Genomic DNA, 56763 nt, shown 5'->3' with positions numbered 1-56763 from the left:
TCTCGATCGCGGTGACCCCGAGCCGGTCCCTGGCGGCAGCGCGCATCCACTCCGGCTTCAGCGTGCGGTCGCGGGCGGGGACGATCACCGTCGACGGGATCTCCGGCGCGGGACCGGCGGGATGTGCCGCGAGGACGGCGGGATTGAACAGCCGCAAGGTGTCCAACGCCAGGTGTTCGGTCTCGGGGTCGCAGTCGTGGAAGAGGAACTCCGACGCCTTCGCGGGATCCGCGGTCGGATCCACCCCGATCCATTCCGGGGCGAACAGGGCCTGAACCTCGTCCCGCAGGCTCTTCCCGCCCGCGAAATCGGGGATGTAGGCGGCGACCCACACCATCGCCCGCGCGTCGAGCGCCTCGGCGATCGCGGGGAGCAGCACTCCGGCACCGGAATGGGCCACCACGACCGGCCGCTCGCCGTCGTACTGGTCCCGCGCGTGCTGGGCGTAGCCGTCGACCGGCAGCTCTCGCGAGGTCAGCAGGTCCACCGCGATCGCGCGGTGCCCGGCGGCGGTGAGCAGCTTGGCCACGCGGTCCCAGCCCGCGGGGCTCTGCGTCGTGCCGTGAACGAGGACGAAGTCCATGACCCCATGCTGGCCTCCACCGGGTGAACGGTGAAGGCCGGCATGGCGAGTCGTGACTAGAGCTTCACCGGGTAGACGGGTTCCGGCACCTCGGGCTTGATGCGGTTCTCGATGAAGATCCCGTGCCACAGCATGAACACCAGCAGCGCCCACAGCTGACGGCTCCGGTCGAGCTGACCGGCCTTGTGCTCGTCGAGCAGCGCCAGGACGGCCTTCTTGTCGAGCAGCGCGTCGGTCTGCGAGTCCGCGATGATGCCCTTGGCCCAGTCGTACATCTCGTTGCGCAGCCACAGCCGGATCGGCACCGGGAAGCCGAGCTTGCGCCGGTTCAGCACGTGCGCCGGGATGATCTTCGCCAGCCCCTGGCGCAGCGCGTACTTCGTGGTGCCGTGCGCGAGCTTCTGGTCGAGCGGGATGCTCGCGGCGACCTTGAACACCTCGGCGTCCAGGAACGGCACGCGCAGTTCCAGCGAGTTCGCCATGGTGACCTTGTCGGCCTTGACCAGGATGTCGCCGCGCAGCCAGGTGTAGAAGTCCACGTGCTGCATCCGCGCGACCGGGTCCCAGCCCTCGGAGATCTTGTACCAAGGCGCGGTGACGTCCTTGAAGCCGACACCTTCCTCGTACGTGCGCAGCACCTTGCGGAGCTGGTCGTCGCGGAAGTTGCGCGCGTTGCCGTAGTAGCGGTCCTCCAGCGGCAGCGCCCCGCGCCGCAGCAGGTCCTTGCCGCGGGTGCCCTCGGGGATCTTCGTGGAGACCTTGCCGATGATCTTCCGCATCCCGCCGGGGATCTTCTCGAACGGCGCGAGCGAAATCGGCTCGTTGTAGATCGTGTAGCCGCCGAAGAGCTCGTCGGCGCCTTCGCCGGACAGCACCGCCTTGACGTGCTTACGGGCTTCGCGGGCGATGAACCACAGCGGCACGAGCGCCGGGTCGGCCACCGGGTCGTCGAGGTACCAGACGATGAGCGGCAGCGCCTCCATCATCTCGTCCGGCGACACCGTGCGGACCACGTGCTCGACCCCGATCGCGGCGGCCGTCTCGGCGGCCACGTCGACCTCGGAGTAACCCTCGCGTTCGAACCCGGTGGTGAACGCGATCAGGTTCGGGTTGTGCTCCTTGGCCAGCGTCGCGGTCGCGGTGGAGTCGATTCCGCCGGAGAGGAACGCGCCGACCGTGACGTCCGGGTCGGAGATCATGTGCTTGCCGACCGAGTCGCGCATCACGTCGGCGATGCGCTCGTACAGCGCGTCGGCCTCGGCCTGGCCGTTGACCGGCTTCGCGCTGAACTGCGGGTGGAAGTAGCGGGTGAACTCCACCTCGCCGCCGGGAACCACCCGGAACGACGTGCCGGACTCGACCCGGCGGATCCCGGAGTGCATCGACTCGGGCTCCGGCACGTACTGCAACACCAGGTAGTGCTGCAACGCCGTCCGGTCCAGCTCGTCCTCGACACCTAGGACGCTCGAAAGCTCCAGCAGGCTCTTCTTCTCACTCGAGAAGGCGACCTTGCCGGGGCCGGCGGCGTAGTACAGCGGCTTGATGCCGAACGGGTCGCGCGCGCCGAAGACGACCTTCTCCTGGGAGTCCCAGATCATGAAGGCGAACATGCCGCGCAGCTTCTTCACCGCGTCGTCGCCGAGGTAGTGGTACGCCGCGACGATCGCCTCGCCGTCACCCTCTGTGGCGAATTTCGCACCGTGTTCGGAAGCCAGCTCGTCGCGCAGCTCGCGGTAGTTGTAGATCTCGCCGTTGAAGTTCAGCGTGTAGCGCTCGGGGGCCTCCGGCGGCCCCCAGATCAGCGGCTGGTGGGAGTGGTCGACGTCGATGAAGGCCAGCCGGTTGAAGCCGTAGACCACCTCGGCGTCGGCCCAGGTGTCGTGCTCGTCGGGGCCGCGGTGCCGCTGGCAGCGCATCGCCGCGTCGACGGCCTCACGGGCGCCTGCCGCGTCGGCTTCGGTCGAACAGATCAGTCCAAGCAGGCCGCACACGTCTAGTTCACACACCTCTTGTTGGCCGAGCGGGGGAGAAGGGCCCAGTATGCCCGTGCGTGCGTACACCCGGATGTGGTGGGGGATACGCGTGTTGGGGTTACCCCTTGGTCAGCACGGCGCCGTAACTCGGCTAGGCTCCGCCCTGTCACAAAGATCGGTCGAGGAGGCTCTGGGTGAAAGGGCAAGGCGCAGTGGGAAATCCAGAGCGCAAGCCGGTAAAGCGAGCTGGTCGCGTCGCCGCGCTCGCCGCGCTGGTGTTGCTGACCGCGACGGGCTGTTCCGGGGACGAGATCCTCCGCTTCGGCTGGCCGGTCGGGGTGACCCCGCAGGCGCACGACATGCGCACCCTGTGGACGTGGACGGTCGTCGCCGCCCTGATCGTCGGTGTCATCGTCTGGGCGCTGATCTTCTGGACCGCGATCTTCCACCGCAAGAAGAAGACCGCCGACGGCGCGGAAGAGGAACTGCCCCGTCAGTTCCAGTACAACATCCCGCTGGAGATCTTCACGGTCGTCGTCCCGACGATCATGGTCTGCGTGCTGTTCTTCTTCACCGCGACCACCGAGAACCGCGTGCTCGCCGAGACGGAGAACCCGGACGTCACGGTCGACATCGTCGCGTTCCAGTGGAACTGGGAGTTCAAGTACAAGAGCGACTCCAAGAACCACGACGACCCCGAGATCACCACGGTCGGCAGCTCGACCGAGATCCCGCTGCTCGTCCTGCCGACGAAGAAGACGATCCAGTACAACCTGCGGTCGGCGGACGTCATCCACTCGTTCTGGGTGCCGGAGTTCCACTTCAAGCGGGACGTCATGCCGGACCCGGAGAAGAACAACCAGGACTTCACCTTCCAGAACTCGATCGACAAGGAAGGTTCGTTCGTCGGCCGCTGCGCCGAACTGTGCGGCACCTACCACTCGGGGATGAACTTCGAGGTCAGGGCGCTGTCGGCGGACAAGTACGCGCAGTACATCCAGCTTCGCGGCACGGTGAACCCGAAGAGCGGCAAGCCGAACACGGCCTCCGAGGCGCTGACGGCGATGAACTGTGGCGAACTGTGCTCGCCCTACGCCGTCACCACCACCCCGTTCAACACCGACCGCACCGCGCGGGTCGCGTCCAACTGACCCGGCTGTTCGAGCCCGAAACAGGAGTGAGGCAACGTCCATGAAGGTCGAAGGACGGATTTTCTTCCTCGTCGCGGTCTTCTCCGTCGTCGTGGCGGGTATCTACGCGTACATGACCGGAACGATGACCCGGGACGGCGTCGAGCCGGTCGGTGTGGTGGCCCTGATCCTCACCGGTGGCCTGGCCTTCCTGGCCGGGAGCTACCTGCAGTTCGTGGCGCGGCGGATCGAGCCGCGGCCGGAGGACCGGGAAGACGCCGAGATCAGCGACGGTGCCGGTGAGCTGGGCTTCTTCAGCCCCGGCAGCTACTGGCCGATCGGTCTCGCGGCGGCCGCCGCGCTGACCGGCGTCGCGCTCGCGTTCTTCCACGTCTGGCTGCTGATCATCGCGCTGGGCCTGGTGATCGTCGCGATCGGCGGGCTGGTGTTCGAGTACCACACCGGTCCGAATCACGACTGAGTCTTTACTGCTTCGCGAAAGCGGCGCCCTGGTCTGTGGACCGGGGCGCCGCTTTCGCATTTAGAGGACTAAACGCGGGCGGGTTGGGGCTGCCGCTTCGCTTGGATCCTCGTGACCGGTGGGAGCGCCTTCCGGGGTGTCATGAAAGGGGCTTTCAGGACAAATTCTGTCCTGAAAGCCCCTTTCATGACACCCCGAGCGCGGCCTTCGTACGGGTTTTGAGAGGCGTTCGCCACCTTCGCCCCACCCGTACCAGCAGCCACAGCGGGCCGCGCGGGAAAGCCCCTTCCCTCGGCTCAGCGGAGGAAACGCGACCTTCACACCTTCCCCAAGTACGTGATGGCCCCCTTCCTTGCGCTAGACGCAAGGAAGGGGGCCATCACGTACTTCAAGCGGACCGGCCGGTCACCGCAGCCTCCCTCTCTTCGGGCCCCGATGCGGGCTTGGCCGCCTTCTTCGGTGCCAGGGCGGCCGCCAGGACGGCCAGCATCCCCACACCCTCCGGCCACGTCGGCCGGTGCCCGTAGGCGAGGATGTCCACCACCACGGCGACCACCGGATACACGTAGGACAGCAAGGCCACCGTCGTGGTCGGCAGCTTGCCGATGCTCGCGTACATCAGGACGTACATCAGCGCGGTGTGCACGGTCCCCAGCAGGACCAGCCACAGCAACCCCGAGGTGTCCGTCGGCAGCGGCGTGATCAGCAGCGCGGGTGCGAGCACGATCGTGCCGGTCACGAGCTGGACGGCCGCGAGGACGTGCGGGCGCAAATGCTTGAGCTGCTTCGCGACGAACGAGGCGCCGGCGTAGAGCGCGGCCGCGCCGAGGGCGAGCGCGATTCCCGACAGCTGTACGGGCTTGCCGTCGGCGCCGTGCGCGGACAGCGAGATGAGCGTCACGCCGCCGAACGCGATCAGCGCCCGGACCAGCTGGCTCTTCGCCATCTTCTCGCCGAGGAACGCCGCGGCGAGACCGACCAGCATCAGCGGTTGCGTGTGGTAGACGACGGTGCTGACGGAGATCGACGACAGCGCGTACGAAGCGAACAGCAGCACCCAGTTCCCGACCAGGAACAGCCCGCCGAGGATGGCGAGCAGCAGTTCGCGCCGGGTGAGGGTCCACGGGCGGAGCCAGCCTCGGGCGGCGCTCCACACCAGGAGCAGCAGGCCGCCGACCAGGCTCCTCGCGAACGCCACGGCGGGCGCGTCGGCGCCGCTTTCGAGGACGACGGCACCGATCGTGCCGGAGAGGGCCATCGCGGCCGTCCACTGGAGCAGGGGGTTGTTCTTGGTCATGGCGACCACTCTCGCCCTCGTGCGCACTCCCAACCAGTGTCAGAGATGACATCGACCGCAAAACTTGTGACACACTGCGTCGATGGACGTGAAGAAGGTCGCGGTGGTGCTGGCCGACCAGGTGTCGCCGTTCGAACTCGGCGTCGCGTGCGAGGTCTTCGGCACCGATCGCAGCGCCGACGGCATCGAGGGCTGGGACTTCGCGGTCTGCTCGCCCGGCGGCGAGAACGTCCTGAGCTGGTCCGGATTCGGACTGGACGGGCTGGAGAGCCTGGACTTCGCGGCGTCCGCCGATCTGCTGATCGTCCCGACCTGCGCGCCGCGCAGCGCCAGCCCGCCGGAGCCGGTCCTCGAGGTCCTGCGCGAGGCGGCGAGCCGGGGTGCCTGGGTCGCGGGCTTCTGCGCGGGCGTCTTCTCGCTCGGCTACGCGGGGCTTCTCGACGGGCGCAACTGCACCGTGCACTGGGTCTACGAGCAGGAGTTCCGGACGCGCTTCCCGACGGCGAAGGTCGACCCGAAGGCGTTGTACGTCGATGACGGCGGCGTTCTCACCAGCGCCGGGACCGTCGCCGCCGTCGACCTGTGCCTGCATCTGGTGCGCGAACTGCGCGGTGTCGCCGCGGCCACCGCGCTGGCCAGGCGGATGGTCGCGGCGCCGCACCGGGTCGGCGGGCAGGCGCAGTTCGTGCAGGCGCCGGTACCCGAGACCGCCGCGCCGGCCGACACCGTGCTCGCCGAAGCGCTCGAATGGATCGAGCGGCGGCTGGATCAGCCGTTCACCGTCGCGGAACTCGCCCGCCGCAGCGGTTTGGGGGAGCGAACCTTCTTGCGCCGGTTCTCGGCGGCCACCGGGACGACCCCGCACCGCTGGCTCACCGAACGCCGTCTCGATCGCGCGCAATCGTTGCTCGAAGAAGGCCGTCTGTCCATTGAGGACATCGCGGTCGCCTGCGGATACGCCTCCGCCGCGGCGCTGCGGCACCAGTTCGGCAAGCTCCGCGGCACCAGTCCGAGCGCCTACCGCAGGACTTTTTCCGTCGGCTAGAAGGAGATTTCCTGTCCGACGGTGACCGTGACGTGGTCCGGCACCTCGTCGTGCTTGTCGCCGACCGACAGCGTCCCGGTCGGTTCGAACAGCAACAGCGAGGCACCGTCCACAGAGGACGGCTTGTGATACGTGCCGCGCGGCACGACGAACACCGAACCACGGGGCAGGGTCACGACGCGCTCGCCGCCCTCCTCGCGCAACGCGATGTCCAGCGTCCCGTCGAGGACGAGGAAGAACTCGTCGGTGTTCTCGTGGACGTGCCAGACGTGCTCGCCCGCGACCTTGGCGAGGCGGACGTCGTAGTCGTTGACGTGGGCGACGATCCGCGGGCTCCAGATCTCGTCGAATCCGGCCAGCGCGGTTCCCAGATCGATCGGCTGCTTGCTCATGAACCGATCCTGGCCGCTGGACCGCCCGGGGGGTGAGTGCTAGGAATCGCATATGTCGCATGATTTCTCGCACGAGGTCGCCGTCCTGGTCGACGAGGGGTCCAATCCCTTCGAACTGGGCGTCGCGACCGAGCTCTTCGGCCTGCGACGGCCGGAACTGGATCGGCGCTGGTACGGCTTCAGGTTGTGCGCCGCCGAGCCGTCCGTGCGGATGCACCTGGGGATGTTCACCCTCACCGGGGTCGCCGGGCTCGACGCCGTGGAGTCCGCCGACACGGTGATCGTGCCCAACCGGCCCGATCCGGAGAGCCCGGCGCGGGAAGCGGTGCTGACGGCCATCCGCGACGCGGCCGCGCGGGGTGCCCGGCTGGTGAGCTTTTGCACCGGCGCCTTCACCCTCGCGCAGGCGGGCGTCCTGGACGGACGGCGCGCGACGACACACTGGCGATGGGCCCGGCAGTTCCGGGCGCAGTTCCCCGAAGTACGACTGGAGCCGGATGTCCTGTTCGTCGACGACGGCGACGTCCTGACCGCGGCGGGCAGCGCGGCCGCGCTCGATCTGGGCCTGCACCTGATCAGCCGCGACCACGGCGCCGAGATCGCCAACGCCGTGAGCAGGCGGCTGGTGTTCGCCGGGCACCGGGACGGTGGTCAGCGGCAGTTCGTCGAACGCCCGGTGCCGTCGGTGGCGGACACCTCACTGGCGCCGGTACTCGAATGGGCGCGGGAGCGACTGGACCGGCCGCTCACCGTCGCCGACCTCGCCACGCGGGCGGCCGCCAGCCAGGCGACGCTGCACCGGCGGTTCCGGGCCGAACTGGGGACGACGCCGCTGGCGTGGCTCACGACGGAACGGATCGCGCTGGCGTGCCGGCTGATCGAGCGCGGGGAGCAGCGGCTGGACCGGGTGGCGCGGGCCTCGGGTTTCGGCACCGCGGCGAACCTGCGGACCCAGCTCCGGCGGGCCACGGGACTGACTCCCTCGGCTTACCGGGCGCGGTTCAGCACCGCTTCTTAAGGGGCGCGCCCGGATGTCATGAAAGGGGCTTTCAGGATACTTTTCGTCCTGAAAGCCCCTTTCATGACACTTGCAAGGGGAAGTAGGGGCTAAGCGAAGGCGATCCACCGGTTCAGCAGGTCGGCGGCCGCACCCGAGTCGATGGCGGAGGCCGCGCGCGCCAGGCCCGCGGCGAGGTCGTCTTCCAGCGAACCCGAGAACCCGGTGAAGGCCGCCAGCGCGGCCGCCGCGTTGAGCAGGACCGCGTCCCGCACCGGCCCGGGTTTCCCGGCCATCACCTGGCGGAACACCTCGGCGTTGTGCGCCGCGTCGCCGCCGCGCAGGTCCTCCGCGGTCGCTCGCGCGATGCCCAGCGCCGAAGGGTCGAAGGTCCGCTCGGTGATCTCGCCGCCGGTGACCACCCACACCGAACTGGTGGTCGTGGTGGTGATCTCGTCGAGCCCGTCGTCGCCGCGGACGAGCAGCACGGTCATCCCGCGCCGCGCGAACACCTCGGCCAGCACACGGGTCTTGTCCTCGTAGGCGCAGCCGATCAGTGAACTGCGCGGCTGCGCGGGGTTGGTCAGCGGGCCCAGCAGGTTGAACGTCGTGGGCACGCCGAGTTCACCGCGCGTCGGGCCGGCGTGGCGCAGGGCGGGGTGGAACTTCGGCGCGAAGCAGAAGCCGATGCCCAGTTCGTTCACGCTGCGCTGCACCGTTTCGGGCGGCAGGTCGATGGTGACGCCCAGTTCCTCCAGCACGTCGGCGGCGCCGGACTTCGACGAGGCGCTCCGGTTGCCGTGCTTGGCCACCGGGGCGCCGGCCGCGGCCGTCACCACCGTGGCCATGGTGGAGATGTTGACCGAGTTGGACCGGTCGCCACCGGTGCCGACGATGTCCACCGACGGCCTGTCGATGGTCACCCGTTTGGCGTGCGCCAGCATGGCGTCGGCCATGCCGGAGATCTCCGCCGGTGTCTCGCCCTTCGCGCGCAGCGCGACGGCGAATCCGGCGATCTGGGAGGGCGTCGCCGCCCCGCTCATGATCTGGTCCATCGCCCACGCGGTGTCCTCTGCGGACAGGTCCGCGCGCGCGATGAGCTGGTTGAGCAGGGACGGCCAGGTCTTGGCGGCCGCGCTCATCGGCTCAGCCGTGCACGACTGGCACCCGGCGGGCGCGCAGTACGTCGGCGACCGTTTCCGCGGCGGTCAGCGGGTCGAGCGGGTGGACCAGCACCGCGTCGGCCTGCGACCAGGTCGCCAGCCAGCGGTCGTCCTTGCGCCGCACCGAAACCACGATCGGCGGACAATCCTCGATCTCGTTCTTGAGCTGACGGGTCAGCCCGATGCCGCCGGTCGGCTGTGCCTCGCCGTCGAGGATGGCCAGGTCCACGTTGCCCGCGTCCATCTCGACGAGGACCTCGGAGATGCCGGACGCCTCGGTGTAGTCCACCCGGCCGAGGTCGGCGGCGGGCCTGCGGCCGACGGCGTTGATGATCGCCTCGCGCACCTCCGCCTTGTGGCTGAACACCAGGATCCGCATCGCCTGCTCGCCCATGAGCGCGCCTCCGCCTCGTCTAGTCATGTCGACCCCGCGATGTTATCCGTCATGACCGACATCACGTGACGCACCCGACGGCTGGAGCGCGTCCCAGCCCAGAGAGTCCCCGCCGAGCCGCTGCGCGAGGCCCGCCATCCGCGACCGTTCCTGCGCGCAATGCAGCGCGTCGAGGGTCTGGACGCGCACCGCGTGCGTCAGCGTGAAGCCGCCGTCCGGCCCCTGTTCCCGCAGCTCCCAGCCGTCCTGGGCGAGGATCGAGGTCGCCTCCGCCACCTTTTCGGGCGGAAGTTTCAAGTGGTGGCGCAGGATCGCGGGTGCTTCGGCGACCCAAGCGGGTGATCTCGCGAGCACCGAAGAGTCCGCCTCGGCCGGATCGAAGGCCTCCGCGACGATCTCCACGCCGGGCGTGTCGACCGTCAGACCTGGGAGGTTCGGCTTCTTGACCAGGTCACGAAGCCGATCTAGTAAACCCATGAGTAGCCCGGTTCCCTCTTTCGTTCAGATGTGACCCGACACGCACGCGACTTGCCGTGGACCCACCCGGCGGGCCCCGTGCGTGAGAGGACATAATGCGACGCGTGACAACGGCAGCTCCCACCATCAGCCAGCGGGTCCACTCGCTGAACCGGCCGAACATGGTCAGTGTCGGCACCATCGTGTGGCTGTCCAGCGAACTGATGTTCTTCGCCGGACTGTTCGCCATGTTCTTCACCGTGAAGGCGCAGAACGCGACCGGCCAGTGGCCGCCGCCGCTGCACGGTGAGCCCTTCGAGTTGAACATCGCGCTGGCGATCCCGTTCACGGTGATCCTCGTGGCGTCTTCGTTCACTTGCCAGTTCGGCGTGTTCGCCGCCGAAAAGGGTGACGTCTTCGGCCTCCGCCGCTGGTACATCATCACGTTGATCATGGGCGCGATCTTCGTCGGCGGCCAGGGTTACGAGTACCTCCACCTGATCGAAGAGGGGATGACGATCCCGTCCGGCCCGTTCGGCACGGTCTTCTTCCTCGCGACCGGGTTCCACGGCCTGCACGTCATCGGCGGGCTCATCGCGTTCGTGTACCTGCTCATCCGCACCAAGCTGAGCAAGTTCACCCCGGCCCAGGCCACCTCGGCGATCGTCGTGTCGTACTACTGGCACTTCGTCGACATCGTGTGGGTGGGCCTGTTCGCGGTGATCTACATCCTTCCGTGATCGAAGCCGCCACCACGACCTATCGGCCTGAACTGACAGCAAGGGTTGCCGCAAGATGACCTCCAGCAAGGACAAGACGGAGCGCCGCTTCCGCAAGCGCTCGAAGGCGCGCAAGCGGTTCGCCGGCGCGCTGGCGCTCGGGATCGCGCTGCTGAGCGTGGGCGGCCTGTACGCCGTTTTCGCTCCGGAGCCGCAGACCGCGCAGGCGCAGGGCGAGTCCGCCCTCCTGCGCGAGGGCGAGAAGCTCTACAACAACACGTGTATCGAATGTCACGGGCCGAAGCTCGAAGGCGTCCCCGACCGTGGCCCGAGCCTCATCGGCATCGGCGACGCGGCCGTGTACTTCCAGACCTCGACCGGCCGCATGCCCGCGGTGCGCCAGGAGGCGCAGGCGATCCGCAAGCCGCCGAAGCTGTCCGAGGCCGAGATCAACGCGCTGGGCGCCTACATCCAGGCCAACGGCGGCGGCGCGCAGCGTCCCACCGAGAAGGGTGACGCGCTGCGCGGCGAGGACGTCGCGCGCGGCAGCGAGCTCTTCCGCCTCAACTGCGCCTCTTGCCACGGCTTCACCGGCCGCGGCGGCGCGCTCTCGTCGGGCAAGTTCGCCCCGAACCTGGACCCGGCCACGGAAGAGCAGATCTACACCGCGATGCTCACCGGGCCGCAGAACATGCCCAAGTTCTCCGACCGGCAGCTGTCGCCGGAGGAGAAGAAGGACATCATCGCGTTCGTGAAGTCCGTGAGTAACGGGAACAACTCACCCGGCGGTAGCTCGCTCGGCGGTATTGGCCCGGCCTCGGAGGGCGCGATCGCGTGGATCGTCGGGATCGCCGCGCTGATCGGCGTGACGTTGTGGATTGGATCGAAGGCATGAGCGCCGAAGGGCCGAAGCCGCCGACAGAGGCGGAGTTGGCGGACATGGATCGTGACCAGCTGGTGAAGCTGGGTACCGCGCTCGACGGTGTCGAGATCGTCGAGTACCCGACTCCGTGGCCGGTCGAGGGGACGCGGGCGGAGAAGCGCGCCGAGCGCGCTGTCGCGCTGTGGTTCGTGCTGGCCGCGATCGCCGGTCTCGCGTTCGTGGTCCTCATCGCGTGGCCGCACTGGTTCGAGTACAAGGAGCCGGGTACGACCGGCTACACCAAGTACACGCTGTACACGCCGCTGCTCGGGATCACCCTCGGCCTCGCCGTGCTCAGCATCGGCATCGGCGCGGTCCTCTACACCAAGAAGTTCATCCCGGCCGAGGTCGCGGTGCAGGAGCGCGGCGACGGCGGATCGAAAGAGGTCGACAAGGCCACCATCCTCGCCCAGCTGGCCCACTCGGGCAGCCACAGCACCATCGCGCGCCGGTCGCTGATCAAGCGGTCCGCGGGCGCCGGTGCCGGTGTGCTCGGCCTGGCCGTCGCGGCCCTGCCGGTGGCGTCCTTCATCAAGGACCCCTGGAAGGACACCGAAGGCCGCGACTCGCTGTGGCACTCGGGCTGGAAGAAGAACTTCCCGGACGAGGTCGTCTACCTGCGCCGCAACACCGGCCGTCCGCACGAGGTCTCCCTCGTCAGGGTCGAGGACCTCGACGCGGGTGCCATGGAGACGGTGTTCCCGTTCCGCGAGTCGGAGCGGGAGGACGAGCACGCGCTGTCCGCCGCCTTCAAGCGGGTCGACAATCCCGTCATGCTGATCCGCCTCCGCCCCACCGACGCCGCCAAGGTCGTCAAGCGGGCGAACCAGGAGGATTACAACTTCGGTGACTACTACGCGTACACGAAGATCTGCAGCCACGTGGGCTGCCCGACCTCCCTGTACGAGCAGCGGACCAACCGCATCCTCTGCCCCTGTCACCAGTCGCAGTTCGACGCGCTCCACTACGCCAAGCCGATTTTCGGTCCGGCGACGCGGCCGTTGGCCCAGCTTCCGATTACAGTGGACAAAGAGGGCTTCCTGATCGCGCGCGGAGACTTCAACGAGGCCGTCGGACCGGCCTTTTGGGAGCGTAAGTCATGAGTTCACTCACCACCCCGACGAAGGGGACGAACCCGGTCGAGAAGGCCGCGGGTGCGGGTGCCAAGTGGGCCGACGACCGGTATCACCTGGCCAAGGGCATGCGGCACCAGATCAACAAGGTGTTCCCGACCCACTGGTCCTTCCTCCTGGGCGAGATCGCGCTCTACAGCTTCATCATCCTGCTGCTGTCGGGTGTGTACCTCACGCTGTTCTTCGACCCCTCCATGGAGGAGGTCGTCTACAACGGCAGCTACACCGGTCTTCAGGGCGTCGAGATGTCGCGGGCCTTCGCGACCACGCTCGACATCTCGTTCGACGTCCGCGGCGGTCTGTTCGTCCGCCAGCTGCACCACTGGGCCGCGCTGATCTTCGTCGCGTCGATGATGGTGCACATGTTCCGGATCTTCTTCACCGGAGCGTTCCGCCGTCCGCGTGAGGCGAACTGGGTCATCGGCGCGCTGCTGCTGGTCCTGGGCATGTTCGAGGGCTTCTTCGGCTACTCGCTCCCGGACGACCTGCTCTCCGGTACCGGTATCCGCGCGACCCTGTCGGGCATCGTGCTCTCGGTGCCGGTCATGGGCACCTGGATCCACTGGGCGCTGTTCGGCGGGGAGTTCCCCGGCAACGAGATCATCCCGCGCCTCTACACGATCCACATCCTGCTGCTGCCGGGCATCATGCTCGCCCTCGTCGGCGCGCACCTCGCGCTGGTCTGGTACCAGAAGCACACGCAGTTCCCCGGCGTGCGCCGCAAGGAGACCAACGTCGTCGGCGTCCGCATCATGCCGGTCTTCGCGCTCAAGGGCGGTGCGTTCTTCGCGCTGGTCACCGGCATCATCGCGCTGATGTCGGGCCTCTTCCAGATCAACCCGATCTGGAACATCGGCCCGTACAACGCGGCGCAGGTCTCGGCGGGTTCGCAGCCCGACTGGTACATGGCCTGGGCCGACGGCATGCTGCGGATCTGGCCCGCGTGGGAGCTCTACCTGGGGAACTACACGGTCCCGGCGGTGTTCTTCCCCGGCGCGGTCGGGATGCCACTGCTGATCGGCTTGCTGGTGATGTATCCCTGGATCGAGCGAAAGCTGTCCAAGGACACCGCGCACCACAACCTGCTGCAGCGTCCGCGCGACGTCCCGGTCCGGACCTCGCTCGGCATCATGGCCCTGACGTTCTTCGCGGTCATCATGCTGTCGGGCTTCAACGACATCATCGCGTTCGCCTTCGACATCTCGCTGAACGCGACGACGTGGGCGGGCCGGATCGGTGTGCTGCTCGCACCGCCGATCGCGTACTACATCACCTACCGGATCTGCCTGGGTCTCCAGCGGGCCGACCGCGAGGTGCTGGAGCACGGTGTCGAAACCGGCATCATCAAGCGCCTGCCGCACGGTGAGTTCATCGAAATCCACCAGCCGCTCGGCCCGGTGGACGACCACGGCCACCCGCTGCCGCTCGAGTACCAGGGCGCGTCGGTGCCGAAGAAGATGAACAAGCTCGGCTCGGCCGGACACCCCGTCGCGGGTTCGACCTGGTCTCCGGACCCGGTCGAGGAGACGGCCGCGCTGGAGCGCGCCCGGTCCAACGGGCACGGCAACGGCAACGGCAACGGCAAGGTCGACGACATCGGCGGCGAGCCCTCGCAGGAGCGCAAGGAGATCACCTCCGGGCACTAGCGGACCGCCGCTGAAGGGGACTTTCCCCTCGTTACACGCGACCAAGGGCGCTTTCCCCGCATGCGATGCGGGGAAAGCGCCCTTCGTCTTGCCATGGTCTGCCGCGAGGTCCGTGAAGGCCTCCTTGAGGGACCCAGAGTCCCTCAAGGAGGCCTTCACGGACCAGTCACACCGGCGTCAGCCGACGACCCGCAGCTCCAACGGCCGCATGTCGTCCTCGCTCGGTACCACGGTGAGGCCCGCGGCGGAGAGGACCGCGGTGAGCGCCGCCCTCACCGCCGCGTGTGCCGCGTTCAGCTGACGCACCCTCGGATGCTCGATCTCCCCGGCCGTCAGGTGCCGGTAGACCTCCTCCTGCCAGGCGACGTTCATCAGCCAGTTCACGTAGACGCCGCCGGCTCCTCCGAAGAGGTCCACGTCGATCGCCGCGCCGCCCTCGTCGCTGAGGCCGGAGAGGTCCGGTTCGGCGATCACGCGGAAACCCGCCTCCCGCAGGACGGCCGCGGTCCGGCCGCCCAGCGCGAGCAGCCGTTCCTGGTCGGCGGGGGAGACCCGTCGCGGCGACGTCATCCGGCACCCACGAGCACGCGTTCCTCCTTGGTCTCGGCGATCAGCGCGCCGGGGAAGTGGATGCCGCGTTTCCGGTAGGCGGCCCGCATGTAGCCCTGCAGGATCGTCTTGTACGCCGAATTGAGCACCTTGTCCTTGGTCCAGTCCACCGAGAAGGAAACCACGAGATCGTCCCCCATTTCGGGCACCCAATCCCGGTCGCAGTCGGGGCACGGCTTTCGTTCGGAGTACAGGGCCTTGATGTTCTTCGGATCCTTTCCCTTGGCCCGTACCTTCTCGACGATGTCCTTCTCGGAGTGCCGGTCATCGCCGTCGCTGTAACCGATCACGTAGTTCGGGTACTTGCCGTCGGGGTTGGTCCAGCCTTCCAGATAGGCGACCGCGATGTTGTGCCCGATCCCGAAGCCGGACCCGATCCGCGCGTCCATCGCGATGGACGACATCCCGCCACTGTCGTAATCGACGAGCCCGCAGGTGAAGTCCGGTAGGTCCGCGGTTTTCGCCGCGGCAAGAGGAGCTTGGGAGAGCCGCTTGCACCATTTGCGGATGGTCTTGAAGATCGGCGTGACCTTCTCCACGACCTTGCTGAAGAGCGCGGACTTGCTCACGAACTTCTTGATGTTGTCGATGATCTTCACGACCGCCGAAGCCACCTTCGGCAGTTTCAGGAACACCGCGACCACCGACGCCACGTTGAGCACGGTCCAGATGCAGGCTTCGATGTTGCCGTCGCCGAAGCACCTTTCCGCGTCGCGCCAGCCGATGACCTCCAGCAGCACTTCGGCGCCGATCTCGACGAGGAATTCGAGGACCCCGCCGCCGCTCTGGGCCTTGTCCCTCGCCTGCCGGTATTCGTCCAGGAGCATGCGCCCGAATTCGGACGTCGAAAGCATCGCGGCTTCTTCCGGCGTCAGGTCCGGGAGCTGCCCGGACGCCTCGGCCGCCTTGCGCCGTGCTTCCTCCTCTTCTTGACGTTGCCGTTCTTCGGCGCGGTCCGCGGCCTGCTGGGCCTCGGTCGCGCTCTGCCGCGCCCTCTCGGCCGCCGCGGCGGCGTTGCGGGCGTGCTCCTCCGCACGGTCGGCGGCGTCCCTGGCTTCGGCCGCTGACCTTTCGGCGTCCGTCGCCGCTTCCCTGGCCAGCCGGGCGTCGGTCTCGGCCCGGCCCGCGGCGTCACGGGCGGCCTGGGCCTCCCTCTCGGCCGCTGCCGCGCTCCGGCCGGCGATGGCCGCGTCGGCGTTCGCCTCGTTGGCGGCGGCCCTGGCGGTCTGCGCGTCGGCCCTGGCGGCGGCGTCGGACGCGTTCGCCCGTTCGCCCGCCGCTCGGGCCAAGGCCCCTTCGGCCGCCGCGCGTGCCGCCGCTTCCTGTGCCTCCGCGGCGGAATTCGCCGCCGCGGCGGCCGACGACGCCGCCCGTGCCGCGGCTTCGAAGGCGGGTTTCACCGCGTCCGCCGCCCGCCTGGCCGCGTCCGCGGCGCGTTCGGCGGCCAGCTGGGCCTCGGCGGCCCGTTCTCGCGCCGCCCTCGCCTGCTCGGCGCCGACCGCCCTGGCCTGGCTCGCGACCAGGATGACGAAGTCCGCGTCGATGTCCGTGCCCGCGTACGGCGCGACGACCCTGATCGCGGTGTTCGCCGGATCGGTGATGGCCGCCGACGAAGAGCTCGCCGCCGTGGACGCCCGGAGCGCGACGGACGCCTGCGTGGCCGCCGAAACCGACTCGTTGAAGGCCGCGTCGGCCTCGGCACGGGTCCGCTCCGCCGCCATAAGCGACCGCATCGCCTCCTGGGACGCCTGTTCGGCCAGCTGGACGGCCGAACGCGCGGCCTCGGCCGCCTTGGTCTCTTCCAGGGTCGCTTCGCTGGCTTTGACGTTGGCCCGGGTCGCGTGCTGGTGCGTTTCCGCGGCCGAAGACTCGGCCTGACCCGCTGCCCTGTTCGAGGCCGCGGCGGCTGCCTTGGCCTCCTGCGCGGCCGCGCGTGCCCGTGCCGCGGCCCGGGTCGACTCGGTCGCCGCTTCCCTGGCGACCACGGCCGCCCCGGTCGCCCGGTTGGCCGCGTCCCGTGCCGCGGAAGCCGCCGTGGTGGCCTGTCCTGCCTCGGCCCGGGCCGAGTCGGCCGCCCTGCGCGCGTCGCCCTCGGCCGTCGTCCCCCGTGCCGCCGCCTCGGCCGCCGTGAGCGCGTCCGCCTTGGCCTGGGCCGCCTGCTTCCGCTGCTCGGCCGCGTAGGCGTTGTCACGGGCGGTCCGTGCGTTGCCTTCCTCGGTGACCGCCCGCTGTTCGGCGTCGCCCGCGAGCCGTTCTTGGTGCTGCGCCCGCTGGTTGGCGTCCTCGGCGACTCCGGCCTGACGCTGGGCCTCACCGCGCTGCCGTCGCGCTTCCGCCGCGGCCTGGTCGGCACGCTGCCGAGCGTTGGCCGCGTTGACGCGTTCCGCCTCGGCGACCTGCCGGGCGCTCTTCGCCCTGTCCCGCTGGCGTTGCGCCTCCTCCCGGTGCCCGCGGGTCCGGTCCGCGGCCGCCCTGGCCGCCTCGGCCGCGGCTTCCGCCTGTTCGCGAGCGGACTTGGCGCGGACGGCGGCGTCCTTGGCCGCCGCGGCCTGCGCGGCGGCGGCATCGGCGACCGTCTTGGCGGCCTGCGCGTGCTGTTCGGCGTGCAGGCCCCACTGACGTGCCTGTTCCGCGTGCCGCTCCGCCCGTTCCTGCGCGTTGCGGGCCTGATCGGTCGCCTCGGTGGCGTCGATCGCGTGCTGCGCGGTCTCCGAAGCGTGCACGGCACCCTGGGCGGCCGCGGCCATTCCCCGGGCCATGTCGCCCCACTGCGTGCCGTAAGGCAGCCCCGCGGCGATGAGTTCGGCGGCCTGGACACCCGCTCGTTCGGCGGCACCGACGGCGTCGGTCGACGCGGTGCGGGCGTTGGCCACCTGACGCGCGGCTTCGGCCTTGACGAGGGTGAACGAATCCGCCGGATGATTCCCCGCCGCGTCGTTGGCGTCGAGGATCTGCTTGGCCTTACGGGCTTCGTTGCCCGCCTGCACCATCGCGTTGGCCACCCGCTGCAGCGCCCGCAGCGCGTCGCCGTGCGCCACCACGAGCTGTCCGCGCGCGGTCATCGCCCTGGCGGACCGCCGGGCGAGATCGCTCAGCTGGTCGGCCGCGCGTTCGGCGGCCTCCAGGTCACGGATCTGCTTGTCGCGATCTTCGGCGTCGCGCCGCGCGGCGGCCAGGTAGCCGGTGTTGAGGAATTCGGCGATCGCGGCGTCACCGGCGTCGAGCGCGGCCTGCGCCGCGGTCTTCACGTGGTGCCCGGCGACGCCGAGCAGGGTGGTGACCCGTGCGCGCAGCTGGTCGGCCCTGGCCTGCGTCCCGGCGGAGATCTGCGTGTCCCGTTCCTGCGCGATCTCCTTGCCGTAGGCCAGGAACTGCTCGCGATCGGTGTCGGTACCCGCCAGCACCCGCTGGACCTCGGCCTTGAAGATCGGCCCGCCGGTGCCCGTCATCGCCTGGATCGTGGCCCGGTTCTGCCTCGCGGTCTCGGCCACGCGTGCCGCGGCGCGGGCCTTGGCAGCGTCGAGACCTTGTTCGAGGAATTCCTCCAGCGCGGCGGCGGTTCCGGCGGCCAACGCGGCCGCGGCGGCTTCGCGGACTTCCGGCTCCTCCGCCAGTTCCACGTAGTCGGCGACGATCTGACGGACGAACGGTTCGCCGACGAGGGAGGGGACGCCCGCCTGTCCGTCCCAGTTGCGGTACGGGTCTTCCGGCATCGGCCGTGCGGGCGACGTCGGTGGCGGGGTGACGGGTGGTGGATCGTCGGCCGACGCGGAACCGGGCTGGATCAGCCCGGCGAAAACGGTCAGGACCAAAAAGAGGACGAGCGCTCTCAGCGCGTGTTTGGGTTTTGACATCTGAACCCCCAGAAGTCTTCGTTTCCCGGAAAAGGAAAGGGGGCCTCGCCGGTTTCCCGGCGAGGCCACCGGTGTCACCTGGCGTACGCCCACGCGCCCTTCTGGGCGGTGTGATCGATGTTGCCGAACTGGAACATGCTCCGGCGCTTCCCGGGTTCACCCGGGACGTCCATCTCGTCGGAGATGGGATAGCCGAGCCAGCTTCGTTCCCAGCCCATCTTTTCCCAGAGTTCGCGGATGGCACCGAAGATCAGCCGCGAATCCGTGCTGGGACTCCAATAGATGGACCGGCCGCTTTCGAGATGGGTCGCCCGGCCGACCCCGTCCGGGAGGAAGAGGTTGTCGACGATGGGCAGGTTGGCGGGGGCCTTGTGCCCGCCCATGGACCAGTACTTGGTCAGGATCGGGTACAGGATGTTCTTCGGCCCCAGTGAAGGGTTCCAGAAGGCCGCGCCGTTCTGGAACTTCCGCAGCCGCACCCCGTTCTCGATGTACTCCGGCGTCACCGCGGGCCCGAAGTACTCGCGCCACCAGTCCTCGTTGAGCAGGCGGAGGTCGATCTTCGTGGAGATGTTCGGGTTCGGGTCGACGGTCTTCCACGACGCGTCGGTCGCGTAATTGCCCGTGGTGTCGAAGTTGTTCTCGGCGCTTTGGCCGTGCGCGGCCCACAGCTCGCCCCAGTACTGCCGCAGGTACCGGCCGGGGTGTGCCTTCGACTGCAGGCTCACGTTGCCCGCGCTGTTGTCCAGGCCCGGCCGCGCGCACCAGGTCGCGTTGAGCTTGAACCCGTCGGTGCCGTCGTTGCCCGCGAGCTGGACCCGAAGGTTCGGCGCCACCCGCAGGTAGCTGCCGACCCGGGTGGCCGATTCGAGCGAGAAGCAGTTCGCGTCCGCGAGCCCGGTGACGACCTTCCAGCTGGCCTCGCCGAGCGGGGCGGTGACGGTGTTCGCCGGCTGCGTCCCCGGGGTCGCCCAGGCGTCGCCTCCGCCGCTGCGCACGTGCCAGCCGCGGGTGTTCACCGTGACTCCCGAGAAACCCTGCTCCAGCGGAAGGTACTGACCCTTGGCGAGGAAGTCCTTGACCTGGTCCCAGCTCCCGGTCGTCGCGACCGAAGCCGCCGCCGCCGAGAGCCGCGGGCGCAGCCTGCTCGCATCGGCCTTCGTCTTGATGTCTCGCACCTTCTGACGGTCGGCTTCCTCGCGCTCGCGCAGGATCCGGGCGTCGTCGCGGGCACGGGCCTCGCCGATGCCGGTGACGATGAACCGCATCCAGTCCGCCGCCCCGGCGATCAAGGCGGCGTTCGCCGCGTTCTTGATCTCGCGGTGCGCGGGGTCGGCCAGTTCCGGCGTCTTCAGCAGCTCCCGGATGAAGTCGTCGTCGGGCAGCAGCAGCCAGCTCGCGACGGCGACGACCGGGATCTTGTGGCAAGCGTCCTTCTTGGCCGCGGCCGCTTCGGCGCGACGGCCTTCTTCGTCGCCCTTCTGCTTCTCCCGCTCGATGTAGTCGAGCTGGTCCTGGTGATGCAGCTCCCGGATCTTGTTCTCGATGAAGTCCTTCCAGACCGCCGCGTCGCCACCGAAGGCGTCGAGGGCACCGAGCTTGAGCTTGGTGCCCGCCGGAGCCCGTTGGTAGACCTTGTAGACGAAGTTCTGGTCGTTGTCGTTGAGGATGACGTCGTCGTAGGCGAGTTCGGCGTCGATCAGCACCTCCCGCCGGACGCGGACGGTCTCGTTCCACGCGTCCTGGCGGCGCTGCCGTTCGATCCGGTCCCGCGCGGCGAAGTCGAAGACCCCGGTGCGGATGAACGCCGTCGCGTCCGGCGCGGCGGGCGTCTGCACCATGATCCGGTAGACGCGGTACGACTCTTCTTTGGTGAGCGGGAAATCGGTGCCGTTGATCCGGTCGAAGACCTTGAAGACGAAGTTCATGTCGGTGGCGTTACGCCATTCGGACGTCGCGTCGCCGACCTCGATCTCGTGGACCGCCCTGACCTTTTCCAGTTCGGTCGCGGCCGGGAGTTCGGCCGCTGCCACGTCCGGGCTCTCCAGCGGGATCTCGGGCGCAGGCGGCGGCGGTGCGGCGCTCGCGACTGTCGGGGTGACCAGACCGGTCAGCGCGGTGGCGACGGTCAGGATCGCGAGCGTCCGGGTCAGTTTTCCGGTGTTCCCCAGTGTTCTTCGCATTTCGGAATACCTTCGTCGAGGAGAAGGGAAAGACCGGCCGGGGAACGGGACTCCCGGTCCCCGGCCGGATTCGGGCCGAACTCAGCCCACGGGAACGACCACGCGGCGGAATACCCTCATTTCGCCGTCGGCCGCGTTCCAGCTGATGGACCAGCCGTTCTGGAAATCACTGCGGCGTCCGCCGGGGATGTCGTACTCGTCGCTGGTCGGGAAACCGAGCTGACCGGTCTCCGCGCCGAGCGAATCCCATTTGCCGCGGATGGCGCCCATCACGAGCTTGGCGCCGGTCGCCGGGGTCCAATAGATCGCGACGCCCTGCTGCAGCGAGATCTTCGCCGAACCGCTCCCGGAGACCTGATGGGTCAGCGGCAGCAGCCATTTGTGCCCGCCCAAGGCCAGATACCGCGTGTGGACCTCGCCCGTGACGAACCTGGCGCCGGTCTCCGGGCCCCAGTAGACGCGCCCGTTCTGGAAGTCCCGGTAGCGGACGCCGGCGTCGTGGACCTCGGCGGCCTTCGGGTTCCCGGCCAGGGCACGCAGCTGGTCGTCGTTGTACCAGCCCAGCATCAGCGGGGTGGAGACCTCGGGGTTGGGGGCGACGACCTTCCAGCCCGAGTCCTCGTTGAACAGCCGTTCGGTGTCGAACCAGTTGCCACCGCCGAGTTGTGCGACCCACAGCTGCGCGTCGGTGTGTCGCAGGACCCGCCCCGGCTGCGCCTTCGACTCCAGCGCGATGCCCCAGCCGGTGCGCTTCGGGCACCAGGTCGCGTCCCGTTTGAACGCGTCCGTGCCGTCGTTGCCGTGCAGCTTGACCCGGAAGTCCTGCTGCCGCAGGTAGTTCCCGGTGCGGTCGACGGATTCGAACGAGTAGCAGAGCGGGTCGGCGAGCCCGCTCGCGACCTTCCACGTCGCGTACGGCAGCGGTTTGGTGCCGTCGCTACCGGCCTGCCCGGGGGTGATCCAGGCGTCGCCGCCGCCGGAGTGCACGTACCAGCCCTTCACCCCGGGGGTCACGGTCTGGAGCGACTGGTTCAGCACCTGGTACTGGCCTTCGCGCAGGAACGCGACGACGTCGGAGCGCGAACCGGTGAGCGCGGTGTCGGCGGCCGCGACCAGCCGGGGCCGGACACCGCCGTTCTCCGCCCTGGTCCTGATCTCCCGGACGACACGGCGGTTCGCCTCGTCCTCCTCGCGTTCGCGGCGGGCCTTGCCCCGGTCCGCCGCCTCCTTGAGGCCGGTGTTGACGAACGTCCGCCACACGGCCGGATCGGTGCTGCGCGAAGCGAGGTCGGCGGCGTCCTTGATCTCGACGTTCGCCGGGACCGCGAGTTCGGGAAGACGCAGCAGTTCGCGGATGAAGACGTCGTCGGGTGCCTGCAGCCAAACGGTCTGGAAGGTGGCGGGGATGGCGGCCACCGCCGAACGCCGTTTGAGTTCGCGCTCGACGCGCTGTGCCTCTTCCTCGCTCTGCTGACGCGCCTTTTCGATGGCGGCGAAGTCGTCCTGCTCGGCGAGTTCGAGGACGGTGACCTCGATGAAGGTCTTCCACACGGCGGCGTCACCCTGATACGCGGTGGCGGCGCCCGCCTTGACCTTGCTCCCGGTGGTGGCCCGGCTGAACACCTGGAACACGAAGTTCCGGTCGGTCAGGTCGAGCATCGCCGGGTCCGGGGCGATGTGCGCGTTCTCGATCGCCTTCATCCGGGTGGTGACGCGATGCTGCTTTTCGGCGTCGCGCAGCACCTGCTCGTCCTGATCGCGCTGGACGAATTCGTGGACGCCGGTCCGGATGAACACCGAGGCGTCGGGCACGGTGAGCCCGTAGACCCGGGAGGCCTCGGCCTTGGTGCGGGGGAACTTGTCGATACCGATCTTGTCGTAGATCCGGAAGACGAAGTTCTTGTCGGACAGCCGGAGCCAGTCGTCGGTCGGTTCCCCGACGTGGATGGCGTTGACCGCGTCGAACTTCTCCCGTTGCGTGGCGGGGAGAATGGTCGTCGAGCCGACGTCGGGTTCGGCCGTCGGGATCGCCGGCGGCACGGCCTGCCCCGGCGGTGGTTCGGCCGCGTGGGCGGGAACGCCCAGCAGCCCGGAGAAGGCGGCGGCGACGGTGGCCACCGCCAAGCCACGGCTCAACCGTGACGTGGACATAGTCGTTCTTCGCATACCCCAGTTCCTTTTTTCTCGAGAGAGACGGTCGTGATCAGCTCGGGTTCTTGACCCGCTGTTCGCCTTCGAGTGCCTGCCGCAGCAGCGATTCCCAGTACGCGGCCTGGTCGACGGCCATCGAGCGGTTGTTCTCCCAATCGGCCTCGGTCGCCTTCGCCGGGTCGATCATCGCGTTCCAGTTCGGGTTCTGCGCCTGCTGGGCCGCGAGCAGGATGGCGCGCCAGGTTTCGGCCTGCTGCCGCGAGAAGTCACGTGCCTCCTCCCATTTGGACTGTGCGGGCGAGGCCTGCGTGCCGACGCTTCGCCAGGCCGCGGCGGCCTTGTCCCTGGCTTCTTTCCCGGCTTCGCCCTCGGTCTCCCTGGCGGCCTTCTCCGCGGCTTCCGCGTCGGTGATCAGCCGCGTGATGGTGTGCAGCCACTGCTGGTTCTGGTCCAGCACCCGCTCACGGAACGACTCGATGTCCAGCCGCGCCGCGTGCGCCCAGCCCCAGGCGAAGAAGTCGGTCAGATCGTCGTCGGTCGCTCCCGCCCGGACGGCGTAGGAGGCGGCGAACCGCACCTGCGCGCCGGGATCGTTCTGCGCCAGCATCCGGATGTAGCGGCGGTCCTCCTCGACCAGCGCTCGTTTCTGCTCTCCGAGATCGGCGCGGAACTTCAGATCGCGGGCCTTGGCGGCCTCGTAACCACCGCCGTGACAGAACTCTTCGCGTTTCGACGGCGACTCGGTCAGGTAGTTCGATGCCGCTTTGTGGACCTCCGGCGAATACTGCCGGGTGTGCGTTTCCAGCAGCCTGTTCAGGAAATCGATGTTGCGTTTGTCGAGGTTCTGCGCCCTTTCCCTCGCGAAGACGAGGCCGCCGTCGGGAAGACGCAGGAACTCGATGGCCGCCGCGTCCGGATCCTCGCTCAGCAGTGCCACCCACGCGTCGGTCTTCACCGTCGCGTAGAAGCCGTATTTCGCGTGGTACAAGACTTCTCGCCGGGCGATCTCACCCGGCATCGAGGCCGAGACCGAGACGACGCCCGGCACGGCCGCGCCCGCCACCGGAACGGAGACCGTCCCGGTGAACAGGACGGCCGCGCACAAGGCACAGGACAGCATTCGTTGATACACGGAAGCCCCCAATCACTTCGGTGCAGAATGGATATTCGGTTATGAGTGGAAGGGTCAGCGGCGATAGGCCGATGTTTGCCCCGTCGCCGGGTAGTGCACGATCCAGCCGCCTTGGAAGTCGCTGCGCCTTCCGTTTTCGACGGCGTATTCGTCACTGATCGGGTATCCGAGATAACCCGCCCCACCGCCTTCGGCGATCCACTTGTCCTGGATGGCGCCGTAGACGAGTTTCGGTTCGATCGACTTGTCGCCCCGGTAGAGACTCGCCCCGTTCCGGAACTTCACGCGGTGCGCGCCGTCGGGGAGGGTCTCTTGGTCGGTCTCCGGGAACGAGAACTGGAGGCCGCCGAGGGAGACGTACCTCGCGACGAACGGCGAGCCCATCCACTTCGCGGCCGGTCCGAGCCGATCGTGCTGGTACATCCGGCCTTTTTCGAAGTCGCGGTACCGGAATCCGTTGCCGTCGTAGCCTTCGAACACCTCGGGGGCGGTGGGCGCGCCCACCGCCGCGGCGGCCGCGGCGTCGTTGTACCACCGGAGCATGAGGACCGTGGTGATCTCGGGGTCCGGTTCCCGGGTCGCCCACGCGATGTCGGCCGTGAAGGACGGGCCGCCGTCGAAGGCGTTGGACCCGGTCCGCGCCGCCGCCCAGAGCTTGTTCTGGAAATGGCGGAGGAACCGGTCCGGCTGGGCCTTCGATTCCAGGGCGACGTGGGCCGAGACGGGTTTCGGGCACCAGGTCGCGTCGAGTTTGAACTGGTCCGTGCCGTCGTGACCCTGCACCTTCACCGCGAGGTTCTGCTGCCGGAGGTAGACACCCACCTGACGGGTGGATTCCAGCGAATAGCAGCCCGCGTCGGCCAGTCCGGTCACCACCCGCCAGTTCGCCGCGGGGAACGGCCTGGTCCCCGTCGGCCGGTTCGGGTTGTCGCCGGTGCCGACGGTCCCGTCGCCGACCGCGTTGCCGGTCACGTAGTAGCCACGCCGCCCTTGAGAGGTGGCCATGAGCGACTGTGCCAGCGGAAGGAACTGCCCGTCCCGCAGGAAAGCGGTCACGTCGGCGGGAGTGCCCCGCAGTGCCGCGTCGGCGGCCTGGACCAGCCGCGGCCGCAACCGGGATGCCTCGGCCTTCGCCCTGATGTCCCGCACCTTCTGGCGATCGGCCTCGTCGCGCACGGCCTGTTCTCGGGCGCCGTCCCGTTTGACCGCGTCGTGGACGCCGCGGTCGATGTACGCCCGCCACACGAGCCTGTCGCTGCTCTGCAGCGCGGCCAGCGCGGCGGCCTTGACCTCCGCGTGGACCGGATCGGCGAGCTGGGTGGTCTTGAGCAGCTCGCGGATGAAGTCGTCGTCGGCCAGGCCGAGCCACGCCGCGTTCGGCGGGACCGGGACGGCGTTGACCGCGTTGGTGCGGGCGAAGTCGGATTCCAGTTTCTTCGCGGCTTCTTCGTCCCGCTCGCGTTCACGCTCGATGGCGTCGAGCTGGTCTCGCGTGTGCAGGTCGTAGATCGTGGTGGTGATGAACGTCTTCCAGTCCGCCGCTTCGCCGCCCCAGGCGTCGAGAGCGCCGTTCTTCACCTTGGGCCCGGAAGCGTGTTTCCAGACCTGGTAGACGAAGTTCTGGTCGGTCCCGTCGAGCATCGTGGCGTCGGCGGTGATCCCGGCCCAGCGCGCCGCGTCCTCCCTGGCCTTTCTGGCCAGCGCGAGTTCGCGGTCGCGCCGGATCTTCTCGTCGTGATCGCGGTCGACGAATTCGTGGATCCCGGTGCGGATGAACGCCGACGCGTCGGCGACTTCGAGTTTGTAGACGCGGTACGCCTCGGTCCTGGTCAGCGGGTACCGCACCGGGTCGGCCCGGTCGTACACGCGGAACACGAACGCCTTGTCGTCCAGTGAGGTCCACTCACCGGTGATCTCTTGGCCGATGGCCGTGACGGCTCTGGCTTTTTCGAGGACACCGGCAGGCGGGACTTCCGTCGTGGCGACGTCTGTCGCCACGACGGCGGCCATCGGTGACGCGATCGCGAGGTTTCCGGACAGAAAAACGGCAGCGGCCATCGCCGCGATCCCCAACGGGACCGATCTTCGGTACATGTTCAGTTATCCCCAGTTCCCGGAATTCCCCCAGTGAAATCCCGGTCGAGGTTCACCTAACCGCTGATGTCCGATTCGCGCAAGATCCGCCTGGACTAGTCAGGAAATCACTCTTGCGACGTGTGTCCGGAAAGGAACTGTCAGGCGCCTTCCACCCCGATGTCGAAGGCCGACTCGCTGTCCGCCTTCGAGTACGAGCGGAACGCGATGTGCGTGACCGTGCTCAGCACTCCGGGGACCTTGCCGATCTTCGCCGGGATCAGATCCGCGAGGTCTTCGTGGGCCGCGACGCGGACCGAAGCGATCAGGTCGACGTCGCCCGCGCAGGAGTAGACCTCGCGGACGCCTTCGATGTCCGCGATCGCCTGTGCCGCTTCGGGGATCGCATCGGCTTCGACCTGGATCAGCACGATCGCCGTGATCAAAGGGGCCTCCTGTGTTCGTGAATCCGGTGCCGCGATCCTAGCCCGCGACCCGCTCCAGCGCCGTCGCGCTCGCCGCCAGGTCGAGCCACTCCTGCCAGCCGCCCGCGACGGCCGCCTCCGCCCACGGGTGCGTGGTGCGCACGAGCCGGACTCCCGGGCGGGTCAGCCAGCGGAGCAGGATGCGGACCTCCTCCGAGATCGCGCCGAAGAGCGGCCCCGGACCGGGGATCACCGTCTCCGCCGAGGCCACCAGCATCTCGACCACCGGCATCGGCGGCACCCCGCGCCGGGCGACGCCCGCCGACGCGAGCCTGCCGTACCGGATCACCGCGAGTTCCCAGCCGCCCTTTCCGTCCGGCCCGGCGGCGATCAGTTCGGGAATGCCCGCCAGCGCCGACTGCCGGTGTGCCCTGCCGACCGCGCGGATCAGCCCGGCCAGCTGATCGCGGTGCTGGGCGGCCTGTTCGTAGTGCTCGGCCTCGGCGAGCCTGGCCAGCTGGTCGGCGGCGGCCCGCAGTGGGCGTCCGTCGGTCCCGGCGATGAGACCGGACACCGCCAGCACGCCGGGCCGGTACGCCTCGACCGTCTGCAGACCGGCGCACGGCGCCCCGCAGCGGCCGAGTTCGGCGAGGACGCAGGGTGTGCCGCTCGGCGCGGTGGCCGAGATGCGCTGGGTGCACGTCCGCAGCCCGGTGGCGCCGGCGAGGGTGTCCGCCGCAGACCGGGCGTCGGTCTGGGTGCGGAAGGGGCCCAGCGTCCCGTCTCGTGGCAGGCGGACCACCGAAAGGCGCGGGAACGCCTCCTCGGTCAGCGAGACCCACCAGGCGTGCCGTGGGTTCTTGGAACGGCGGTTGTACATGGGGCGGTGGGCGGCGATCAGCCGCAGCTCCCGGATGGAGGCCTCCAGCGCGTGCGCGCACTCGACCGCGTCGACCCGTTCGGCCAGCGCGACCATCTCCCGGATCCGCCCGCGGCTCTCCGAGCCGGTGAAGTACTGCCGGACGCGGCGGCGCAGGTCGGACGACGTCCCGACGTAGAGGACCTCCTCGCTCGGGCCGCGGAACAGGTAGACCCCGGGCCTCGACGGCAGATGCTCGGCCAGCGAACGTTTGCGGCGCTGGGCAGTGGTCACCTCGGGCAGGTAGTCCAGCAGCTCTTCGAGCGTGTGGACACCGACGTTGCCGACGCGTTCGAGCAGTGCGTGGAGGACGTCCACTGTGGCGCGCGCGTCCGCGAGGGCGCGGTGGTTGGGCGTCGTCCTGGCCCCGAACAGTGCGGCCAGCGCGGAAAGCCGGTAGCTGGGGGTCTCGTCGCGGGAGATGACCCGGCGGGCGAGCCGGACCGTGCAGACGACGGCCGTCTTGGGCCAGTGGTAACCGTGGCCTTCGCAGGCCGCGCGCATGAAACCGGTGTCGAAGGGGGCGTTGTGCGCCACGAGCACGGCACCGGAGATGAACTCGAGGAACGCCGGCAGGACGCGCTCGATCCGGGGGGCGTCGTAGACCATCGCGCTGGTGATGCCGGTGAGCTCGACGATCTGCGGCGGGATCGGCTTCCCCGGGTTGACGAAGGTGGCGAACTCGCCGACGATCTCACCGGCCTGGATCTTGACCGCGCCGATCTCGGTGATCCCGTCCGGCCCGGGCTTCGTCCCGGTGGTCTCCAGGTCGAATACGACGAAAGTGGTGTCCCGCAAGGGTGTTCCGAGTTCGTCGAAGGCGAGTTGCGCCGCCCCCGGCCGCCGTCCGGTGTCCATGGTCGGGCACAGTAGGGGTGGGCACCGACAATCTCAGTATTCGCGCACGGTGTCCCATCGAGCGCGCCCTGAGCCCATGGGGCCTACCCTGGAGCGATGCAGCCGCAGCCCGCAGTGCCCGAACTGCCCGAGGACGCCACTGGCGGCCCCTCGGGGGTCGTGGCGTCGTCAGGTGGGCCGTCCGACGAGGTCCCGGCCGAAGGCTGGACGTCCCTGCCGGAGACCGTACGTGAACGGATCGCCGAGCTGGCGGCCGCCGCCGTCGGCAAGCTGCCGGTCGCCGACGTGCCGAGGCAGCTGCGCCCGGTCGCCAAGTTCGCCCCGGCGAAACGCGCGAAACTCGGCGGGACGGCGTTGCTCGTCGCGCTGGGGGAGTCGTCGCAGTTCCGCGTCGCGGTCACCGAATGGCTGCGGGACCACCGCACGGACGCCCTCGACCCGAACGCCCCCGATTCCGTCGCCGCCGCGGCCGCCGCCGTGCTGCTGGGCGAAGCGGGTGCGGCGGGCCGGGTCCGGCTGGTGGCGAAGAACGCCGAGGAGACGGCGTTGCGCGCCGAACGCGACGCCGCGCTGGCCCGTAACCAGCGGCTCGAGTCCGAAGTGGCTCAGCTGCGTGAAGAGTTGCGCGAGGCCAAGGAGATCGCCGGTGGCGCGCGGGGTGAACGTGACGCCGAGGTCGAGAAGCTGTTGAAGCGCTTGCGGGAGCAAGGCGTCCAGCTGCGTCAGGCCAAGGACGCGGTCGTGCGGGCTCACGCCGAAATGGAGAGCGGCGGTGCCGAGCGCGCCGAAGAGGTCAAGGCGCTGAAGGCCCAGTTGGACCGTGAGAGGCAGCGAGTCGCGGCTGAGCGGGTGCGGGCGGAGAAGGCCGTCACAGACGCCGAGATCGCCCGTCAGTCCGCCCGCGAGGCGCGTCAGGCCGACGAGGTCCGGCTCGGGCTGCTGTTGGACACGATCGAAGGCGCCGTCGGTGGGCTGCGCCGGGAACTCTCGGTGAGCGCGCGAGGCCAGCGTCCGGCGGACATGGTCCGCGGTGCGACGTCGGGCCTGGGGGCGGGCGGCAAGATCCAAGACGTCACCGCGCTCGACAGGCACCTCGCGCTGCCCAACGTGCATCTGATCGTCGACGGCTACAACGTCACGAAGACGGGCTATCCGGAGCTGGCGCTTTCCGACCAGCGCGACCGGTTGATCCACCAGCTTTCCGCACTGGCCGCGCGGACCAGCGCCGAGGTGACCGTGGTGTTCGACGGCGCCGGGGTGCTTTCCGTGCCCGCGGCGGTGCCGCGCGGGGTGCGGGTGCTGTTCTCCGAACGCGGCGTGCTCGCGGACGACGTCATCCGGTCCCTGGTCGCGGCCGAGCCGCCCGGGCGGCCGATGGTGGTCGCGAGCACGGACCGCGCGGTGGCCGACTCGGTGCGGCGGAAGGGCGCGCATCCGGTGCCCTCGGCGGTGCTGGTGTCGAGGCTCAGCCGGGTTTAGCCGCCTGTTCGCGGACTTCGTGCCGGGCTAAGCGTTCCGGAGTGTCAGGAAAGGGGCTTTCAAGACGTTTTTCGTCCTGAAAGCCCCTTTCCTGACATCCAGGCCTCCACCAGCGCTCACGAGGTCCGGAAACTGTCGGTGGTCGCTCTTAATGTGCACCTCACCACTTAAAGTGAGGAGCTCGAGATGGACGACAAGGCCATCGCCGATATTGCGGACATAGAGACGTTCGTCATCGATTGCGACCGCTGCGCGGTCCGCGGTGACGCATGTCATGACTGTGTCGTCAGTGTTCTCCTCGGCGCGCCCCCGGCGCTCGAATGGGACGCCGACGAGCGGAAGGCCGTCGACGCGCTCGCGGAAGCCGGGATGATCCCGCGGCTCCGGATGGTCGAGATCGTCGGTCAGGAGCGCCGGATGACGGCTTGAGACACGCCGCGACCGGGGCATTCGACGAGTGGTCGATCCGATCGGGTGAACGGTAGGTAGTCGCGACAAGCCCCAGGATGTAACGCCCGTCACAACTTTCCGCTCATGCTGGTCCGAAGGTGTTTCGGCGCATCACGGAGAGTTTTAGTGGTGGGCATGGTGGACGTGGTGCCCGAGGTTTCGTAACCTGTCCGAGATCTCGTGGCCGGAAGTCGTCGCCAGATGACGACACGGGATCGCCACTGAAGCAGCTTTGTCGGGGAGTTGCACCAGAACCAGCCAAGCGCCAAACCTGTTGCGATAGCACTCGGCCAGGCGCAAGGCGGGAACGCGGGGAACCGCGCGGGCCTCACGGCCGGCGACGCGGCTTCGCGGAAGAGGGCCCCCGACCTCTTCGTCCCGGGTTCCGGAGTAGGTGGCCGACAGCAAAGGAGACACGCGCGACCGTGCAGTCGCATCCAGTCAAGCGCGTGGTGTCAGGAGCTTTGGCCGCGGCCGCGGTGATCACAGCCGTAACGGTCGCCCAGCCTGCCGCCACTGCCGCCCCAGCCCCCGCCCCCCAGCAGCCCCCCTCCGGATCGGACGCGCTCGCCAAGTACCGCGACCTCGCGGCACAGGCCGAGAAGGCGAACGAGGATCTCCTCAAGGCGAAGGACGACCTCACCGCGAAGCAGGGCGAGCTCGACAAGGCCACCGCGGACGCCGCCGCCGCCAAGGACATCGGCGTCAAGGCGGCCGGTGACGAGAAGACGTTCCAGGCCGAGGTCAACAAGTTCGCCGGTGCGTCGTTCACCAGCGGTGTGCAGCTGAACAAGCTGTCCTCGCTGCTGTCGGGCGCGTCGACCCAGGACTTCCTGGAGCGCTCCTCGGCGCTCGAGGTCCTCGCCGCGAACAAGAACACCGCCCTCAACAACCTGAGCGGTGCCGTCGCCCAGTCCGCGGCCGCCGCGAAGCAGGCGTCGGACGCCCAGGGCGCGGCCACCGCCGCCCGTGACTCCGCCTCCAAGCTGACGACGGACATCGAGGCGCGCAAGAAGACGCTGGACGACCAGCTCAAGGAGATCCAGCGGGCCAGCGGCAACCTGAGCGCCGCGGACAAGACCGCCCAGAAGGACAAGGGCGGCGCGTTCCCCAACCTGCCCGCCCCGGGTCCCGCCGCCGCTTCGGCCCTCTCGGCCGCGAAGAGCAAGCTCGGCAGCCCTTACGGCTGGGGTGACGTCGGCCCGTCGTCGTTCGACTGCTCGGGTCTGATGCTGTGGGCGTACAAGCAGGCGGGTGTCACCCTGCCGCGGTCCAGCCGTCAGCAGTCGACCTTCGGCGCCCCGGTGCAGCGCTCGCAGCTCCAGCCGGGCGACCTGGTGTTCTACAACTCGCCGGTTTCGCACGTCGGCATGTACGTCGGCAACGGCATGATGGTGCACGCGCCGACCACCGGTGACGTCGTCAAGGTGTCGCCGCTGCAGAACAACTACGTCGGAGCCCGTCGCCCGACGGCCTGATGAAACAGCGAAAAGGGGCGGTACCGCGCAGGCGGTGCCGCCCCTTTCGTGTGCCGGGGGCCAAGTAGCCTGCAGGGGTGCTGAGGACCCTGCTCGTGACCAACGACTTCCCGCCCCGGCCAGGCGGCATCCAGAACTACCTGAACTCGCTGGCCACCCGCCTGCCCGCGGACGACCTCGTCGTCTACGCCCCGTCCTGGGAATCGAGCACCGGCTCGCACGGCGAGTTCGACGCCGCCGCCCCGTTCGAGGTGGTGCGCCATCCGACGTCGCTCATGCTGCCGACACCGGACGTTCTCAAGCGGGCGAAGGAGATCATGCGGGCCCGCGACTGCGAGGCCGTCTGGTTCGGCGCCGCCGCCCCGCTCGCCCTGCTGGGACAGCCGCTGCGGTCGGCGGGCGCCCGCCGGGTCCTGGCCTCGACGCACGGCCACGAGGTCGGCTGGTCGATGCTTCCGGGCTCGCGGCAGGCGTTGCGGCGGATCGGCGACACCGTCGACGTGATCACCTACGTCAGCAAGTACACGCGCTCCCGGTTTTCGGCCGCTTTCGGCCCGATGGCGGGGCTGGAGATGCTCCCGTGCGGCGTCGACACCGCGCTCTACCGCCCGGACGCCGCCGCGGGCAAGGAGATCCGCGACCGGCACGGTCTCGGCGACCGTCCGACGATCGTCTGCGTTTCGCGGCTGGTGCCGCGCAAGGGCCAGGACATGCTCATCAAGATCCTGCCCGAACTCCGCAGGCGCGTCCCGGACGTGGCGCTGCTGATCGTCGGCGGCGGCCCGTACCGCAAGACGCTCACCGGCCTCGTCGGAGCGCTGGGGCTCGAGAACGACGTGGTCATCACCGGATCGGTGCCGTGGAAGGAGTTGCCCGCGCACTACAACGCGGGCGACGTCTTCGCCATGCCTGCGCGGACCCGCGGGAAGGGGCTCGACGTCGAGGGTCTCGGCATCGTGTACCTGGAGGCTTCCGCGACCGGGCTGCCGGTCGTCGCCGGGAACTCCGGCGGTGCGCCGGAAACGGTGCTGGACGAGGTCACCGGGCACGTCGTCGACGGCCGTGACGAACAGCAGTTGAGGGAGACGCTGGCCGCGCTGCTGGACGATCCGGTGCGCGCGCGGCGCATGGGGGCCGCCGGCCGTGAATGGGTCAGCGAGAACTGGCGGTGGGACACCATGGCGAGCAGGCTTTCCGGGCTGCTCGACGGCGACCCGGTCGCCGCGGTCCGATAGCCGGTCAGGGTTCGTAGCGCGCGGGGTGGTTCGGATCGTCGACGCGGATCACCACGTCGGACAGCGCCGTGGGGTCGACTTCCTGTTCGTAGCGCTCGTAAGCGGGTAGCGCCCACTCGTCGGGGACCCGCCGCTTGAGCGCGGACGGCGAGAGCCACAGGTGCACGCTCAGGTCGAAGGCGAGTCCCGCGCCGAACAGGAACTCGCCGTCCACCAGCACGACGCCGCCTTCGGGCAGTTCGACGCGTTCGGCACGGGTGGCGCGATCGCGGACCGGGTCCCACAGCGAGGGGAGGACCCGGCCGCTGCCGCCCTCGGCGAGCGGGTCGAGCACCTCGCGGCGCAGGGCGCCGAGGTCGAGCCAGTCGCTGTAGCGCGAGTCCGGGTCTTCCTTGCCGCGTTCGAAACGCAGTGAGGCGGGGCGGAGGAAGTCGTTCGCCGAGATCCGCAACGCCGCGTGACCGGCTATCCGCAGGGGATCGACCAGGGCGTCGGCGAGTTCTGTGGTGTCGGTCGCACCGGCCGCGCCGTCGACGGCGACCGCGATCCGGCGGCGGCCGGTGATCGCCGTGATGCGGTCGGTCAGTTCGGAGACCAGCAGAGCGGGAGAAATCGGACGGTAGCGCACAGACAGAGATCCTCCACCCGGACCGGTGACTGTCGCACGGTACACCCGGTGAGAGGATGGGCCGGTGACGAAAGCAGTGGCCAAAACAGCCGGAAGTGGTTGGCAGGTAGGGGTTTCCCAAACTGTGCCGCAGAGCAGCGCACAGGTGTGGGACTTCCTGGTCGGACGCGACGGGGTGGGGATCTGGCTCGGTCCGGGTGCCGAACTCGGCCGTGAGCTGGGCGAGCCGTACGAAACGGCCAACGGGACGACCGGCGAGATCCGCGGTCGTTCCGAGGGCGACAAGCTGAGGCTGACCTGGCGGCCGAAGGACTGGGATCACGACTCGACCCTGCAGATCACGGTGAGCGGCACCGAGCAGAAGACCACGTTCCGTTTCCACCAGGAGTGGCTCGCGGGCGCCGACGAGCGCGAGGAACAGCGGGCATACTGGACCGAGGTGACCGAGCGGGTGGTGGCCGCGCTGGCCGAACGCTGACCGGTCCTGCGCTACGACGGCGCGATCCACTTGGCGACCATCCGGTTCACCGGAGAGCCCTTGCCGGTCGGTGACGTCGTGATCCCGGAGGGTGAGTTCGTGCTCGTCTCCCTGATCGGCGCGAACCGGGACGCCGAGCGATTCGAGGACCCCGACCGGCTGGACGTCACGCGGCAGGCGACCGGGCATCTCGCGTTCGGGCACGGCATCCACCACTGCGTCGGCGCCCCGCTGGCCCGGCTGGAGGCCGAGATCGCGTTGCGCGGGCTGCTGGCGAGATTCCCGCTCATGGGCTTGGACGCAGAGCCGGAATCCTTGCGGTGGCGGGAAAGCACCCTCGTCCACGGTCTCGAAACCCTCCCTGTGCGTCTGCGCTGACGCGGGCGTGTCATAGGGTCGCGGGATGGACGCCGCCGAACTCCTCGCGCTCGACGCGGAACACGTCTGGCACCCGTACGGGCCGATGCCGAGCACGATCGATTCCCTGCTGGTCCGCGAGGCGAGCGGGGTCCGGCTCACCCTCGACGACGGCCGCGAACTGGTCGACGGCATGTCGTCCTGGTGGGCGGCGATCCACGGCTACCGGAACCCGGTGCTGGACGCGGCGCTGGCCGAGCAGGCGGGCCGGATGAGTCACGTGATGTTCGGCGGGCTCACCCACGAACCGGCCATCAGGCTGGCGAAGACACTGGTCGACCTCACCCCGGACGGCCTGCGGCACGTCTTCCTGTGCGACTCCGGGTCGGTGTCGGTCGAGGTCGGCGTCAAGATGTGCCTGCAGTACTGGCAGTCGGTGGGGCGCAAGGAAAAGCGGCGCCTGATGACCTGGCGCGGCGGCTACCACGGCGACACGTTCACCCCGATGAGCGTCTGCGACCCCGACGGCGGGATGCATTCGCTGTGGCGCGGGATCCTGCCGGACCAGCTGTTCCTGCCCAAACCGCCCGGCGGGTTCGACGACGAGCCCGATCAGGCCTACCTCGACGTCCTCGCGGCGGAGATCGAGCGGCACGCCGGCGAACTGGCCGCGATCATCGTCGAGCCGGTCGTGCAGGGCGCGGGCGGCATGCGGTTCCACCCGCCCGCGTATCTGCGCGCGCTGCGGGAACTCACCGAGGCCAACGACGTCCTGCTGATCTTCGACGAGATCGCCACCGGCTTCGGCCGCACCGGCAGGATGTTCGCCGCCGAGCACGCCGGGGTGACCCCGGACGTCCTGTGCCTCGGCAAGGCGCTGACCGGCGGTTATCTGACGATGGCGGCGGCGCTGTGCACGCCGGAGATCGCCGACGGGATCTCGCGGGGCGAACTGCCCGTGCTGGCGCACGGCCCGACCTTCATGGCGAATCCGCTGTCCTCGGCCGTCGCCAACGCCTCGCTGGGGATCCTCGCCGAGGGCGGCTGGAAGTCCGACGTCCCGCGGATCGAGGCCGCGCTGAAAGCCGGGCTCGAACCCGCTCGCGAACTGCCCGCGGTCGCCGACGTGCGGGTGCTCGGCGCCATCGGAGTGGTGGAACTGGACCATCCGGTGGACATGGCGATCGCGACCGAGGTCCTCACCGCGAACGGTGTCTGGCTGCGCCCGTTCCGGAACCTGATCTACACGATGCCGCCGTACATCTCCGACGCCGAGGACCTCGCGACGATCACGTCGGCCGTGGTCGCGGCGGCGCAAAAAGCCTGAAATGGGCCAAGTTCAACCTAAAGAGTGTGACGGCGGCCACAGCAAACCGCAAAGGCCACGCTCGGTACAGCGCGTGACCTCGAGCTGATCTCGGTCAAGCGATCGGGCGAGTCCGATCGGGAGGTTTACCCTGCGGTTCGTCGCAAAAGGCCGTTATGTCCCAGTTCTCCGGTGCACAAGCAAACCTGAGAAACCTTTGCGTAGCGGACTTTTGCGCGCCGATCAGGTTTCCTGCCCCCATGATCGACATCGTTGGTGACGAGCACGACACCGGGCCTCCGGGCCGCCGCAACCCCGCATCGACCCTCCTGAAGAACCTGCGCCACGACCTCCCGGCTTCGGTTGTCGTCTTCCTCGTGGCCGTTCCGCTTTCGCTCGGCGTCGCCCACGCCGCCGGTGCCCCTCTGCTCGCCGGACTCGTCTCCGCCGTCGTCGGCGGACTCGTCGCGAGCCTCTTCGGCGCTTCCGCTCTTCAGGTCAGCGGACCGTCCGCCGCGCTGACCGTCGTCCTCGCGGAGACCATCGCCACCTTCGGCTGGGCCGCCACCTGCGCCATCACCGCCGCGGCGGGCGTGGTCCAGATCCTCTTCGGCGTCAGCCGCATCGCCAGGGCCGCGCTCGCGATCTCGCCGGCGATCGTGCACGGCCTGCTCGCCGGGATCGGCCTGATCATCGTCCTCGGCCAGTTGCACGTCGCGCTCGGTGGCGCGGCGCACGGTTCCGCGATCGCGAACGTCCTCGCGCTGCCGGGCCAGATCGTCGGCCACCACGACCAGGCCGCGCTGATCGGCGTGGTCACCGTCGGTGTCCTGCTGGCGTGGACCCGGATGCCGCGTCCGGTGCGCCGCGTCCCCGGTCCGCTGGTCGCCGTCGTGGTGGCCACCGGGCTTTCCGTCGCGGCCGGGATGGACCTGCCGCGCGTCGACCTCCCGAACGGCTTGCCAGGGCTGGGTTTCGTGCCCGAGGCGCCGTCGGGGTCCTGGGCGGCGATCACCGCGGCCGTCTTCACCATCGCGCTCATCGCCAGCCTGGAAAGCCTGCTTTCGGTCATCGCCGTCGACAAACTGCGCGACGGTCCCCGCACCGACCTCAACCGCGAACTCGTCGGCCAGGGCCTGGCGAACGTCGCCGCCGGGTCGCTCGGCGGATTCCCGGTCACCGGCGTCGTCGTGCGCACCATGACCAACTTCGAAGCGGGCGCCCGGACCCGGATGTCGGCGATCCTGCACAGCGCCTGGATTCTCGGCTGCTGCCTGTTCCTGGCCGGCGCGCTGCGGCTGATCCCGCTCGCCGCCCTCGCCGGGCTCCTCGTCTACGTCGGCGCCAAACTGGTCAACGTCACCAGTCTCCGTGAGGTCCGCCGCCACGGTGACCTGCCGGTGTACCTGGCGACCCTGACCGGCGCGGTCGCCGTCAACCTGCTCACCGGGGTCGCCGCGGGGGTCGCGGTGGCGCTCGTGCTCATGCTGCGCCGGATGCTGTTCTCCGGGATCCACATCGAACCGGACGGCGCGCGGACCCGCGTCGTCATCGAAGGTGCGCTCACTTTCCTTTCCGTGCCAAGGCTCACGACCGTCCTCGCCGGAGTCCCCGCGGGTTCGGAAGTGACGCTGGAACTCTTCGTCGACTATCTCGACCACGCCGCTTTCGACTGCCTGCGCGGCTGGCAGCGCGCGCACGAGCGGGCCGGGGGAGTCGTGCTCGTCGACGAGATCGGGCATCCGTGGTTCGGACGCGGCAAGGCAGGCGTGCCGACCGTGCGGCGCGGTGTCGCGTCCCGGGTGGTGCCGCGCTGGCTCGCGCCGTGGTCGGAATGGCAGGCGGAGCATCTCGAACTGCCGGGCCAGCGCGGCGGCAGTGTTCCGTTGTGCCGCGGTGCTTCCGAGTTCCAGCGGCGGACGGCGCCGCTGTTGCGACGGACCTGGGACGGACTGGCGAACGGGCAGCAGCCGCATACGCTGTTCGTCACCTGCGGCGACGCGCGGATCGTGCCGAACCTGATCACCACCAGCGGACCGGGCGACCTGTTCACCGTGCGGAACATCGGAAACCTCGTCCCGCACGCCAGTGCCGAAGCGGATTTCTCCGTGGGGGCGGCGATCGAGTACGCCGTCGGTCTGCTGCGGGTGCGGGAAGTGGTGGTGTGCGGGCACTCCGGCTGCGGAGCGATGAAGGCGCTGCTCGGGGACGCGCCCACCGGGCTCGTGCACCTCGGCGGCTGGCTGCGCCACGGCGAGGCGACGATGCGGCGCAGGGAAAGCGAGGGGCCGGTCCTGCTCGACGGCGCCCGTCCTGATCACGAGGCCGATCGGCTCGCTCTGCACAATGTCGTGCAGCAACTGGAAAACCTGCGCTCGTACCCGGTCGTGGACGCCGCGCTGGCCCGGGGCGAACTCCGGCTCACCGGGATGTACTTCGACGTCGGCAAGGCGAACGTCTATCTGCTCGACGCGGCGCACCGGTCGTTCACCTCGGCCGCCACCCCGGTGAAGTCCTAGCCTTTCGCGACCCACCCGGTCCCCACCGAAACCCGAATGTCATTCGCGATCGACGGTCTTGAATCCCAATATTTGGGAGCCTGCAAGGCTTTTCGAAATGCTGAGGACATCTCAAAGCAACGAAAGAGCGCGAAAGTGGGCCACGCCACCCGCCTGTGGGGTGATATTCACTCGATCAGGTGGTGCATATCGGACAATTCACCAGTTTCCTGGTGATCATGCTGGCCAGTTCAGAAAAACCCCGACCACTCGCCGTGCTTCGTCACGACGTGCCCGCCTCGTTGGTGGTGTTCCTCGTCGCCGTCCCGCTGTCACTCGGGATCGCTCTCGCGTCAGGGGCGCCGATCGTCGCGGGGCTGATCGCGGCCGTCGTGGGAGGTGTGGTCGCCGGCGCGCTCGGCGGCTCCCCGCTTCAGGTCAGCGGTCCGGCCGCCGGTCTGACGGTGATCATGGCCGAAACGATCGCGACCTTCGGCTGGGCGACCACCTGCGCGATCACCGTCGCCGCGGGCGCGCTCCAGATCCTGCTCGGGCTGAGCCGCATCGCGCGCGCCGCGCTCGCGATCTCACCCGCCATCGTCCACGGCATGCTCGCCGGGATCGGCGTCACGATCGTCCTCGGCCAGCTCCACGTCGTGCTGGGCGGATCGGCGCAGAGCTCCGCGCTCAAGAACATCGCCGAACTGCCCGCGCAGATCGTCGGCCACCACGACACCGCCGCGCTGATCGGCGTGCTCACCATCGGCATCCTGCTGCTGTGGCCGCGGCTGCCCAAGGTCGTCCGCAAGGTGCCCGGCCCGCTCGCCGCGATCGCGCTGGTGACCGTGCTGTCCGTCGTCGCCGGGATGACCCTGCCCCGCGTCACGCTGCCGGGCGACCTGCTCAACATCCGCTTCGCGCCCGAATTCCCGAGCACCGGCTGGGGCGCGTTCGCCGTCGCCGTCATCACCATCGCCCTGATCGCCAGCGTGGAAAGCCTGCTCTCGGCCGTCGCGGTCGACAAGATGCACACCGGGCCGCGGTCGAACCTCGACCGCGAACTGATCGGACAGGGCGCCGCGAACATGACCTCCGGCGCGCTGGGCGGCCTCCCGGTCACCGGCGTGATCGTCCGCAGCTCGACCAACGTCGCCGCCGGTGCCCGCACCCGCACCTCGGCGATCCTGCACGGGGTCTGGATCCTGGTGTTCGTCGCCGCGTTCGCCGGGCTGATCCAGAACATCCCGCTCGCCGCACTGGCTGGCCTGCTGGTCCACGTCGGCGCGAAACTGGTCAACCCCGGTCACATGAAGCAGGTCCTCAAACACGGTGACCTCGGGCTGTACCTGCTGACGCTCGCCGGTGTCGTCGTCTTCGACCTGCTCACGGGGGTCCTGCTCGGCATCGCGCTGTCGGTGCTGCTGATGCTGCGGCGCACGGTGTGGTCCGGGATCCACGCCGAACGCGACGGTGAGGAGTGGCGCGTCGTCGTCGAAGGCGTCCTGACATTCCTTTCGGTGCCGAGGCTCAGCCGGGTGCTCGCGACCGTGCCCGACGGCGCGAAGGTGACTCTGGAGCTGGTCGTCGACTACCTCGACCACGCCGCCTTCGAGAGCCTTTCGAACTGGCAGCAGGGACACGAGCGCACCGGCGGTGAGGTGATCGTCGACGAGGTCGGGCATCCGTGGTTCGCCAACGGCAAATCCGGCGATCCCACCCTGACCAGGACGGACGCGGTGCGTTCGGTGCCGCGGCTCCTCGCGCCGTGGTCCGACTGGCAGGCCAAGGACGTCCAGGTGCCCGGCCAGCGCGGCGGTCCGACGCTGCGCGGGGCGACCGAGTTCCAGCGGCGTACCGCGGCGCTCATGCAGCCCGCGCTCAGCAAGCTGGCGGGCGGCCAGTCACCGCACACCCTGTTCATCACCTGCGGTGACGCGCGGATCGTGCCGAACATGATCACCACCAGCGGTCCCGGTGATCTGTTCACCGTCCGCAACATCGGGAACCTGGTGCCCGCCCGGCAGGCCGACCCGTCGATGGGGGCCACCGTCGAGTTCGCCGTCGGCGTGCTGAAGGTGCGCGAAATCGTGGTCTGCGGGCATTCCGGCTGCGGTGCGATGCAGGCGCTGGCCACCGGCGCCCCCGACGGCGCGCCGATGCTGGCCTCCTGGCTGCGGCACGCCGAGCCGAGCGCCAAGCGCAAGGTCACGGTGACCCTCGACGGCGAACGCCCGGACACCGAGGTCAACCGGCTGGCCCTGCAGAACGTGCTGCAGCAGCTGGAGCACCTGCGTCACTACCCGCTGATCGCCGAGGCCGAGGCGCGCGGCGAGCTGCACCTGACCGGGATGTACTTCGACGTCGGGGCCGCTCAGGTCTACCTGACCGATGACGGCAGCCCGTCGTTCACCCCGGTCGGGGCCGTGACCACCTCCGGGAGCTGAAGGACGCCTTACCCGCATGCGATGGGGTCGAAGCGTCCTTCACCCGATCGCATGCGGGGATGGTCCCCTTCAGCTCCCCTCCAGCCCGACCCACTAGATTCAACCCACGTGAGCATGCTGGTCATAACCGGCACCGGAACCGGTGTCGGCAAGACGATCACCACCGCCGCCATCGCCGCGCTGGCCGCCGGGCAGGGCCAACGCGTCGCCGTGCTGAAACCGGCGCAGACCGGGGTGGGTCCGGACGAGCCCGGCGACCTCGACGACGTCCTCCGTCTCGCCGGGCCGGTCACCACGCGTGAGCTGCGGCGATATCCGGATCCGCTGTCACCGGAGGCGGCCTCCAGGCTTTCGGGGCTGCCGACGTTGTCCCCGAGCGAGATCGCCGCCGCGGCGAGCGACCTCGACGGCGAACACGACCTCACCCTCGTCGAGGGCGCGGGCGGGCTGCTGGTCCGGTTCGACGCCGACGGCGCCTCGCTGGCCGACGTCGCCTGGTCTCTCGGTGCGCTGGTGATCGTCGTGGCCGAGGCCGGGCTGGGCACGCTCAACGCGACCGCCCTGACCGCCGAGGTCGCGACCAAACGCGGGCTCACCGTGGCCGGGGTGATCATCGGCTCGTGGCCCGACGAGCCTGATCTGGCCGCGGTGTCGAACCTGCGGGACCTGCCGGTCGCCGCCGGCGCCCCGCTGCTGGGCGTGCTGCCCGCCGGCCTGGGCTCGGCGGAACCCGAGGAGTTCGCCGCCCTGGCCAGGGCGGGTCTCTCGCCGTGGTTCGGCGGGGAGTTCGATCCGGAATGCTTCGTCGGCCGCGCGTCGGCGCAGAAGTGATCTGCGTCGCTGTGTCCGGGACACCCGGTCGTGCACGATGATGTGCCTTTGCTTTGACGCCCCACCCCGAACAGGAGCCGCCTCGTGACCACAGCCCCGGAGACCGTCGACATCCTCGCCGTGGCGCGTGAACAGGTCCTCGAGCGTGGCGTCGGCCTCGGCGAGGAGCAGCTCCTCGAAGTCCTGCGGCTCGGCGACGACCACCTGACCGATCTGCTGGCGCTGGCCCACGAGGTGCGGATGCGCTGGTGCGGTCCCGAGGTCGAGGTCGAGGGCATCATCAGCCTCAAGACCGGCGGCTGCCCCGAGGACTGTCACTTCTGCTCGCAGTCCGGCCGTTTCCCGACGCCGGTGCGTTCGGCGTGGCTGGACATCCCCGGCCTGGTCAAGGCCGCCCGTCAGACCGTCGAGACCGGCGCGACCGAGTTCTGCATCGTCGCCGCCGTCCGCGGTCCCGACAAGCGGCTGCTCTCGCAGGTCCGCGAGGGCATCAAGGCCATCCGCGAGGACGGCAACGACATCCAGATCGCCTGCTCGCTCGGCATGCTCACCCAGGAACAGGTCGACGAGCTCGTCGAGATGGGCGTGCACCGCTACAACCACAACCTGGAGACCGCGCGCTCGCATTTCGCGAACGTCGTCACCACGCACACGTGGGAAGAGCGCTGGGAGACCCTGCGCATGATCCGCGAGGCGGGTATGGAGGTCTGCTGCGGCGGCATCATCGGCATGGGGGAGAGCGTCGAACAGCGCGCCGAGTTCGCCGCGCAGCTGGCCGAGCTGAACCCGGACGAGTGCACGATGAACTTCCTCATCCCGCAGCCGGGGACGCCGTACGAGGGCTACGAGGTCGTCGAAGGCAAGGACGCGCTGCGCACCGTCGCCGCCTTCCGGCTCGCGATGCCCCGCCCGCTGCTGCGTTTCTCCGGCGGCCGTGAGCTGACCTTCGGCGATCTGGGCACCAAGCAGGGCATGCTCGGCGGCATCAACGCGATCATCGTCGGCAACTACCTGACCAACCTCGGCCGCCCGGCCACCGCGGACCTGGAGATGCTCGACGAGCTGAAGATGCCGGTGAAGGCGATCAGTGACGTCCTCTGACCGACCGGCGTTCTGCGTCCACTGTGGACAGCCGTCCGACGGCGCGGAACATCCCGCTTGCCACAATCCGAGAACGGCCCTCGAACCGCCGCGCTACTGCACATTCTGCGCGCGGCGGATGGTCGTCCAGATCACCCCGGTGGGCTGGACGGCCCGGTGCAGCCGTCACGGTGAACTGTCCGGCTGATTCCCGCGACTCGGTGCCGGGTTGCGTGCGCTGGGGGCGTCATTGGTTACGCTCTGCACAAGCTGCGTGAGGGAGGAGTCCGGGTTGGGCGAGACGTCGGGAAAACCGGCACACCTGTCTTCCAGCGTGTCCGACCCCTGGTCGGTGCCCGTGCTGCCGAGGCCGCGCCGCCCGCACCCGAAGGTCGTCATCAAGGCCGATCTGCTGCCGGCGATCAGCGTGCTGTCCACGGCGGGCCTGCTCGGCTTCCCGCTGGCCTGGCTGTGGGCACGGCTCGCGCCGCCGCAGCGGATGCGCGTGATCAACGACCGCGGCGGTCTCGCGCCGCTGGAACTGGAGAGCTGGCACCGCTTCGACGACCTCGCGATCTACGGTTTCCTCGCGCTCGGCGCCGGGCTGCTGATCGGCGTCGTGACCTGGATGCTGCGGGAACGCCGCGGTCCGGTCGTGCTGATCGCCGCGACCGGCGGCGCGACCCTCGCGGGCTGGCTGGGCGCGACGATGGGCGTCTCGTTCGCCAACAGCCGCTACGAGATCGCCGCGGCACCGGCCGTCGGCGACGTCATCGCGAAGGCGCCACAGCTCGAATCGACGTGGATCATGCTCGCCGCGCCGTTGATGACCACGCTGGTGTACACGCTGCTGACCGCGTGGAACGGACGAGAAGATCTGGGTCGCCGCCTCGGCTGAGCGTTTTCCTCTAGGGTGGGCCGGGACATCTCTAGGGGGCTTTTCTTGACTGAAGACATCGAGGTTTCCCGGCACAACGCCGTCCGCTTCCCGGGTATCAGCCCGCGTGCCTACGAACACCCCGTCGACCGCGGCGCGCTGGCCACCCTGCGCGCGATTCCCGGATTCGCGCAGGTCGTGAAGGCGGTTTCGGGCTTCTACTCCGAACGCGGCGAGCGGCTCATGGCGCTCGCGTCCGGCATCCGGGTGGGCCCGAAGCAGTACCCGGAGCTGGACAAGCTCCGCAACGAATGCGCCGAAACCCTTGACCTCGAACGCGTGCCGAACCTGTACGTCGCCCGCAGCCCCGAGGTCAACGCGCAGACGATCGGCATGGACGAGCCGTTCATCGTGCTCAACACCGCGGCCGTCGAGGCGATGGACATCGCGTCACTGCGGTTCGTGATCGGGCACGAGATGGGACACGTGCTGTCCGGGCACGCGGTGTACCGCACCATCATGATCCGGCTGATCGGCCTGCAGATGTCGATGTCGTGGACGCCGGTGAGCGCGATCGGCATCCGCGTCGTCATCGCGGCGCTGCGCGAGTGGTACCGCAAGGCCGAACTGTCGTGCGACCGCGCCGGGCTGCTGTGCTCGCAGGACCCGACGGCGGCGCTGCGGTCGCAGATCCTGGTCGCGGGCGGCATCGACCCCTCGAAGATCGACATCCCGGCGTTCCTGCAGCAGGCGGCCGAGTACGAATCGGTCGACGACATCCGTGACAGCTACCTGAAGCTGCGCTACGTCGAGACGATGTCGCATCCGCTGGCCGTCGTGCGCGCCGCGCAACTGCAGAAGTGGGCCGCTTCCGAGGAGTACCGGGCGATCCTGGCCGGCCAGTACCCGCGCCGCGACGCGGACTCGCCGTCCTCCACCTGGACCGATGACCTGAAGTCGGCCGCGAAGTCTTACAAGGATTCCTGGAACAGCTCGGCTGATCCGCTGACGAAGGTGTTCAGCGACGTCGGCGAGGCGGTTTCCGGTGCGGCGGGGAAGGTGTGGAACAAGTTCGGCAACGGTTCCGACAGCACCCCGGAGTCCGGTAAGTAGCCCTCGCGCGCGCTATGAAAGTCCCCTTCATTGCAAAATTTGCAATGAAGGGGACTTTCATGGCATCCGGCGGGTCCGTTCAGTTCAGGTTCGAGGGGCGCGTGAACTCGCCGAGTTCCCCCGGCGGCATCGGGACCGCGCCGAGCGTGCTGAGGAACCCGGCCTCCCGCGTCAGCAGCCGGCACGCGATCCGCAGCCGCCGCAGCGGGTTGGACTCCTCCAGCAGGCGCTGCCGGTCCTCCAGCGGGAGCAGGCAGTCGGAGGTGAGCCGGTACGCGAGCGCCGCGATGTCGCCGTCGTCGGGCGGGGTGGTCCAGTCGTCGGCGTGCCAGGCGGACTCGCAGTAGCGCCGGTGCGCGGCCTTGGCGACGTCGGCGAGCCTGGCGACGGTGTCGCCGTGCACCGACGAGACCCGGTCGTCGGGTATCCATTCGACCGAGCCGATCAGGTAGGGCGCGGAGACGCGGTCGATTTCGAGCAGCCGGAACCGGCGCCGCGCGGTGGTGACGACGTCGAATCTGCCGTCCGGCAGCCGTTTCGCCTCGCGCAGCACCGTGCTGCAGCCGACTTCGTGGACGTGCTCGGGCCCGCTCACCTCCCGGATCATCGCCGAACGCAGCGCGACGACCCCGAACTCGCGATCCGGGATGACGTCACCGACGAGGTCGGTCATCAGCTGCCGGTACCGCGGTTCGAAAATGTGCAGAGGGAGGTGTGTTCCGGGCAGAAGCACGGTCTGTAGCGGGAACAGCGGCAAGATCGCCTTCCCGGTGGACTCATCGCTCGGCTCGGTCACCCGTTCAAGGTACGGGCACGGCACGCACTTCGCAGGACGGTCACTTCGCGGCGGGCGGGCGGAACACCGCGAACGGGTCGGTGATCTGCATCCCCTTGCCCGCGAAGGAGAAGAGGGCCGCTGGACGCCCACCGCTGCGCCCGGGCGGAGCGGTGTGCCCGGTGGGGAGGAGCAGCCCTCGCCGGGACAGCACACGCTGCAGGTTCGTCGCGGACACCCGGTAACCCAGCGCAGCCGAGTAGAGCCCCCTCAACGCCGATACGGTGAACTCTTCCGGGGCAAGAGCGAACCCGAGATTCGTGTAGCAGAGCTTCGACCGGAGCCGGTCCCGCGCGCGCAGCACGATGGACTCGTGGTCGAACGCCGTCCGCGGCAGCTCGGAAACGTCGTGCCACTCGGTGTCTTCCGGGATCTCGGGGTCCACATCGGACGGTACGAGGCCGAGGAACGCCGTCGCCACGACGCGCGGGCCCGGCACCCGGTCCGGCGCGCTGAACACCGCCAGCTGCTCCACATGCTTCAACTGGCGTACGTCGACCTTCTCCGCGAGCTGCCGCCGAATGGACGCCTCGACGTCTTCATCCGGGCGAAGCCTGCCGCCCGGCAGGGACCAGCGGCCCAGATGCGGATCGAGCGCGCGCCGCCACAGCAGGACCCGGAGTGTGTCCGAGCGCACTTGCAGGACCGCTCCCAAAACCTCGTGGGCGAGGGGGGTCTGGGTGTTAAGATGACTTCGCACGGTTTTCGATTGTAAGGCGAAAACCGACTTTGGACAAATCGGTCCAGGAGGGCCAGAACGATGACGAGCACCCTGCAGAACGACCTGACTCCCTACGGTGGCGTCGTCGCCGACGCGGCTTGGGCGGAGGAGGTGCGGAGCCTCGCTCGCAAGCGCGACGCCGTCCTGCTCGCGCACAACTACCAGGTCCCCGAGATCCAGGACATCGCCGATTTCACCGGTGACTCCCTCGCGCTCAGCCGGATCGCGGCGAGCAGCGAAGCGTCCACCATCGTCTTCTGCGGCGTGCACTTCATGGCCGAGACGGCGAAGATCCTGGCGCCCGAGAAGACGGTCCTGATCCCGGACGCGCGGGCCGGCTGCTCGCTCGCGGACTCGATCACCGGTGCCGAACTGCGCGCCTGGAAGGCCGAGCACCCCGGCGCCGTCGTCGTGTCGTACGTGAACACCACGGCCGAGGTCAAGGCGGAGACCGACATCTGCTGCACGTCGTCGAACGCCGTCGACGTGGTCGCCTCGATCCCCGCTGACCAGGAGGTTCTGTTCCTGCCGGACCAGTTCCTCGGTGCGCACGTCAAGCGCGTGACGGGCCGCGAGAACATGCACATCTGGGCAGGCGAGTGTCACGTGCACGCCGGGATCAACGGTGCCGAACTGGCCGAGCGGGCCGCGGAGAACCCGGACGCCGACCTGTTCATCCACCCGGAATGCGGCTGCGCGACGTCGGCGCTGTACCTCGCCGGAGAGGGTGCCGTCGCCCCCGAGCGGGTCAAGATCCTCTCGACCGGCGACATGGTCCACGCCGCCCGCGACACCAAGGCGAAGTCGGTCCTCGTCGCCACCGAGATCGGCATGATCCACCAGCTGCGCAAGGCCGCGCCGGAGATCGACTTCCGCGCGGTGAACGACCGGGCGTCCTGCCGGTACATGAAGATGATCACGCCCGCCGCCCTGCTGCGGTCGCTGCGCGAGGGTGCCGACGAGGTCCACGTCGACATCGAGACCGCCGCCCGTGCCCGCGCTTCCGTGCAGCGCATGATCGAGATCGGGCAGCCTGGCGGCGGAGAATGACCGACCCGGTTACCGCCCTCCAGGCGAAAACCCGCCCGGAGTGGGAGGCCGCCGCCGATCTCGTGGTGATCGGCAGCGGAGTGGCCGGGCTCACCGCCGCGCTGCGCGCCCAGGAACTCGGCCTGCGCGTCCTGGTGGTCACCAAGGCGGCGGTCTCCGACGGGAACACCCGGTGGGCGCAGGGCGGGGTCGCGGTCGTGCTGGAGGGTGAGCACGAGCAGGGCGACTCGGTCGGCAAGCACGCAGCGGACACGCTCACCGCCGGTGCCGGGCTCTGCGACGAGGACGCGGTCCGTTCGATCATCGCGGGCGGCCCGGCCGCGGTGGCCAGGCTCCGGGCCGAGGGCGCCCGCTTCGACCCGGCGGTCGAAGGGCGGCCCGAACTCGCCCGCACGCGGGAAGGCGGGCACAGCGCTTTCCGGGTCATCCACGCGGGCGGCGACGCGACCGGGGCGGAGGTCGAACGGACACTGGTCGCGAAGGCCGGTGACCGGCGGATCCCGGTGCTGGAACACCACATCGCCGTCGACGCGATCCGCACCCCCGCCGGCGAGGTGGCGGGCGTGACAGTGCTGGACCACCACGGCGTTCCCGGGGTCGTCCGGGCGCCCGCCGTGCTGCTGGCCAGCGGCGGTCTGGGGCAGCTCTACCAGGCGACGTCGAATCCGGAGCTCGCCACGGGCGACGGGCTGGCGCTCGCGTTGCGCGCGGGGGCACAGCTCGCGGACGTCGAGTTCGTCCAGTTCCATCCGACGGTCCTGTTCACCCCGGGCGCGCGCGGCCGGTGCCCGCTGGTCACCGAAGCGGTACGCGGCGAGGGTGCGACCTTGCACGACGCGACGGGCGCTTCGGTCATGCGCGGGGTGCACCCGCTCGGTGATCTCGCGCCCCGGGACGTCGTGTCGGCGGCGATCACGCGCCGGATGGTGCAGGCTCCCGGCGGTGTCGACGACCACGTTTTCCTCGACGCCACAGGGATCACCGGGTTCGCGAAGCGATTCCCGACCGTGCACGCGGCGTGCGCGGTGATCGGTCTCGACCCGGCGAAGGACCCGATCCCGGTCACGCCGGCGGCGCATTTCGCCTGCGGTGGCGTGGTGACCACTGCGGACGGACGGTCGGGCGTCCGCGGCCTCTACGCGGCGGGCGAGGTCGCGAGGACCGGCCTGCACGGTGCGAACCGCTTGGCCTCCAACAGTTTGCTCGAAGGACTCGTCGTCGGTCGCCGGGTGGCCGAGGCGGTCGCGGCGGACCTCGCCACCGGGCTGCTCGCGGACCCGCGTCGCGGTGTGCTCAACCCGCCCGCCACGGTCGCGGTCACCGATCGCGACGCTTTGCAGCGCGCGATGAGCCGCTACGCCGCGATCGGCCGCGACGAGGAAGGGCTCGCCGTCGTCGGTTCGGTACTGGATCTTTCGGTGATCGAGAGTCCTTTGTGGACCCCTCGGATCGTCGAGGACGCCGCCCTCACGGTGGTGGCGGAGGCTTTGGTCGCGGCGGCCGCGCGCCGGACGGAATCCCGGGGCTGCCACGTGCGGACCGACTTCCCCGGACGTGACGACGACACCTGGCAACGCGGCCAGCTCATCCGGCTCAGCCCGTCCGGGCAGCCGGTACTGGCCGATCCGATCGCTTTGGAGGGTGTGGCATGAGCGAATTCTCCCACTGGGTCACCAAGGCGCTGGTCGACCACGGCCTCGACGTCCCGGACGTCCACCGGGTCGTCACGACGGCGCTGGCCGAGGACCTCCGCTACGGGCCCGACGCGACGACGAACGCCACCGTGCCCGAGTCCGCGCACGCGCTGGCCGAACTCACGCCCAGGAAAGCGGGCGTGATCGCCGGGATCCCGGTGGCTCTCGCGGTTTTCGACGTCGTTCTCGGTTCGGGCCTGGAGATCCTGGCCGCCCGCGACGACGGCGAGCGGCTGACCGCCGGGGAGCCCGCGCTGGTCGTACGCGGTCCGGTGCGCGGCCTGCTCACCGCCGAACGCACCGCGCTGAACCTGCTGTGCCACCTTTCCGGCATAGCCACCGCGACAGCCACCTGGGTGTCCACTGTGGACGGCACGGGCTGCCGCGTCCGCGATTCCCGCAAGACCCTGCCCGGGCTGCGGCTGCTGGAGAAGTACGCCGTCCGCGCGGGCGGCGGGGTGAACCACCGGCTCGGCCTCGGCGACGCGGTGCTGATCAAGGACAACCACGTCGTCGCCGCCGGTTCGGTGACGGCGGCGCTGGCCGCGGCCCGCGAGCACGCGCCCGAACTGCACTGCGAGGTCGAGGTCGACGACCTGGCCCAACTGGAGGAGGCGCTCGCCGCGGGCGCCGACGAGGTACTGCTCGACAACTTCACCCCCGACGAATGCGCGAAGGCCGTCGACCGTCGCGACGAGGTCTCGCCGAAGACCCGCCTCGAATCCTCGGGCGGACTGCGGCTGGACGTCGCGCGGGCCTACGCCGAGTCCGGTGTGGACTTCCTCGCCGTCGGCGCGCTCACCCATTCCTCACCCGCACTCGACCTCGGGATGGACCTGCGCTGACCTGAGTGGTCACCATCGGAAGTCCTCCTGGGGTCTCGACGGCCCAGCTTCCCGCTGGACGCACGGCCGTGAGACCCGAGTACAACCCGGTACGAGGACCTCACGGCCGCACGCCCAGCGGAAACCTGGATCCGCCGAATACCCCAGGAGGACTTCCGATGGCAACCACTGGCAAACTAGAATTCCCTTGTGTGACAAGGAAATTCTGGAGGAATGGTGCGCATTGCCGGTAAAAGTGCCGTCGCGGGAGGCGTGGCCTTCGTGGCGCTGCTCGGCACCCCCGTCCCGGGGACGGCGGTCGCCGAGCAGTGCGCGAACCCGACGGGCACCTACACCGCGGCCGTCCCGTGGGGACAACGGCTGATCGATCCCGCGCGGATCTGGCCGCTCTCTCGCGGCACCGGCCAGCTCGTCGCGGTGATCGGCACCGGAGTCGACGGCCGCAACGGCCAGTTCGCGCCCGGTCAGCTCGTCGGCGGCCAGGGCACGGAGGCCGAAGACTGCGACGGCCGGGGCACGATCGCCGCCGGGATCGTCGGCGCGCAACCGGATCCGTCCACCACGTTCGCCGGGATCGCGCCGGGCGTCAAGATCCTCCCGATCCGCTACACCCAGGTGAACGGCGGCGGCGACCCCGGGCAGCTCGCGTCCGCCATCGAGACCGCGCTGAACCGCGGCGCCGGGATCATCCTGATCGCCGTCCCGGCCGCTTCCGACGGGCCCGCGCTGACCGGCGCCGTCTCGCGCGCCAGGGAGAAGGGCGCGCTGATCGTCTCTCCCGCCGCGGGGACGCAGCAGGGCCAGACGTCCTATCCGACCGCGACCCCGGGCGTGCTCGCCGTGGGTTCGACCAACCAGGCCGGCGAGGCGGTGCAGACGGAATCCGGTGCCTACGTGGGGGTTTCGGCGCCCGGCGCCGAACTGGTCAGCACGTCGGCGGGCGCCGGCGGGACCGTGGCGCACCGGTGGCCGGTGAGCGATCCCAGCCTGGCCGCCGCGCACGTCGCCGGTGTCGCGGCGCTCGTGCGCGCGTATCACCCGGAGTTGTCGCCGGAGCAGGTCGTCGCCCGGCTGACGCTGACCGCGCACCGCGGTCCGGGCGGGGGACACGATCCCCGGCGGGGCTGGGGCGCGATCGATGCCTACGCGGCCGTTTCCGCCGCCATCCCGCCCGGTACACCCGGTCCGGGAGGGCCGCCGAGCGTCGGCCCGGACACCTACGTGGTCCCCGCGGCCGCCCCCGCGCGAGCGAACGCGGACAAGGTCGCGGGCGTACTCGCCGTCGTCGGGGTGGCCGTCGCCATCGCGGCGGGAGTGGTGGTGGCCGCGGCCCGGCGGGGCAAGCGCCGGGGCTGGCGGCCTTCGCGTTTTCGCGCCTCGTGAGCGGCAGCGGAGTACTGGGGGACACCACTGCCGCTCACGAGGTCTTTTTGCGACCCCCGGGGTTCTAGGGGACGGATACGCAGGCTGTCGAGCCCACGATGGCCACGCCGTCTCCGGCGCGGGAGACGTGCACGTTGAAGTCGGCGCCGTCGCGGCTGAACTGCGCGATCAGCTCACGCGGGTTGCTGCGGTCGCGCGCCCGCCAGCCCTGGCTTTCCAGCAACGGCAGGACGACGTCGACGAGCTTGCGGACCGCGTCGGACGCGTCGTCCACGCGGAGGCCGTACTGCCAGCAGAGCAGCCGCCCCGGCTGGGTCGGGTCGCAGTCCAGTTCGCCTTCCACGGTGCGCTCCGCGCTGGTGCCGAAGGTGCCCGCGACGCCGTCGATGACCGCTGTCAGATCCTCGGCCAGCGGGTCGAGTTCGGTGTTCCTGGTGATCATGACCAACCCCTCACAGGCCTCGGCCGACGCCTTCGACGGCCATCTCCCGCAGCGAGCCGCTCGTGAAGCCCTCGTTCGTGAGCGGTCCGCCCGTGATCACACCGTAGATGTTGTTCCACGAATCCGAACCGGGCTTGAGCACCCCGCTGTGGGAATCCATGCCCCACTGCAGGTCGCCGTTCGCGTCGCGGCCGGTTTCCAGTTCGACGACGCCGGGGAAGCGGTCGGGGTCCGCTCCGTGCCCGGCGCCGAGCCATTCGATGAGGCCCGCGTTGCCCTGCGCGACCACGATCGGGTCGAAGGGGGCCGTCATGGAGTATCGCTGCACACCGGCCTGGCTGGCCGGAAGATCGTCCGGACCCCAGATCCCGTGCCCCATGCCCGCGGATTCGACGTGCAGCACCTGGTCGGCCCGGAGCCCGAGCTGCTCGGCGAGCCCCACGGTCGCGCCGCCGTAGCTGTGCCCGACGGCGGTGACCACGACGCCGGGGCCGGCGTGGCTGTCGATCTGGCCGCGCAGTTCGTCGCCGAACGCCTTGAGTTCGGGCGCCATCGTCTGCGCGTAGTGCGCGGCGGGGCCTTCGGTGATCACGTTCTGCGGGAAGACGCCGTCGGCCCAGACCACCATCGCGGTCCGTCCGGTGGCGTCCGCGGCGACCAGGCTCTTGCCGAGGTCGGCGTAGCTCTGGAAGTTGTCGAACGAGGTGTTGACGCCCGGGACGAACAGCCCGACGTTGCGGGTGCCCGGTTCGATTCGGCCGACCAGTTCGGCGATACGCCCGTTGCCGGATGGATCGAATCGGAGGATCTGTCGGTCATTGGCGATGATGTCCTCGTACAGCGCGACGCGGTTGCGCGCGTTCGCGATGTCGTCGGCATTTCCGCCGTGCGCCAAGAGGTTCGCGAGCCGCTCGCGCTCCGACGTCAGCGCGTCGGAGACCTTGGTGCGGTTCTCGGCGATCGCCGCCGCCCACTGCCCGGTGTCGGCCGCGCCGCCGACGCCCGCCGGATTCCCGGCCTTGGGCAACGGGTTCTCCGGCATCAGGGCGCGGTACGAGGCGGCGACCTGGACGTCGGCGCGCCGGTAGCCGCCCGCCGCCGCGCTGAGACCCTGGTGGATCACCGTGGCCTTGGTGAGCTGGCCGTCGAGTTTGCCCGCGACGTCCTTGATCGTCTTGGTGAACGTGGCCGAAGCCGCGCTGGAGGCCGAAACCTGGCCGAACGCGGTGGCGGGGACGTTCTCACCCGCGAGCGCGGTCTGCGCGGTCTTGAGCACGCCGGCGCGCTGTTCGAGTTCGGCCGCCGCCGCTTCGAGCCTGGAGGGGGCGACTCGGTAACCGCCCGCACTGGATGCCATCACCGAGCCGCCTCTCCTGTTCTGTTCTTCTCAGGGAAAAAATCAGTACTGTTCGGATTCTTCGCCGAGCACGGCGGGAGCGACCGGGGACGACTGACCCCAGACGTTCTCGGTCTCCACGAGCCACGGCGGGATCCGGCGCCCGGAGCCCATGTCGCCGCCCGCGCCCATGCCCATCGGCATCATGGGCATCATCGGCATCGCGCCCTTGGCCGCCGCCGCGCCCGCGGCACCGGCTGCTCCGCCCGCCAGCCCGCTCATCGCGCTGCCCGAGGAACCGTCGCCCGCCAGACCGGAGAACGCGGCCGGTGCCTCGCCGGGGCCGGAGAACCCGCCGCCCGCGCCGATCGCGCCGCCGTCCAGCGAGGGCGCTCCGCCACCGCCGATCGGGATGCCGCCACCGGCACCGCCCGCGGTCGCGCCGGCCGCACCGGCGCCACCTCCGGCGGCGTCACCGTTCTTGTCCTTGCCGTCGTTCGGGTTCTTGCCGTTGGCCCAGCCCGGGACGCGCGGCATGATCGAGCCGAACCGGCCGAACGCGGCGGCCGAGGCCGCGGCGAGACCGGCGGTGAACATGTCGCCGAACAGCGGGTTCGACTTGGGAGGCTGGGGCTGCCCGGTGGTGGGCGGGGAGGAGCCGTCCGACGGCAACGGGTGCGTGTTGTCGCCCGGCAGCACCCCGACGCCGGGCGTCCCGCCGATGTTGTTGCCGATGGAGCCGCCGCCGGGGGCCGTGCCGCCACCGGTGACCGGCGGCGGGGCGACGGCGTTCGGCGAGGCCGGAATGGACTCTTCGGCCGTGGAGTACTCGCCGGCGAGCTGGGTCATCACCACGATCGCCTTGCTGTGCGCCGCGTTGGCCGCGCCCGCGGCCTGCTGCTGCGCCTCGACGTTCGAGATCGCCTGCTGCCGCTGCTGCGCGGCGGCGATGACCGTCGCCTGCGACGAATCCGGGGGCAGCAGCGGCGGGTTCACGGCCAGCGCGAGGTCGGCGGGGGAGACGTCGGGCACCGCGACCGGCGGCGGCATCTCCTTCTTGGCCTTCACCAGCGCGTCCGCCGCGTCCTCGAGGAGGTGGTTCATCGCGTGCGCGGTCTGGGCGACCTTGCGGATGCCGCCGACCAGGTCGGAGATCATCGTGTGGTACTTGTCGGCGGCGCCGCCGGTCCAGCTGCCGGAGAAGTCCTTCAGCTCGCCGGTCAGGTTCTCGGCCTGTTCGAACAGCCCGGAGCCGGTGGACTGCCATTTGTGGGCCGCGTGCCGTGCCGTGTTGGGGTCGCCCGCCTGCAGCATCGCGTAGAGCTGCTGGTGCGAGTAGGCGGCGAAGTTCGTGTGCGCGGTGCTGGTCATCCCTTGTTCCCCCCGCCGTTCGAGCCGCTGTTGCCACCCAGCACCCCGCCGAGGACGTTGAGCAGGGGATCGAGCAGCCCGGTCTGCTGGCTGGAGTGGTTCATGTCGCCCGCCACCGATTCGTCGGCCGCGGCGTAACCGTCGGCGACGGTCGTGGTGACGTCCTGCGCGAAGGTGATCGCACCCTTGACCTGGTCCAGCAGGCCCTGCATCTCGGCGACCGCGGCCTTGTGCGCCTTGTCGAGGGAACCCGCCTCCCCGAATTCGCCGAACAGCAGCGGCTGCTCGCCCAGGGTCAGCAGGAAGTCGTTCGGCTTGGACATCGCGTGGATCTGGGTCTCCAGTTCCCGCACGAAGTCCTTCAGTGATTCCAGATGGACGTAGTACGACTGGTCTTGCATTGATCCCGGCTCTCTCGTGATCGGCCATGCCTACAAGGGACGACTACGCGCAAAGCCGGCCGGCCGGTGCCGAGGGGGGTGAAAGCACCGGCCGGCCGACGGATGGGGACTCAGCCGGCGAACAGCCCTTGGTTACGGTTCTCCAGGCTGTGCTGGATATCGTGGGCGTCGCCGACCTTGCCGCCGAACTGCGCGATGATCGCCACGATGTCCGCGGTGGCCTGGCGCAGGCGGGTTTCAGACGCACGGGCGGCCTCACCGGCGGAGCTGCCGGAGGCGTACCAGGTCTGGGTGATCGGCTGCAGGTTGGTGTGCAGCTGTTCGAGCTGGGAGGTGAGCGCCTTCGCCTTGGCGGCCAGCGAGGCCGAGCTGTGCTGCAGCGCGGCGAAGTTGATTTCGACGACGTCAGCCATGATTGGTGGTCCTCTCGCGGATCAGGGGTTGAGCCGGTGGATCACGGTCTGGTCGACGGTCCCGCTGACCCCGGTCAGGCTTTCCCGGACCTGCTCGTCACCCGAGTTGTAGTTCCGGTTGCTTTCGTGGACGAGGCGCGACATCGTGTTGAGCTCGTTCACGGCGATGGTCATCTTCTCCTGCAGGCGGCGCTGCAGGTCCCAGAACGCGACGGCCTGGTCACCCTTGTAGTTGTGCAGGGTCTGGGTCAGCTCGCTCTCCAAGCTGGCCATCGTCGTTTTGGCGTTCGACGCGGTTTCCTCGAACCCCTGGACGGCGCGCGCCATCGCAGCTGCGTCTGCCTGATATCCCGTACCGGTCATGGATGGGCCACCTCCTCTCATCTCGCTGGAAATCCCGGTGAGCACCAGGGGACGCCCTGTCTGCTCTTGTGAAGGACACGCTAGAAAAGAGGCGAGTGTGGTCAAACGGCACAACTGCCGGTCAGGGTGACGGCACTATTACCCACAGCTCGGGGGTAGGGCCTTCCCCACCTTCGATCCGGGGGAGTACTCCAGTGTTCGAAGTGGAGCCTCCCGGCACCCTCTAATCCATGGTGGACAAGGGATCCAGGACGGTACTACATCGCCCGTTGATGATCTTGGCGGCGGCGATGGCGGTGCTCGGGACGATCGCGCTCGGCGGTCTCGTTTTCGACGATCGCAGCCTCGTCAACGCGCCCATTTGGCTCAAGCCGCTCAAGTTCACGATCTCCGTGGGGCTCTACGCGGTGACACTGGCCTGGCTGATCGGACAGCTGACCAAGGGGCGGCGGCTGGGCTGGTGGCTCGGGACGGTGTTCGCGGTCGGCCTCGGCCTCGACATGGCGCTGCTGTTCTGGCAGGTCATCGTCCGCGGCCGGACGCTCCACTTCAACCAGGAGACCCCGGCCGACCAGTGGATCAACAACATGGTCGCGAACGGCGCCTTCACGGGCTGGGCAGCGACGGCGGCGATCGCGGTTCTCCTGCTGTTCCAACGTCTTCCTGACCGGGCGATGAACTCCGCGTTACGCGCGGGTGCCGCGTTGTCGGTCGCCGGCATCGGGATCGCGCTGCTGATGTTCGGGCCGAACGAACAGCAGTCGGCCCAGTTCCGCTCCGGGGAGAAGCCGTCGATCGTCGGCGCCCACGCGGTCGGTGTGCCCGACGGCGGTCCGGGACTGCCCGTGGTGGGCTGGAGCACCGTCGGCGGGGACATGCGGATCCCGCATTTCGTCGGGATCCACGCGATCCAGGCGCTGCCGCTGGTCGCCTACGGTCTGCTCGTGCTCGCCCGGCGGTATCCGGTGCTCGAATCGGAATTCGTGCGGCGGAATCTGGTCCGGACCGCTTCGGTGGGTTTCGCGGGATTGCTCGTGCTGCTCACCTGGCAGGCTCAGCGGGGACAGTCCATCGTGCACCCGGACTTCTGGACGCTGGTCACGGGCGCCGGGATCATTGC

Annotated in this window: 50 protein-coding genes and 1 pseudogene (2 of these 51 cut by a window edge); 27 read left to right on the top strand and 24 right to left on the bottom strand. The window is 69.5% G+C overall.

Translation table 11 applies throughout. From position 1 onward, the window contains the following. Both ACZ5IK_RS35195 and asnB read right to left on the bottom strand, forming a co-directional pair. On the bottom strand, nucleotides 1-583 hold the 5' portion of the coding sequence (locus tag ACZ5IK_RS35195) for an alpha/beta fold hydrolase (protein ID WP_465491626.1). It extends 74 nt beyond the left edge of the window; the window shows 583 of its 657 coding nt (coding positions 1-583); it begins with the start codon at nucleotides 581-583; its stop codon lies beyond the left edge, outside the window. Nucleotides 584-639: 56 nt separating this feature from the next. After that, entirely contained in the window at nucleotides 640-2574 is a 1935-nt protein-coding gene (asnB, locus tag ACZ5IK_RS35190; RefSeq protein ID WP_465491625.1) for an asparagine synthase (glutamine-hydrolyzing), read from the bottom strand. 194 nt (nucleotides 2575-2768) lie between these two features. Between asnB and ctaC the strand changes: the two genes are divergently transcribed. Together ctaC and ACZ5IK_RS35180 are read left to right on the top strand one after the other, a co-directional pair. Next, nucleotides 2769-3707 carry an aa3-type cytochrome oxidase subunit II gene (gene ctaC / locus ACZ5IK_RS35185; RefSeq protein WP_168214370.1) on the top strand — a complete coding sequence of 313 codons (939 nt, stop codon included), beginning with the start codon at nucleotides 2769-2771 and terminating at the stop codon, nucleotides 3705-3707. Between the two features lie 40 nt (nucleotides 3708-3747). After that, complete coding sequence (locus ACZ5IK_RS35180) at nucleotides 3748-4167, top strand: cytochrome c oxidase subunit 4 (protein WP_005164186.1); 420 nt, start codon at nucleotides 3748-3750, stop codon at nucleotides 4165-4167. Between the two features lie 388 nt (nucleotides 4168-4555). Here ACZ5IK_RS35180 and ACZ5IK_RS35175 read toward each other — a convergent pair whose 3' ends face one another. Further along, a complete protein-coding gene (locus ACZ5IK_RS35175; protein ID WP_465491624.1) occupies nucleotides 4556-5464 on the bottom strand; it encodes a DMT family transporter in 909 nt (302 codons plus the stop codon). A gap of 82 nt (nucleotides 5465-5546) precedes the next feature. Here ACZ5IK_RS35175 and ACZ5IK_RS35170 point away from each other — a divergent pair, with 82 nt between their 5' ends. Continuing rightward, nucleotides 5547-6509, top strand: a complete 963-nt coding sequence (locus ACZ5IK_RS35170; protein WP_465491623.1) for a GlxA family transcriptional regulator — start codon at nucleotides 5547-5549, stop codon at nucleotides 6507-6509. Here the strand turns inward: ACZ5IK_RS35170 and ACZ5IK_RS35165 are convergent. Then, a complete protein-coding gene (locus ACZ5IK_RS35165; protein WP_465491622.1) occupies nucleotides 6506-6901 on the bottom strand; it encodes a cupin domain-containing protein in 396 nt (131 codons plus the stop codon). The genes ACZ5IK_RS35170 and ACZ5IK_RS35165 overlap by 4 nt on opposite strands. Nucleotides 6902-6953: 52 nt before the next feature. Here ACZ5IK_RS35165 and ACZ5IK_RS35160 point away from each other — a divergent pair, with 52 nt between their 5' ends. Continuing rightward, nucleotides 6954-7919, top strand: coding sequence for a helix-turn-helix domain-containing protein (locus tag ACZ5IK_RS35160; protein ID WP_465491621.1), 966 nt, complete (start codon nucleotides 6954-6956; stop codon nucleotides 7917-7919). An 89-nt stretch (nucleotides 7920-8008) separates the two neighbouring features. Here ACZ5IK_RS35160 and trpD read toward each other — a convergent pair whose 3' ends face one another. The 3 genes from trpD to ACZ5IK_RS35145 are packed head-to-tail and all read right to left on the bottom strand — an operon-like array spanning nucleotide 8009 to nucleotide 9932. Then, a complete protein-coding gene (gene trpD, locus ACZ5IK_RS35155) occupies nucleotides 8009-9040 on the bottom strand; it encodes an anthranilate phosphoribosyltransferase (RefSeq protein ID WP_465491620.1) in 1032 nt (343 codons plus the stop codon). 4 nt (nucleotides 9041-9044) lie between these two features. Continuing rightward, nucleotides 9045-9455: a hypothetical protein gene (locus ACZ5IK_RS35150; protein WP_037309389.1), complete on the bottom strand. Its 411-nt coding sequence runs from the start codon at nucleotides 9453-9455 to the stop codon at nucleotides 9045-9047. A 42-nt stretch (nucleotides 9456-9497) separates the two neighbouring features. Beyond that, nucleotides 9498-9932, bottom strand: a complete 435-nt coding sequence (locus ACZ5IK_RS35145; protein WP_101609492.1) for a hypothetical protein — start codon at nucleotides 9930-9932, stop codon at nucleotides 9498-9500. Nucleotides 9933-10027: 95 nt separating this feature from the next. On the opposite strand from ACZ5IK_RS35145, the gene ctaE reads away from it, so the two are divergent. The 4 genes from ctaE to qcrB are packed head-to-tail and all read left to right on the top strand — an operon-like array spanning nucleotide 10028 to nucleotide 14331. Beyond that, complete coding sequence (gene ctaE / locus ACZ5IK_RS35140) at nucleotides 10028-10651, top strand: aa3-type cytochrome oxidase subunit III (RefSeq protein WP_073848452.1); 624 nt, start codon at nucleotides 10028-10030, stop codon at nucleotides 10649-10651. A 55-nt stretch (nucleotides 10652-10706) separates the two neighbouring features. Continuing rightward, nucleotides 10707-11525, top strand: coding sequence for a cytochrome bc1 complex diheme cytochrome c subunit (gene qcrC / locus ACZ5IK_RS35135; RefSeq protein ID WP_101609491.1), 819 nt, complete (start codon nucleotides 10707-10709; stop codon nucleotides 11523-11525). Next, nucleotides 11522-12655: a cytochrome bc1 complex Rieske iron-sulfur subunit gene (gene qcrA, locus ACZ5IK_RS35130; RefSeq protein WP_465491619.1), complete on the top strand. Its 1134-nt coding sequence runs from the start codon at nucleotides 11522-11524 to the stop codon at nucleotides 12653-12655. Before qcrC ends, qcrA begins: the two co-directional genes overlap by 4 nt. Beyond that, a complete protein-coding gene (qcrB, locus tag ACZ5IK_RS35125) occupies nucleotides 12652-14331 on the top strand; it encodes a cytochrome bc1 complex cytochrome b subunit (protein WP_465491618.1) in 1680 nt (559 codons plus the stop codon). Before qcrA ends, qcrB begins: the two co-directional genes overlap by 4 nt. A gap of 177 nt (nucleotides 14332-14508) precedes the next feature. Here qcrB and ACZ5IK_RS35120 read toward each other — a convergent pair whose 3' ends face one another. From ACZ5IK_RS35120 to ACZ5IK_RS35085, 8 genes are all read right to left on the bottom strand, one after another. Continuing rightward, entirely contained in the window at nucleotides 14509-14901 is a 393-nt protein-coding gene (locus ACZ5IK_RS35120; protein ID WP_465491617.1) for a hypothetical protein, read from the bottom strand. Then, on the bottom strand, nucleotides 14898-18794 hold the full coding sequence (locus ACZ5IK_RS35115; protein WP_465491616.1) for a nucleic acid/nucleotide deaminase domain-containing protein: 3897 nt from the start codon (nucleotides 18792-18794) through the stop codon (nucleotides 14898-14900). The genes ACZ5IK_RS35120 and ACZ5IK_RS35115 overlap by 4 nt, the downstream gene beginning before the upstream one ends. 74 nt (nucleotides 18795-18868) lie before the next feature. Beyond that, nucleotides 18869-20977, bottom strand: a complete 2109-nt coding sequence (locus ACZ5IK_RS35110; RefSeq protein ID WP_465491615.1) for an AbfB domain-containing protein — start codon at nucleotides 20975-20977, stop codon at nucleotides 18869-18871. Between the two features lie 81 nt (nucleotides 20978-21058). After that, nucleotides 21059-23143 carry an AbfB domain-containing protein gene (locus tag ACZ5IK_RS35105; RefSeq protein WP_465491614.1) on the bottom strand — a complete coding sequence of 695 codons (2085 nt, stop codon included), beginning with the start codon at nucleotides 23141-23143 and terminating at the stop codon, nucleotides 21059-21061. A 37-nt stretch (nucleotides 23144-23180) separates the two neighbouring features. Further along, entirely contained in the window at nucleotides 23181-24260 is a 1080-nt protein-coding gene (locus ACZ5IK_RS35100) for a hypothetical protein (RefSeq protein WP_465491613.1), read from the bottom strand. A gap of 54 nt (nucleotides 24261-24314) precedes the next feature. Then, a complete protein-coding gene (locus ACZ5IK_RS35095) occupies nucleotides 24315-26354 on the bottom strand; it encodes an AbfB domain-containing protein (protein ID WP_465491612.1) in 2040 nt (679 codons plus the stop codon). Nucleotides 26355-26494: 140 nt separating this feature from the next. Next, on the bottom strand, nucleotides 26495-26779 hold the full coding sequence (locus tag ACZ5IK_RS35090) for an Lrp/AsnC family transcriptional regulator (RefSeq protein WP_005154220.1): 285 nt from the start codon (nucleotides 26777-26779) through the stop codon (nucleotides 26495-26497). Nucleotides 26780-26816: 37 nt separating this feature from the next. After that, a complete protein-coding gene (locus ACZ5IK_RS35085; RefSeq protein WP_465491611.1) occupies nucleotides 26817-28535 on the bottom strand; it encodes a DEDD exonuclease domain-containing protein in 1719 nt (572 codons plus the stop codon). A gap of 96 nt (nucleotides 28536-28631) precedes the next feature. Here ACZ5IK_RS35085 and ACZ5IK_RS35080 point away from each other — a divergent pair, with 96 nt between their 5' ends. The 4 genes from ACZ5IK_RS35080 (at nucleotide 28632) to ACZ5IK_RS35065 (ending at nucleotide 33177) form a co-directional block, all read left to right on the top strand. Continuing rightward, nucleotides 28632-30014, top strand: a complete 1383-nt coding sequence (locus ACZ5IK_RS35080) for an NYN domain-containing protein (protein WP_465491610.1) — start codon at nucleotides 28632-28634, stop codon at nucleotides 30012-30014. 186 nt (nucleotides 30015-30200) lie between these two features. Next, on the top strand, nucleotides 30201-30443 hold the full coding sequence (locus tag ACZ5IK_RS35075) for a hypothetical protein (RefSeq protein ID WP_101613393.1): 243 nt from the start codon (nucleotides 30201-30203) through the stop codon (nucleotides 30441-30443). Between the two features lie 446 nt (nucleotides 30444-30889). Further along, a complete protein-coding gene (locus tag ACZ5IK_RS35070) occupies nucleotides 30890-31942 on the top strand; it encodes a C40 family peptidase (RefSeq protein ID WP_465491609.1) in 1053 nt (350 codons plus the stop codon). Nucleotides 31943-32019: 77 nt separating this feature from the next. Beyond that, nucleotides 32020-33177, top strand: coding sequence for a glycosyltransferase family 4 protein (locus ACZ5IK_RS35065; RefSeq protein WP_199193061.1), 1158 nt, complete (start codon nucleotides 32020-32022; stop codon nucleotides 33175-33177). Nucleotides 33178-33181: 4 nt separating this feature from the next. Here the strand turns inward: ACZ5IK_RS35065 and ACZ5IK_RS35060 are convergent, their stop codons facing one another. After that, nucleotides 33182-33805 (bottom strand): nucleoside/nucleotide kinase family protein, encoded by a 624-nt coding sequence (locus tag ACZ5IK_RS35060; protein WP_465491608.1) that lies wholly within the window; start codon nucleotides 33803-33805, stop codon nucleotides 33182-33184. A gap of 124 nt (nucleotides 33806-33929) precedes the next feature. Between ACZ5IK_RS35060 and ACZ5IK_RS35055 the strand changes: the two genes are divergently transcribed. The 10 genes and pseudogenes from ACZ5IK_RS35055 to ACZ5IK_RS35010 all read left to right on the top strand — a co-directional run bounded on the left by ACZ5IK_RS35055 (nucleotide 33930) and on the right by ACZ5IK_RS35010 (nucleotide 44789). Continuing rightward, nucleotides 33930-34283 carry an SRPBCC domain-containing protein gene (locus ACZ5IK_RS35055; RefSeq protein ID WP_465491607.1) on the top strand — a complete coding sequence of 118 codons (354 nt, stop codon included), beginning with the start codon at nucleotides 33930-33932 and terminating at the stop codon, nucleotides 34281-34283. Between the two features lie 6 nt (nucleotides 34284-34289). Further along, nucleotides 34290-34661: pseudogene (locus ACZ5IK_RS35050) on the top strand (cytochrome P450); the annotation flags it as partial. 25 nt (nucleotides 34662-34686) lie between these two features. Continuing rightward, a complete protein-coding gene (locus tag ACZ5IK_RS35045; protein WP_465491606.1) occupies nucleotides 34687-35967 on the top strand; it encodes an adenosylmethionine--8-amino-7-oxononanoate transaminase in 1281 nt (426 codons plus the stop codon). Nucleotides 35968-36206: 239 nt separating this feature from the next. After that, a complete protein-coding gene (locus ACZ5IK_RS35040) occupies nucleotides 36207-38465 on the top strand; it encodes a bifunctional SulP family inorganic anion transporter/carbonic anhydrase (RefSeq protein WP_465491605.1) in 2259 nt (752 codons plus the stop codon). A 218-nt stretch (nucleotides 38466-38683) separates the two neighbouring features. Then, complete coding sequence (locus ACZ5IK_RS35035; protein WP_465491604.1) at nucleotides 38684-40888, top strand: SulP family inorganic anion transporter; 2205 nt, start codon at nucleotides 38684-38686, stop codon at nucleotides 40886-40888. Between the two features lie 114 nt (nucleotides 40889-41002). Continuing rightward, nucleotides 41003-41719, top strand: a complete 717-nt coding sequence (bioD, locus tag ACZ5IK_RS35030) for a dethiobiotin synthase (protein ID WP_465491658.1) — start codon at nucleotides 41003-41005, stop codon at nucleotides 41717-41719. 84 nt (nucleotides 41720-41803) lie between these two features. Beyond that, complete coding sequence (gene bioB / locus ACZ5IK_RS35025) at nucleotides 41804-42820, top strand: biotin synthase BioB (RefSeq protein ID WP_101609472.1); 1017 nt, start codon at nucleotides 41804-41806, stop codon at nucleotides 42818-42820. Further along, nucleotides 42807-43007 (top strand): biotin synthase auxiliary protein BsaP, encoded by a 201-nt coding sequence (gene bsaP, locus ACZ5IK_RS35020; protein WP_465491603.1) that lies wholly within the window; start codon nucleotides 42807-42809, stop codon nucleotides 43005-43007. The genes bioB and bsaP overlap by 14 nt, the downstream gene beginning before the upstream one ends. An 84-nt stretch (nucleotides 43008-43091) precedes the next feature. Then, entirely contained in the window at nucleotides 43092-43697 is a 606-nt protein-coding gene (locus ACZ5IK_RS35015) for a DUF2567 domain-containing protein (RefSeq protein WP_465491602.1), read from the top strand. A gap of 45 nt (nucleotides 43698-43742) precedes the next feature. After that, nucleotides 43743-44789, top strand: a complete 1047-nt coding sequence (locus ACZ5IK_RS35010) for a M48 family metallopeptidase (RefSeq protein WP_465491601.1) — start codon at nucleotides 43743-43745, stop codon at nucleotides 44787-44789. 79 nt (nucleotides 44790-44868) lie between these two features. Here the strand turns inward: ACZ5IK_RS35010 and ACZ5IK_RS35005 are convergent, their stop codons facing one another. Continuing rightward, on the bottom strand, nucleotides 44869-45585 hold the full coding sequence (locus ACZ5IK_RS35005; RefSeq protein ID WP_465491600.1) for an LON peptidase substrate-binding domain-containing protein: 717 nt from the start codon (nucleotides 45583-45585) through the stop codon (nucleotides 44869-44871). Nucleotides 45586-45625: 40 nt separating this feature from the next. Further along, nucleotides 45626-46261 (bottom strand): NUDIX hydrolase, encoded by a 636-nt coding sequence (locus ACZ5IK_RS35000; RefSeq protein WP_101609467.1) that lies wholly within the window; start codon nucleotides 46259-46261, stop codon nucleotides 45626-45628. A 123-nt stretch (nucleotides 46262-46384) separates the two neighbouring features. Here ACZ5IK_RS35000 and nadA point away from each other — a divergent pair, with 123 nt between their 5' ends. From nadA to ACZ5IK_RS34980, 4 genes are all read left to right on the top strand, one after another. Next, nucleotides 46385-47395 (top strand): quinolinate synthase NadA, encoded by a 1011-nt coding sequence (gene nadA / locus ACZ5IK_RS34995; RefSeq protein ID WP_465491599.1) that lies wholly within the window; start codon nucleotides 46385-46387, stop codon nucleotides 47393-47395. Then, nucleotides 47392-49047 carry an L-aspartate oxidase gene (locus ACZ5IK_RS34990; protein WP_465491598.1) on the top strand — a complete coding sequence of 552 codons (1656 nt, stop codon included), beginning with the start codon at nucleotides 47392-47394 and terminating at the stop codon, nucleotides 49045-49047. The genes nadA and ACZ5IK_RS34990 overlap by 4 nt, the downstream gene beginning before the upstream one ends. After that, nucleotides 49044-49934: a carboxylating nicotinate-nucleotide diphosphorylase gene (nadC, locus tag ACZ5IK_RS34985; RefSeq protein WP_465491597.1), complete on the top strand. Its 891-nt coding sequence runs from the start codon at nucleotides 49044-49046 to the stop codon at nucleotides 49932-49934. The genes ACZ5IK_RS34990 and nadC overlap by 4 nt, the downstream gene beginning before the upstream one ends. Before the next feature lie 213 nt (nucleotides 49935-50147). After that, nucleotides 50148-51317, top strand: a complete 1170-nt coding sequence (locus ACZ5IK_RS34980; protein ID WP_465491596.1) for a S8 family serine peptidase — start codon at nucleotides 50148-50150, stop codon at nucleotides 51315-51317. Nucleotides 51318-51381: 64 nt separating this feature from the next. On the opposite strand, the gene ACZ5IK_RS34975 is transcribed toward ACZ5IK_RS34980, so the two are convergent. The 6 genes from ACZ5IK_RS34975 to ACZ5IK_RS34950 all read right to left on the bottom strand — a co-directional run bounded on the left by ACZ5IK_RS34975 (nucleotide 51382) and on the right by ACZ5IK_RS34950 (nucleotide 55643). Continuing rightward, nucleotides 51382-51759 (bottom strand): hypothetical protein, encoded by a 378-nt coding sequence (locus ACZ5IK_RS34975; RefSeq protein WP_410599954.1) that lies wholly within the window; start codon nucleotides 51757-51759, stop codon nucleotides 51382-51384. Between the two features lie 10 nt (nucleotides 51760-51769). Then, nucleotides 51770-53116 (bottom strand): alpha/beta hydrolase, encoded by a 1347-nt coding sequence (locus ACZ5IK_RS34970; protein WP_465491595.1) that lies wholly within the window; start codon nucleotides 53114-53116, stop codon nucleotides 51770-51772. A 42-nt stretch (nucleotides 53117-53158) separates the two neighbouring features. Further along, complete coding sequence (locus ACZ5IK_RS34965) at nucleotides 53159-54466, bottom strand: WXG100 family type VII secretion target (RefSeq protein WP_465491594.1); 1308 nt, start codon at nucleotides 54464-54466, stop codon at nucleotides 53159-53161. Further along, on the bottom strand, nucleotides 54463-54867 hold the full coding sequence (locus tag ACZ5IK_RS34960; protein WP_101609459.1) for a hypothetical protein: 405 nt from the start codon (nucleotides 54865-54867) through the stop codon (nucleotides 54463-54465). The genes ACZ5IK_RS34965 and ACZ5IK_RS34960 overlap by 4 nt, the downstream gene beginning before the upstream one ends. Before the next feature lie 110 nt (nucleotides 54868-54977). Further along, on the bottom strand, nucleotides 54978-55280 hold the full coding sequence (locus ACZ5IK_RS34955) for a hypothetical protein (protein WP_076168025.1): 303 nt from the start codon (nucleotides 55278-55280) through the stop codon (nucleotides 54978-54980). A 21-nt stretch (nucleotides 55281-55301) separates the two neighbouring features. After that, nucleotides 55302-55643, bottom strand: a complete 342-nt coding sequence (locus ACZ5IK_RS34950; protein WP_073848466.1) for a WXG100 family type VII secretion target — start codon at nucleotides 55641-55643, stop codon at nucleotides 55302-55304. A gap of 230 nt (nucleotides 55644-55873) precedes the next feature. Here ACZ5IK_RS34950 and ACZ5IK_RS34945 point away from each other — a divergent pair, with 230 nt between their 5' ends. After that, nucleotides 55874-56763 carry the 5' portion of a hypothetical protein gene (locus ACZ5IK_RS34945; protein ID WP_465491593.1) on the top strand. Its footprint extends 64 nt past the window's final position, so 890 of the gene's 954 nt are visible here — the first part of the coding sequence; its start codon is at nucleotides 55874-55876; its stop codon lies beyond the right edge, outside the window.

The organism is Amycolatopsis sp. NPDC031561, from assembly GCF_055580625.1.
This window is presented reverse-complemented; position numbering and strand designations above follow the sequence as displayed.

Bases quoted from the DNA above. Each gene is read 5' to 3' on its own strand.
- ACZ5IK_RS35180 (WP_005164186.1), top strand. From the start codon at position 3,748: ATGAAGGTCGAAGGACGGATTTTCTTCCTCGTCGCGGTCTTCTCCGTC.
- ACZ5IK_RS35175 (WP_465491624.1), bottom strand. From the start codon at position 5,464: ATGACCAAGAACAACCCCCTGCTCCAGTGGACGGCCGCGATGGCCCTC.
- ACZ5IK_RS35170 (WP_465491623.1), top strand. From the start codon at position 5,547: ATGGACGTGAAGAAGGTCGCGGTGGTGCTGGCCGACCAGGTGTCGCCG.
- ACZ5IK_RS35165 (WP_465491622.1), bottom strand. From the start codon at position 6,901: ATGAGCAAGCAGCCGATCGATCTGGGAACCGCGCTGGCCGGATTCGAC.
- ACZ5IK_RS35160 (WP_465491621.1), top strand. From the start codon at position 6,954: ATGTCGCATGATTTCTCGCACGAGGTCGCCGTCCTGGTCGACGAGGGG.
- trpD (WP_465491620.1), bottom strand. From the start codon at position 9,040: ATGAGCGCGGCCGCCAAGACCTGGCCGTCCCTGCTCAACCAGCTCATC.
- ACZ5IK_RS35150 (WP_037309389.1), bottom strand. From the start codon at position 9,455: ATGGGCGAGCAGGCGATGCGGATCCTGGTGTTCAGCCACAAGGCGGAG.
- ACZ5IK_RS35145 (WP_101609492.1), bottom strand. From the start codon at position 9,932: ATGGGTTTACTAGATCGGCTTCGTGACCTGGTCAAGAAGCCGAACCTC.
- ctaE (WP_073848452.1), top strand. From the start codon at position 10,028: ATGCGACGCGTGACAACGGCAGCTCCCACCATCAGCCAGCGGGTCCAC.
- qcrC (WP_101609491.1), top strand. From the start codon at position 10,707: ATGACCTCCAGCAAGGACAAGACGGAGCGCCGCTTCCGCAAGCGCTCG.
- qcrA (WP_465491619.1), top strand. From the start codon at position 11,522: ATGAGCGCCGAAGGGCCGAAGCCGCCGACAGAGGCGGAGTTGGCGGAC.
- qcrB (WP_465491618.1), top strand. From the start codon at position 12,652: ATGAGTTCACTCACCACCCCGACGAAGGGGACGAACCCGGTCGAGAAG.
- ACZ5IK_RS35120 (WP_465491617.1), bottom strand. From the start codon at position 14,901: ATGACGTCGCCGCGACGGGTCTCCCCCGCCGACCAGGAACGGCTGCTC.
- ACZ5IK_RS35115 (WP_465491616.1), bottom strand. From the start codon at position 18,794: ATGTCAAAACCCAAACACGCGCTGAGAGCGCTCGTCCTCTTTTTGGTC.
- ACZ5IK_RS35110 (WP_465491615.1), bottom strand. From the start codon at position 20,977: ATGCGAAGAACACTGGGGAACACCGGAAAACTGACCCGGACGCTCGCG.
- ACZ5IK_RS35105 (WP_465491614.1), bottom strand. From the start codon at position 23,143: ATGCGAAGAACGACTATGTCCACGTCACGGTTGAGCCGTGGCTTGGCG.
- ACZ5IK_RS35095 (WP_465491612.1), bottom strand. From the start codon at position 26,354: ATGTACCGAAGATCGGTCCCGTTGGGGATCGCGGCGATGGCCGCTGCC.
- ACZ5IK_RS35085 (WP_465491611.1), bottom strand. From the start codon at position 28,535: ATGGACACCGGACGGCGGCCGGGGGCGGCGCAACTCGCCTTCGACGAA.
- ACZ5IK_RS35080 (WP_465491610.1), top strand. From the start codon at position 28,632: ATGCAGCCGCAGCCCGCAGTGCCCGAACTGCCCGAGGACGCCACTGGC.
- ACZ5IK_RS35075 (WP_101613393.1), top strand. From the start codon at position 30,201: ATGGACGACAAGGCCATCGCCGATATTGCGGACATAGAGACGTTCGTC.
- ACZ5IK_RS35045 (WP_465491606.1), top strand. From the start codon at position 34,687: ATGGACGCCGCCGAACTCCTCGCGCTCGACGCGGAACACGTCTGGCAC.
- ACZ5IK_RS35040 (WP_465491605.1), top strand. From the start codon at position 36,207: ATGATCGACATCGTTGGTGACGAGCACGACACCGGGCCTCCGGGCCGC.
- ACZ5IK_RS35035 (WP_465491604.1), top strand. From the start codon at position 38,684: ATGCTGGCCAGTTCAGAAAAACCCCGACCACTCGCCGTGCTTCGTCAC.
- bioD (WP_465491658.1), top strand. From the start codon at position 41,003: ATGCTGGTCATAACCGGCACCGGAACCGGTGTCGGCAAGACGATCACC.
- nadA (WP_465491599.1), top strand. From the start codon at position 46,385: ATGACGAGCACCCTGCAGAACGACCTGACTCCCTACGGTGGCGTCGTC.
- ACZ5IK_RS34990 (WP_465491598.1), top strand. From the start codon at position 47,392: ATGACCGACCCGGTTACCGCCCTCCAGGCGAAAACCCGCCCGGAGTGG.
- nadC (WP_465491597.1), top strand. From the start codon at position 49,044: ATGAGCGAATTCTCCCACTGGGTCACCAAGGCGCTGGTCGACCACGGC.
- ACZ5IK_RS34980 (WP_465491596.1), top strand. From the start codon at position 50,148: ATGGTGCGCATTGCCGGTAAAAGTGCCGTCGCGGGAGGCGTGGCCTTC.
- ACZ5IK_RS34975 (WP_410599954.1), bottom strand. From the start codon at position 51,759: ATGATCACCAGGAACACCGAACTCGACCCGCTGGCCGAGGATCTGACA.
- ACZ5IK_RS34970 (WP_465491595.1), bottom strand. From the start codon at position 53,116: ATGGCATCCAGTGCGGGCGGTTACCGAGTCGCCCCCTCCAGGCTCGAA.
- ACZ5IK_RS34965 (WP_465491594.1), bottom strand. From the start codon at position 54,466: ATGACCAGCACCGCGCACACGAACTTCGCCGCCTACTCGCACCAGCAG.
- ACZ5IK_RS34960 (WP_101609459.1), bottom strand. From the start codon at position 54,867: ATGCAAGACCAGTCGTACTACGTCCATCTGGAATCACTGAAGGACTTC.
- ACZ5IK_RS34955 (WP_076168025.1), bottom strand. From the start codon at position 55,280: ATGGCTGACGTCGTCGAAATCAACTTCGCCGCGCTGCAGCACAGCTCG.
- ACZ5IK_RS34950 (WP_073848466.1), bottom strand. From the start codon at position 55,643: ATGACCGGTACGGGATATCAGGCAGACGCAGCTGCGATGGCGCGCGCC.